The sequence below is a fragment of the Thermithiobacillus plumbiphilus genome, from assembly GCF_038070005.1.
Classification (GTDB): Bacteria; Pseudomonadota; Gammaproteobacteria; order Acidithiobacillales; family Thermithiobacillaceae; genus JBBPCO01.
The window spans coordinates 1-56,116 of the sequence record NZ_JBBPCO010000014.1 but is presented as its reverse complement, the minus strand read 5'-3'; the positions used below and the strand labels follow the sequence as shown (position 1 = coordinate 56,116).

The following is a 56,116-nucleotide window of genomic DNA, read 5'->3' as shown; positions in this document are numbered from 1 at the left end:
CTGCAGGGCGATGCGGTAATCGAAGTGGATGTCCGCCACCAGCGGCACCTCGACCTGCCGGCGAATGGCGGCAAATGCCTCGGCGGCTTCCATGCTCGGTACCGATACCCGGACGATGTCCGCGCCCACCTTCTCCAGGCGGCGGATCTGCTCCACGGTCGCCGCAACGTCACGGGTCTCGGTGTTGGTCATGCTCTGTACACTGATCGGTGCGTCACCACCGATGGCCACCTTACCGACTTGAATCTGGCGGGTCTTGCGACGCTGGATCGGGCTCTGGTTATGCATGGGAAGACATCTCTCTGAAATGGGCTTGTCTGAATCGACTCAGGGTCTCATCGGTGTTTCTTGGCCTGGGCCTCGGCGTCAGCCTTCTGTTGCGCCAGGGAGGCATCATCCACGCTAAAGCGTACTACCTGCCCCTGGCGACCGCCAGGCACAGCAAAGGCATTTCCGTTATACCAGACCTGGGCCGCGGCAGCATTGCCCAGGACGACCCGGAAGGGTGGTTGCCCCTCAACCTTCGCCTGCTCACCAGCCTTGGCCAGCTTCTTGAACAGGGTCTTGTTGCTTGCATCCTTGACATCAACCCAGACCTCGTCTGTCAGCTCTAGCTGGAGCGTGGCGGAGGCTGCCGGGGTTTCATCGAACGAGAAAGTCGGCGCCACGGCAAGTGGCATCGCGGGACTGCCCGTCCGGGCGGTGGGTACCGAACTGTTGGCCGGCAACTGCACCGGGCCGGCGGGTGACGAGGCAGCAGGACTGTTCGCCCTGATCTCGTCATTGCCGCCAATATCGAGCGCCAGCGTATCCAGGCCTGTCTCAGTCTGCTTGTAGACGAGGATGACGATGCCGATCAGAACGCATACCGCCATCAGGGTCCATAGCACGGTGCGCCAGTTGTGCTCCATCAGCGGACCTTCGGCATTGGGGATGACGCGTTTTGAAGGACCTGCTTCCGCGGCACTGCCATGCCAGCCAAGCCGGGCAACGAGTTCCTCGCCATCCAGATCCAGCAGACGCGCGTATTTACGGATGAAACCGCGGACGAAGACGGCCCCGGGCAGGCGTTCATACTGGTCCTGCTCCAGGGCCTGGACCTGGTCAGAAGTCAGGTGCAGGCGTTTGGCCACATCATTCAAGCTCAGGCCGCGCTCCATGCGCCGGTCACGCAAGGAGGTACCAGGGGTGGCGGATCCTGGTCTTTTTTCCGGCTGATCATCAAAATCTGGCATGCCGCTTTGATCCCGTCTCATGGTAACTGGAGAAGTAGGCTCTGCGCTCTGCGACCCTGAGGCGAGAATGGTGCCTGGTCGATGACTTGCTGAAAATGACGTCTGGCTTCCCCGTAACGCTTGCGATCCCTGGCCACCTGGCCCGCAAGCAATCGCGCGTCCAGATCCTTCGGCATCTGCGCCAGGGCCAGTTCCACTTCACTTTCAGCAGCGGGCAGATTGCCTTCAGCATAGTCCAGAATTGCCAGTTGCAGCAAAGCGGGGGCAAAATTGGGCTGGATTTCCAGGGCGCGGTTCAGCTCGGCGCGCGCCTGCTGCTGGTCACCGCGCGCCGCATGGACCTTGGCAAGATTCAGATAGGCAAACTGCGGCGTGGGATAGAGCGGGTCGGCCAAGGCCTGCCTGAGTGCCTTTTCGGCCTCGCCGTACTTGCCCTGAGATAACAGGAAAGCGCCATAATTGTTGAGGATGCCGGGGGCATGCGGACTGATGTCGAGTGCCTCGCGGAAGGCCTTGGCCGCAAGCTCCGGCTGGTTCAACTGTTGATAGGCAAGCCCCAGCGCGCTATGGGCATCGGCCGAGCGGGAATCGATCTCGATGGCCTTGTTGAATTCCTGAACCGCCGCTCGCGTCTGGCCCTGCTGCAGATAGGCCACGCCAAGCGCTGTGTAGATCTGCGCGCGCTTCTCTGGCGAACTGGCATTTTCATTGCCGGATGTGGCGCAACCAGCCAGAAGCAGCAATGCGGCAAGCCAGAAGGCAGCTTTCATCAACCCGCCTGGATGGGAATGGTCTTGCGGCCCGTGCGGTCCTGCACCCGCCCGGCCAGTTGCCCGCAGGCGGCATCGATATCCTCGCCGCGCGGGCGCCTTGTGATGGTGACGATGCCGCGGGCATTGAGCTCGTCCCGGAAGGCATCGATACGCGCCTGCGGTGAGCGCTGGTAACGTGCCCCGGCATAGGGATTGAATGGGATCAGGTTGACCTTACAGGGGATGTCCCGGACCATGCGCGCCAGTTCCCGGGCATAGACCGGATCATCATTGACCCCGTCGAGCATGATGTACTCGAAGGTGATGCGTCGCCGCGAACCCAGCGGATAGCGGCGGCAGGCGGCCATCAGCTCGGCCAGGGGATACTTGCGGTTAAGCGGTACCAGCCGGTCGCGGATATCATCGCGGGTGGCATGCAGGCTGATCGCGAGACTCACGGCACTTTGCTGCCCGAATTTATCCATGGCCGGCACGACGCCGGAGGTACTCAGGGTCACCCGGCGCGGAGCGAAGGCATAGGCCAGGTCATCGGTCATGAGATTGCAGGCGGGAACCACGCTTTTGAGATTCAGCAGCGGTTCGCCCATGCCCATGAGCACGACATTGGTGATGGCGTCGGGCCCGAGCGCGCGTCGCGCCACCCGGACCTGACTGATGATCTCGGCAACCGTCAGATTGCGGCTGAAGCCCTGCTCGGCGGTGGCACAGAAATCGCAGTCGATCGGGCAGCCGACCTGGGACGAAATGCACAGCGTGCCCCGCTCGGCTTCCGGAATATAGACGGTTTCGATGCAGTTGCCATCATCAAGCTGCAAGAGCCACTTTTGCGTGCCGTCCAGGGAGTCCTGGCACAGCAGTTCGCGCGGCTCCTCGATGCAGGTTTCCGCCGCCAAGCGGGCCCTGAGCGTCTTGGCCAGATTGCTCATCTGCGCGAAATCCCGCACATCGCGCTGATGCACCCACTGCAGCAACTGGGTGGCGCGAAAGCGTGGCTCGCCCCAACTAATGAAAAGCGCTTCCAGACCTGCCCGATCGAGTTCGAGCAGGTTGATGGGATATTGCGAATCCGGCTTCAGGGAGGACATGGACCCGTCGACTTTGGTACTGCCGGGCTTATTCGCGACCGGCAATTTCCAGTTGGCTGAAGAAGTAGGAGATTTCCCAGGCCGCCGTTTCGGCGGCATCCGAGCCATGCACCGCATTGGCATCGATGCTCTCGGCGAAGTCGGCGCGGATGGTGCCGGCTTCGGCCTTCCTGGGATCGGTGGCGCCCATCAGCTCCCGGTTCCTGGCGATGGCATTGTCGCCTTCAAGGACACTGATCAGCACCGGGCCACTGCTCATGAACGCACACAGTTCGCCATAAAAGGGACGCTCCTTGTGCACGGCATAGAAACCACCCGCCTGAGCCGGGCTCAGGTGCATCATTTTCGCCGCCACGATGCGCAGGCCGGCATTTTCAAAGCGCTGCAGGATGGCACCGATGGCATTCTTGGCAACGGCGTCGGGCTTGATGATGGAAAGAGTGCGTTCAGTAGCCATGGTTATCCTTTTTGGACCAATATGATAAGGGATGATTCCAGAAAAATTTGGCCTAAGGCTATCATTTGCGCCTGCTTAGGGCAATGACGCCAGTCGCGCACTCAGACGATCCAGCCGCCACCCAGTAGCTCATCATCGCGGTAGAATGCCGCGCCCTGGCCGGGCGTGATCGCCCGTTGCGGGGATTCGAAGACCAGCCGACCCGTACCCTGATCCTCTGGAAGAAAGCGGGCCCTGGCGGGCTGGCTGCGATAGCGCAGCTTGACCTGAAACTCCCCCTCGGCCGGCTCAGCCCCGGCAAACCAGTTCATGTTGTCCAGGCGGGCCTCCTGCTGATAAATGGCGGTCTCGCCACCCACCACCACCCGATTCTCGGCCGGCAGGATAGCCTTGACGTAGAGTGGGCGCTCGGAGGTAACACCAAGCCCCTTGCGCTGGCCCACGGTATAGAAGGGCACGCCCCGGTGTTGGCCGAGCACCTCTCCGGCCTCGTTGACGATCTCGCCCGGACGGGCGAAGCCCTCGCCCAGTTCCTGGCGCAGGAACTTGCCGTAGTCACCACTGGGCACGAAACAGATATCCTGGCTCTCGGGCTTGTTGGCCACTCGCAGGCCAATATCCGCCGCCAGGGCGCGCACTTGGGGCTTGTCCATGCCCCCCACCGGGAAAAGCAGCATGTCGAGTTGCTCGGGAGGGGTGGCGAAAAGAAAGTATGACTGGTCCTTGGCGGAGTCGCGTCCGCGAAACAGATGTGCCCGGCCGTCTTCATCGCGCTGCAGTCGGGCATAGTGGCCGGTGGCGAGATAGCTCGCGCCAAGTGCCTTTGCATGCTGGATCAGGCGCTCGAACTTCATGAACTGGTTGCAGCGGGCACAGGGATTGGGCGTGCGTCCGGCCTGATAATCATCGAGGAAATTCTGGATGACCGTCTGGCGAAAGCTTTCTTCGTAGTTCAGGACGTAAAACGGAATGCCGAGCCGATCCGCCACCCGCCGGGCGTCGGAAACATCATCCAGACCACAGCAGCTACTTTCTTCGCCACCCTGGCCCCGCCAGAGGCGCATGGTCGCGCCAATGACTTCATAGCCCTGCTGCTGCAGGATGGCGGCCGCCACCGAGGAATCCACCCCGCCGGACATGGCCACCAGAACCCGTTCACCCGCCATGTTTCCTTCCAGAGCCCCTGATTGGGCTTCACTCACGCTCGTCAAGCCAGGTCATCTGAATGGCTTCGAGAATACCCTCCGTGGAGCGGGCGGGATCATCATCGAAGCCTTCCAGTTCGGTGATCCAGCGATGCAGATCGGTAAAACGCACGTACTGCGGGTCTGCGTCGGGATGGGCCTCGTCGAGGGCAATCGCGATCTCGCGAGTATCGGTCCATTTCATGCCAGTTTCTCCAGGTTCTAATGCCGTTCCTTTTCGAGATTGATGGTGTACTTGGGAATCTCCACCACCAGATCCTGATCCTCGACCACGGCCTGACAGCTCAAACGTGAAGTCGGCTCCAGACCCCAGGCCTTGTCGAGCAGGTCTTCCTCGGTCTCCTCCGCCGGCTCCAGGGAATCGAACCCCTGGCGCAGGACGACATGGCAGGTGGTACAGGCGCAGCTCATCTCGCAGGCGTGCTCGATCACGATGCCATTGCGCATGGCCGCCTCGATGATGGTTTCGCCCGGCTCGGCCTCGACCTCGGCGCCTTCGGGGCAGATTTCGGCATGGGGCAGAAAGGTGATTTTAGTCATTGGTATCCCGTCATTCAAAATGCTCGATCTTCTTGCCAGTCATGGCCTCGCGAATACCCGCGTCCATGCGCCGCTGGGCAAAGGTCTGGGTCTGCTCCTCCAGGGCCTTCATGCGCTGGCGCAGGACCTCGAGCTCATTCCCGGCGGCGGCCGCTTGCAACTCACGGACGGCCAGCTCGATCTCGGCCAGTTCTCCGCTACTCAGAAGATGCCGGTCCTCGGCAATGGCCGCAGCCAGGGCCTCCAGCGAACGCTGGGCCTCGACCTGGGCCTCGCGCAGGGTGCGCGCCGCGACGTCTTCCTGGGAGTGCTCCAGGGAGTCGCGCAGCATCTGCTCGATTTCGGTGTCACCCAGGCCATAGGAGGGTTTGACCGTGATCTGGCTCTCCACGCCGGTGCTCAGCTCGCGCGCGGTGACGGACAGCAGGCCATCGGCATCCACCTGGAAGGTGACCCGGATGCGCGCGGCGCCCGCCACCATGGGCGGGATGCCATGCAGTTCGAATCGCGCCAGGGAACGGCAATCCTGCACCAGTTCGCGCTCGCCCTGCACCACGTGAATGCTCATGGCGCTCTGGCCATCCTTGTAGGTGGTGAACTCCTGGGCACGCGCCACGGGAATGGGCGTATTGCGCGGGATGATCTTTTCCACCAGCCCACCCATGGTCTCCAGTCCCAGGGAAAGCGGCGTGACATCCAGCAACAGCAATTCGTCATCGCGCTTGTTGCCCGCCAGCACGTCCGCCTGAATGGCGGCACCGATGGCCACCACCTTGTCCGGATCGATATCCACCAGAGGCTCGGTGCCAAAGAATTCGCGGGCAGCCTTGCGCACCCTGGGGACTCGCGTGCTGCCACCGACCATGACAACGCCCTGGATTTCGCTTCGATCGAGTCCGGCATCGCGCAGGGCGCGCCGGCAGGGCGCCAGGGTGCGCTGAATGAGCGGTTCGATGAGATCATCGAATTGCGCGCGCGTGAGCACCCCGGTCCAGGCCTGCCCATTGGGGAGATCCAGCCGGATTTCGGCCTCGGCCTGCTCTGTGAGATTTTCCTTCGCTTCGCGGGCGGCCATCAGCACCCGACGCAGCCACTGCGGGTCCTCGCTGCGGCTGCCGGCCTGCTCCAGTATCCATTCGGCAATGCGATGATCCATATCGTCACCGCCCAGCGCCGAATCCCCCGCCGTCGCGAGCACCTCGAAAACGCCCGCCTTCAGGCGCAGGATGGAGATATCGAAAGTGCCGCCGCCAAGGTCATAGATAGCGAAGACGCCCTGGGAACCCTTGTCCAGCCCATAGGCCACTGCCGCTGCGGTGGGCTCATTGAGCAATCGCAGCACATTCAGACCCGCCAGTTTGGCAGCATCCTTGGTCGCCTGGCGCTGGGAATCATCGAAGTAGGCAGGGACCGTGATCACGGCGCCGGCAAGCTCCCCGCCCAGGCTCTCCTCGGCACGCTGGCGCAGTGCCCGGAGGATTTCGGCCGAGATCTCCACCGGGCTACGGGGGCCGGCGATGGTGCGGATGCGCACCATGCCCCCACCTTCCGGCATGACCAGATCATAGGGCAACTGGTTGGCAAGCGTGCCCACATCGGCAATGCCACGGCCCATCAGGCGCTTGACCGAGGCAATGGTGTTGTGTGGATCGCTGGCGGCAGCGGCCAGGGCATCCTGCCCGACCTCGACCCGGCCATCCGGCAGGTAGCGCACGACAGAGGGCAAGAGATGCCGACCTAGCGCATCGGGCAGGGTCTCGGGCACGCCGGAACGCAGGGTGGCCACCAGAGAGTTGGTGGTACCAAGATCAATGCCAACGGCTAATCGATGCTCGTGTGGCGCGGTGCTCAGTCCCGGTTCACTGATCTGCAGTAAAGCCATGATTTTTCCCGGATGGTGGAGGACGACGGAAAGGAAAGGTCTTCAGTCGAACTGCTCTTCGAGACGATCCGCCTCTTCAAGCAGCTTCCTGAAAAACTTGAGTTCCTGGATCAGGATGGCGGCGGAAGCGGTATTGCTGGGCGTTTCGCCCCCCAGATCGGTACGCAGGCCGTCCATGCGTTCGGTGGTGGCGCTACGGATATCCCGGCGCAAGGCATCCAGGGCAGCCAGAGGATCGTTGCTGTCCCGCGCCTCTTCCAGGCGTTCGCGAAACTCCATCTGCTCGCCCAGGAAGGCGGGATCCATGACGGTGCGGGATTCGTCCTGGCTTGGTACGCCACTGAGGTTCAGGAGATATTCCGCACGTTTCAAAGGATCACGCAGGGTGGCATAGGCTTCGTTCAGACGGGTACTCCATTCTAGCGAGAAGCGTTTCTCCCGCGCTTCTGCCGTGGCAAAGCGGTCCGGATGCACCAGCCGGCTCACGGCGCGGTAGCTGTCCTCCAGGGCATCGAGATCCAGTTCATAGGCCGGGGCCAGTCCAAACAGCTCGAAATGATCGAGCTGGGGTGATGGCTGCAGGGCGTTGCAGGCCGGGCAGAACAGCACTGGCTGCCCTGCAGGTTTCAGATCTGCCTGACAGCGCCAGCATGCTGGAGCACCGGTTTCAGACATTGAAGCTCTCGCCGCAGCCACACTCGTCCTTGACATTGGGATTGTTGAACTTGAACCCCTCGTTCAGGCCCTCCCGGACGAAATCCAGCTCCGTACCCGACAGATAGATCAGGCTTTTGGGGTCGACGAAAATCTTGACGCCATGATTTTCAAATACCTGATCCTCGGGCTTGGGCTCGTCCACGAATTCCATGACGTAGGCCATGCCGGAACATCCGCTGGTGCGCACACCCAGACGCAGCCCCTCGCCCTTGCCCCGCTTCTGCAGTGATCGCTGGACGTGTCGGGCAGCCCTTTCGGTCAGATCGACGCCTGCTACTGACATATCATTTCTCCTCGATCAGGACGGCCCAGGCTGGCGGCATGACCTGTACCAGCCACCCAGGCCCCAGAATACCGTCAGGAAGCGGCCTTCGCCTCCGGCACCCCATGTTTTTCCTTGTAATCGGCAATGGCGGCCTTGATCGCGTCTTCCGCCAGGATCGAGCAGTGAATCTTGACCGGCGGCAGGGCCAGTTCCTCGGCGATCTGGGTATTCTTGATCGCCATTGCCTGATCCAGGGTCTTGCCCTTGACCCACTCGGTCACCAGCGAGCTGGAGGCAATGGCCGAACCACAGCCGTAGGTCTTGAAGCGGGCATCCTCGATCAGGCCGTTGTCGCCGATCTTCAGCTGCAGCTTCATGACATCGCCGCAGGCCGGCGCGCCGACCATGCCGGTGCCCACGGAAGGATCGCCCTTGTCGAAGCTACCGACATTGCGGGGATTTTCGTAATGGTCAACAACCTTGTCACTATAAGCCATGATGTACTCCTTTCCTTGTCAGATTTGCCGGATCAGTGCGCAACCCACTGCACGCTTTCCAGATCAATGCCTTCCTGATACATCTCCCAGAGTGGCGACAACTCGCGCAGCTTGTCCACCTTGGAGGCGACGAGTTCGATGGTGTAATCGATTTCAGCTTCGGTCGTGAAACGACCCAGTCCGAAGCGGATGGAGCTGTGCGCCAGTTCGTCACTGCGGCCCAAGGCCCGCAGTACATAGGAGGGTTCGAGACTGGCGGAGGTACAGGCCGAGCCGCTGGACACGGCAAGATCCTTGAGCGCCATGATCAGAGACTCGCCCTCAACGAAGTTGAAACTGATGTTGAGATTCTGCGGTACCCGCTGTTCGAGGTCGCCGTTGACATAGACTTCCTCGATGCGCTCGCGCAGGCCATTGAGCAGCTTGTCGCGCAGACGCCGGATGCGGGCATTTTCGCCTTCCATCTCGCGCACGGCGATCTCGAAGGCCTCGCCCATGCCCACGATCTGGTGCGTCGGCAGGGTGCCGGACCGCATGCCGCGTTCGTGGCCACCGCCGTGCATCTGCGCCTCGATGCGCACCCGCGGCTTGCGGCGCACATACAGGGCACCGATGCCCTTGGGGCCGTAGGCCTTGTGAGCGGATAGCGACATCAGATCGGCGTTGATGGCATTGACGTCCACCGGCACCTTGCCGACTGCCTGCGCGGCATCGACATGAAAGAGAATGCCGCGCTCGCGCAGTATCCGGCCGATTTCGGCCATGGGTTGAATCACGCCGATTTCGTTGTTGACGTACAGCACCGACGCAATGATGGTGTCAGGGCGCAGGGCCGCCTGGAATGCATCAAGATCCACCAGCCCATTTTCCTGTACCGGCAGGTAGGTGACCTCGAAGCCCTCGCGTTCCAGCTGGCGACAGGTATCCAGGGTGGCCTTGTGCTCGGTCTTCAGGGTGATCAGGTGCTTGCCCTTGCCCTTGTAGAAATGCGCAGCACCCTTGAGGGCCAGATTGGTCGCCTCGGTTGCCCCGGAGGTCCAGACGATCTCCTTGGGATCGGCGCCGATGGCCTTGGCAACCTGCTCGCGGGCATGCTCGACGGCCTTCTCGGCGGTCCAGCCCAGGCTGTGGGAACGGCTGGCCGGGTTGCCGAACTGCTGGGTCAGATAGGGCAGCATCTTCTCCACGACACGCGGATCGACCGGCGTGGTGGACTGATAGTCCAGATAGATCGGGGTGTGTTCCGCATTTGTAGCGACTGGCTGCCGGACCGCGGCCTCGCGCTCCTGCACCTGTTTTGCCAGACTTGTTTCAACTGTGCTCATGCTGCCCTCCTTGCCACATCCAAACCTGACAGGCCTCAAGCCTGATTATCCAAATCGCGGTTCAGCCGGCGATTCGGGAGAGATTGCGCAAGCGTTCCACCTGCTGTCGAAGAACCGAAACGAAACGGTCTATATCCGCCACCGAAGTATCGCGTCCCAGACTGACGCGGATGGCGCTGCGCGCCACATCCACCGGCACGCCCATCGCCAGCAGCGCGGGACTCGGATCCAGGCTGCCACTGGAGCAGGCCGAACCGCTTGAAACCATGATATCCATTAGATCCAGGCTCATCAGGAGGGTTTCCCCCTCGATACCCGGAACCCCCAGGGCAACCGTATTGCACAGGCGCGGCGCGTCCTCGGCAAACACCACCATGTCCGGTACGGCGGCCCTGGCGGCCTGGATGAGACGATCACGCAGGGCTGACTGTTGCGCCATGTCTGCATCCAGGCGTTCCTGCGCCAGCACCGCAGCCTTGCCAAATCCCACGATGGCGGCCACGTTTTCAGTGCCGGCCCGACGCCTGCGCTCATGCCCGCCTCCGTGCAGCAGAGGCTCCAGCGCGGTACGCTTGTCGAGCACCAGGGCACCGACACCCTTGGGACCGTATATCTTGTGCGCGGACAGGCTCATCATGTGCACGCCCAGCGCGCCAAAGTCGACCGGCATCTTGCCAAGGGCCTGTACCGCATCCGTATGCACCAGTGCTCCGCGCGCCCTGGCGATCCGGGCAATGGCAGCGACATCCTGTATCGCGCCGGTTTCATTGTTGGCCAGCATGACCGAAACCAGTCCGCAAGCGGCTGGCATGGCCTCAGCCACTGCTTCCGCCTGAACCAGTCCATGGACATCCGGGGCGACCCGCTGCACTGGCCAGCCCTGGCGCGCCAGTGCACTTGCCACCTGAGCCACCGAAGGATGCTCAATGGCGCTGACCAGCAGTGCTGCATCCCGCCCCTTGAGCGCAGCGACGCCTTTCAGGGCCATGTTGTTGGCCTCGGTGCCGCTGGCGGTAAATACCACCTGACTGGCCTGCACCCCGACCAGACTCGCCACCTGCTCCCGCGCCTCATCCACCGCAGCGCGCGCGATCCGGCCGGCTTTGTGCACGCTGGAAGGATTGCCGCAACAACCCTGCAGGTGGGGCAGCATCGCCTCCAGGACCTGCGGATCGACGGGCGTGGTGGCGTTATGATCCAGATACATGCTTGTCCGCGCCGGCAACGGCAACCACCGTCTTCTCACGCGCCATCCGATGGTCGCGCAAGGGGCTGCCGTGCTCCTGTCCGAACTGTTTCTCATGGTGCTGCGCCACAAGCGCGGCGAGTGTCACCCCATTGAGAAACTGCTGAATCTCTGTGCCCAGCGCCTCCCAGAGGTCGTGCGTCAGGCAGGCGACATTTTCACCCTTGCAGCGATTGGCCGCCTCCCCACCGCAAATGGTGGTCGAAATCGGCTCGTTGACAGCGGCGATGATGTCGGAAACCCGAATCGCATATTCAGGCTGCGCCAGATGATAGCCGCCACCAGGACCCCGCACGCTCTCCACCAGGCCCTTGCGCCGCAAGCGACCGAAGAGCTGTTCAAGATAGGCCAGCGAAATCTGCTGGCGCTTGGCGATGTCAGCCAGAGTTACGGCACCCTGGTCCTGAAACAGCGCCAAGTCGAGCATGGCAGTGACTGCATAGCGGCCTTTCGTGGTCAGCTTCAAGTGGTTTCACCATCCTGTGTGCTACGGAAACTATCTTATCCGACTATTTCAGTCAAGTATTAGTTCCCCGACTTTTCTCTCCCGGCCCGGCGCCATTCAGATCACAGCTGACGGGTTCCATCTCTTCCCTGAGCAGACCTCGCCGGCCCTGCTGCTCAGCAATCATCTGCTGCAGCTTTTCGATGTGCTCATCCTGACGATGCATGTGGTCGAGCATGCACTCGATGGCCCGCGCGATCGGGTCGGGCATCTGCTCGGTAGCGGCATAGGCTTCGAAGGCGAACCGGCGCGCACTTCCCTCCTGCTTGACCACCCGCCCCGGGATACCCACCACCGTGGCATTGGCCGGCACCTCCTTGACCACCACCGCGTTGGAGCCAATCCGGCTACAGTCGCCCAGTCTGATGGGCCCCAGAATCTTGGCACCCGCCCCAACAATGACATTGTTTCCCAGGGTGGGGTGGCGCTTGCCTTTCTTCCAGCTGGTACCGCCCAGGGTAACGCCGTGATAAAGCGTGCAATCGTCACCAATCTCGGCCGTTTCCCCAATGACCACCCCCATGCCGTGATCAATGAAGAACCGCTGGCCGATGCTGGCGCCCGGATGGATCTCGATGCCCGTCAGGAAACGCGAAAAAGCCGCAATGACCCGGGCCGGGCTGGCAAAGCCGCGCACCCAGAGCGAATGCGCCAGCCGATGCAGCAGCAGGGCATGGACGCCAGGATAGGTCAGCACCACCTCCATGAAATTCCTGGCGGCGGGATCACGCTCGAACACCACCTGAACATCCTCCCGCAAGCGCCTGAAATATCCCATATTCTCTCCGTTTATCCCGGACATCTAGAAATGAAGAAATTTTCAATTAAACCTTTACCCGACTTGCAACGTCAAGAATTCAGGATTGGTTGCGGCTTTTGTCCTGTGTGGGAGGAGAATGTTCCAGCGCTGTCAGGATGCCACGCAGGATATTGACCTCATGCGATTGCAGTTCGGCCCGGTCGAACATGCGTCGGATCCGGCGCATCAGGGGCTTTGGGGCCTGGGCATTGAGAAAGCCGCTGTCGATGAGCAGTCTTTCCAGATGCCCGTAAAAATATTCCGTCTCGGCCAAAGTGGCGCGGGCCTGAGCAGATTCGGGCCTGCTTACCGGAACCCTGCCAGCCATCCAGAGCTCATAGGCGACCACCTGCACGGCCTGCGCCAGATTGAGCGAACTATAGGCCGTGTCGGTGGGGATCTGCATCAGGGCATGGCAGCGATCCAGCTCATCATTGCTCAGGCCTGTGCGCTCACGACCGAATACCACGGCGCAGGCCCCCCGCTGGCTCTCCTCAACGACCTTGAGCGCCGCTTCCCGCACCTCGAACACCGGCCAGTCGGCACGCCGCTCACGCGCACTGGTGCCGATCACGAACCGGCAGTCAGCGATCGCCTCCACCAGTGAATCCACCACGCGCGCATGCTCCAGCAGGTCATCCGCGCCGGAAGCCAGGGCTGTTGCCTCGGCATGCGGAAAATATCTGGGGCTGACCAGGGTCAAGCGGCGAAGCCCCATGTTCTTCATGGCGCGGGCCACTGATCCGATATTGCCGGGATGGCTGGTTTCGACCAGTACGATGTTTATGTCATCAAACATGGAGCAAGCATCCTGTAGGGAACGCCATACGGCCGGGCATGATTTTGCGAATGGGTCCGAATCAACCGGATCAGCAACCGGAATTCCTCCCGCACCGGTTCAATGGCATGTTTTCAACCAATGATAATACGCGGGGAAACAACAATAATGCACGTAGCACGGGAAGCGGATCGGAAGATGTGCTGCACTGGTGCCCGCGTGCCAGTCACCGGCCCGACAGGTGCAGGCAAGGAGCTTTTCGCGCAAACCGCGCATCAACTGAGCGGAACTGCACCCGGACCACGCGGCGATTGGCATCAGCCGCAAGGCACTGTGGGAAAAGATGCGGAAATCCAGCCTGACAGAACGGGAGAAGGGTGAGCATGGGCGGCCATGGCTCAGACGCGCAAAGGCCGGCGCTGGATACCGGCCTCGGATTCCTGAATGGGGGCGCTTCAGATGCGCGCCCCATCCTCACGATCCGTACCACGGATCAGCTTTGATTTCACGACATGTTCACGCTTGAGGCCCAGCCAGAGCGCTGCCGGGCTGGCGATAAAGATCGAAGAGTAGGTTCCCACCAGAATGCCGACCACCAGGGTTGCCGCAAAAGGCTCCAGCACCGGCCCACCAAAAAAGAGCAGAGCCAGAACGACCAGCAGGGTGGTCATGCTGGTCATGATCGTGCGTGAAAGCGTGGAGTTGATGCTCTCATTCATGATCATTTCCACTGACTTATTCCTTTGCTGGACCAAATATTCGCGAATCCGGTCGAAAACGACCACTGTATCGTTTATGGAGTAGCCCATGACCGCCAGCAAGGCCGCCAGCGTGCTGATGGAGAACTCCATGCCAGTAACACTGAAGAACCCCAGCACGAGAATCGGATCATGGAGAAGCGCCAGGATGGAGCCAATGGCAAATCGCCACTCGAAACGAAAGCTGACGTAAATCAGAATACCCAATATCACCAGGACCAAGGCCAACATACCTTGCTGAGCCAGTTCCTTTCCGACTTGTGGTCCCACAAACTCGACACGACGGACCTGCACATCCTGACCCTGGGCCCCCTGCTTTAGCGCCGCGGCAATCCGGGTACTCAGGGTCGCACTGTCTCGTGCCTGCCCCCCCGGCAACCGGATCAAAACATCCTGGGGACCACCAAAGGTCTGTACCACAGCATCACCAAATCCCTGCTGTGTCAGGGCGGCACGCACATCTGCAACCGGTACAGTGCGCTCGTAGCGCACTTCCACCAGGGTGCCGCCGGTAAAGTCGATGCCGAGATTAAGGCCCCTGGTGGCTAGGGACACAAGGCTGACGATGATCAGGATCAGAGAAAAAACCGCAAAGTGCCTGCGCTTTTCCATGAAACGGATTGCGGTACGGCGCTTGAAAAATTCCATGGCGAATCCTTAGATGTATAACTTCTGCAAACGCCGGCGGCCCATGACCAGGTGAATGATTGCACGGCTGACCATCACAGCGGTAAACATTGAAGTAAGAATGCCGATGCTCAGCACGACCGCAAAACCGCGTACCGGACCCGTTCCGAACTGAAAGAGTACCAGACCGGCAATAAGGGTTGTGATATTGGCGTCAACGATTGTCGCCAGCGCCCGATCAAAGCCGGCGTCCACGGCGGCGCGCGGGCTCATGCCATTGCGGAGTTCCTCACGAATGCGCTCATAAATGAGCACATTTGCATCCACTGCCATGCCCACCGTCAGCACGATACCCGCCATGCCTGGCAGGGTCAGGGTCGCTCCGAATAGTGACAGGGCCGCGATGATCATCACGACATTGAGCGCCAGAGCCAGATTGGCCACCAGACCAAACAGACGGTAGTAGGCCGTCATGAATACCAGCACCACCAGCATGCCGATGACAAGCGAGTTGATTCCCTGGGCGATGGAGTCCTGACCCAGGCTCGGACCCACGGTACGTTCCTCGATCACGCTGACCGGGGCCGGCAGGGCGCCAGCGCGGAGCATGATGGCGACGCTATGAGCTTCCTGGGTATCATCAAAACCGTTGATCTGCGCGCGGCCGCCGGTGATCGGCTCGTTGATCACGGGCGCCGTGATGACCTTCTCGTCGAGCAGAATGGCCATGCGCTTGCCGGTGTTCTCGGTGGTCAGGCGCGAGAAGATGCGGGTACCGCGGGCATCGAAGCTGACGTTGACGATGGCCTGTCCGGTCTGCTGGTCGATGTTCGAGCCGGCATCGTTCAGAAATTCGCCTGTCAGCACAGTATGTGTCTTGAGCAGGTAAGGCTGGCCCTGACGGTCATAATAAATGGCATCCCCGCTCGGCACCTGGCCGGCCAATGCGCCAGCGAGGTCGTGCGCCTCGTCGACCAGCTTGAATTCGAGCTGCGCCGTGGAGCCGATGATCTGCTTGGCGCGGGTGGTGTCCTGCACGCCTGGCAACTGTACCGCAATGCGGCTCTCACCCTGGCGCTGGATGACGGGCTCGCTCACGCCCAGCTGGTCGATGCGGTTACGGATGGTGATGATGCCCTGTTCCACTGCAAACTTGCGCAGCCGCGCCTTTTCATCATCCGTGGGGGTGATCCGCAGGAAGCTGCCGTCGGCATTGCTCAGGGGCTGCAGGGCAAGTTCCGGATATCTCTCGGCGAGCACCGACTTGGCCGATGCCATGGCTTGCGGATCATTCATTTTCACCAACAGGGTATCGGGATTCGGTCGTTCCACCCGCAGATAGCGAACGCCTTTCTCCTGCATGTAGGTACGCAGTTCATCGACATAACGGTCAACGGCACGCTGGACCGCGACCTCGGTCTGCACCTGCAGGAGCAGATAGACCCCGCCACGCAGATCGAGGCCCAGGTTGACAGGCTTACCGCCAAGCTGCTGCAACAGCTCCGGGGCAGCCGGCTGATTGGCGAGCACCACCTCGGTCTGATCGGGAAGCCTGTCGCGCAGCAACTCCTGGGCTCGGGACTGGTCGGCAGGATTATTGAAAAGCACTTTCAAGCCGCTCCCCTGCGCACGTATCGAGTCATAGGGAATTCGCGCCTGACGCAGCATGGCGGAAATGTCGGCACTAGCCGGGGCAATCATGCCCTGCGGCGCCCGGATCTCCACTGACGGCACGGTACCGAACAGGTTGGGCAGGAAGTACAGGAAGGATGGGATCAGCACCGCCAGAATCAGCAGGTACTTCCAGAGCGGATATGGTTTCATTCAGCGCAATCCTTGCAGGAGGGCGTGGACAGGTGGATGGCCGGATCAGCCCTTTTTGAGGCTGCCCTTGGGTAGCACCATGCTCACGGCCTGTTTCTGCACCTTGATGATCACGCCATCCGCCACTTCCAGCCCGACGAAATCGTCATTGACGCTGGTGACCCGGCCGGCCACGCCGCCATTGGTAACGACCTCGTCACCCTTGGCCAGGGACTCGATCAGTTGCTTGAGCTCCTTGGCGCGCTTGACCTGGGGCCTGATCAGCAGGAAATAGAAGATCACGAAGATCACCAGCATGGGCGCCAGCTGCATCAGCAGGTTGGTCTCCGTGGGTGCTGCGGGTGACTGGGCAAAGGCAGTGGAGATCAGGTCAAAACTCATGGGGGTTCCTTTTCATAGAATCAGATGCTCAGCTCTCAGCGCCACAATGCAGCGAACGACCCACTACATGCTGTCCGCGCCGCGCATAGAAATCCTGCACGAAGCTGTCCAACCGGCCCGCGGCAACGGCATCACGCAGATCGTGCATGAGATCCTGATAGTAGTGCAGATTATGGATCGTGTTCAGTCGCGCGCCCAGAATTTCTCGATTACGCTGCAGATGTCGCAGGTAGGCCCGACTGTAATGCCGGCAAGTATAGCAGCCACATTCAGGATCGGGGGGACCGGGGTCGCGCTCGTAACGGGCATTGCGTAGCTTAACCGTCCCTTGCCGGGTAAACAACCAGCCATTGCGGGCGTTGCGGGTCGGCATCACGCAGTCGAACATGTCCACTCCACGCCGCACCGCTTCGACAATATCCTCCGGTGTGCCAACTCCCATCAGATAGCGCGGCTTGTCAGCTGGCATGCCCGGCATGATGGCATCGAGCACTGCGAGCATCTCTTCCTTGGATTCCCCGACGGACAGGCCGCCAAGGGCATAGCCATCAAAGCCGATCTCGAGCAGGCCCCCAAGCGAGCGCTCACGCAAAGCGGGATACATGCCGCCCTGCACGATGCCAAACAGTGCCCCCTCCCCGTCATAGGCATCGCGTGAGCGCGCAGCCCAGCGCAGGCTGAGCTCCATGCTTTTGCGCACGGTCTCGAAATCCGCGGGATAGGGCGTGCACTCGTCAAAGATCATGACGATATCCGAGCCAAGGCGTTTCTGCACGTCCATGGATTCCTCGGGCCCGAGAAAGACGGCCTGGCCATCCACGGGTGAACGGAACTTGACCCCGGCCTCGGTGATCTTGCGCAGGGCACCGAGACTGAAGACCTGGAATCCCCCCGAATCGGTGAGAATCGGGCCGTCCCAGTGCATCATGCGGTGTAAACCGCCAAGCGCCTCCACCACATCCAGCCCCGGGCGCAGCATCAGGTGGAAGGTGTTGCCGAGAATGATGTCGGCGCCGACCTCACGCAACTCCTCGGGAGTCATGGCCTTGACCGTCCCATAGGTCCCCACCGGCATGAAGGCGGGCGTGCGGATCTCGCCACGGCGCATGTGTATGACGCCGGTGCGGGCCGCGCCGTCGCTGCCATGCAGCTCAAATCGCAGGGGCGCCTCAGCCATTGCCGGTCTCCGGACTCTCTGGCGTGACGAACATGGCATCTCCATAACTGAAAAAACGGTAGCCCTGCGCCACGGCATGCGCATAGGCGCCCAGGGTCTTGTCGATACCGGCAAAGGCGCAGACCAGCATCAGCAGTGTCGACTGAGGCAGATGAAAATTGGTGATCAGGGCATCGACCACACGGAAACGGTAGCCGGGATAGATGAATAGCCGCGTTTCCCCGGCAAAGGGCTGCAGCGTACCGCTCTCAGCTGCCGCTTCCAGGGCGCGCAGACTGGTGGTCCCCACCGCCACGACCCGGCCACCGCGCGCGCGGGCGGCGGCAATCGCGGCGACCGTGCTTTCCGGCACTTCAAGATACTCGCTATGCATGTGGTGCTCGCGGATGTCCTCGCAGCGCACCGGCTGGAAGGTACCGGCGCCGACATGGAGGGTCACGCTGGCCTGTTCGATGCCCCGAGCGCTGAGGGTATCGAGCAGCGCCTGATCGAAGTGCAGCCCCGCGGTCGGGGCTGCCACGGCGCCGGGGCGCCTGGCAAACACGGTCTGATAGCGTTCGCTGTCTTGAGTGTCTGCCTGGCGGGCGATGTAGGGTGGCAACGGCATTTCGCCGAACTGTTCCAGCAAGGCGGGCCAGGGCAGATCGGCCGGACTTTCGAGCAGGAAGAGGTCGCCCTCGCGGCCCAGCACCCGCACGGCAACCTGCTCTGCCAGCAGAATCTCCATGTCCGGGCGCAGCGGCTTTGAGGCACGTGCCTGAGCCCAGGCCTGGCGGGGTGAAGCCAGCCTCTCCAGCATCAGCTCGACCGCGCCGCCACTTTGCTTGCGTCCATGCAAACGGGCCGGGATGACCCGGGTATCGTTGAATACCAACAGGTCGCCCGGTTGCAGCAAGACAGCGAGATCGCGGAACGACCTGTCCGCCACCTGCCCGGTCCTGCCATCCAGGGACAGGAGACGGGAGGCACTGCGTTCTGGCAGGGGGGTCTGGGCGATCAGGGCTTCAGGCAGGAAATAGTCAAAGATCTGTTTTTTCACGGTCCGAGGTCGGATATATCTGTACTCGCAGTATACGCGGACCTTGCATCTCGCGCACCACAATATCGAAATCATCAAAGCTCACCCGCTCGCCCGGATTGGGCAGGCGTTCAAGCCGCCACATCACCAGCCCGCCGACGGTATCGACCTCCTCCACCAGGATATCCGTGCCGAGCTCGCGCTCCAGGGTATAGATCGGCAGGCTGGCCGGCCCAAGCAGGCTGCCATCGGGCAGGTGCTGCCAGCGCTTGGTCGGCCCATGCTGGAATTCGTCCTGGATCTGGCCTACCAGCGCCTCCAGGATATGGTCCATGGTGATGAACCCGGTTATCGTGCCCCGCTCGTCAGTGACGATGGCAAAATGCGCCTCTCCCCCGCGAAACCGCTGGAACAGAGCAAAGGCCGGCAGGTCCCGATGCACGGTGACGATGGGCCGGATGAAGCGTTCCAGGTTGTCGAGGCTGTCACCGCTGCGCCGCGCCGCGAAGAGATCCTTGACGTGAACGAGCCCGACCACATTTCCCCGATCACCCTCGCAGGCAGGATAACGGGTATAACGATGCCGGTCCATCATGGCGATGTTCTCCGCGGCGGGCCGATCCAGGTAAAGGCAGCGCATCTCGGCAGCCGGTCGCATCAGCTCGCCTGCGGTCAGTTCGCCGAAATCCAGGGTGCGGGACAGAATTTCACCCTCCTCCCGACTCAGCTCACCCTGGGCATGGCTGGACATGACGATCATCTTGAGTTCTTCGGGGGTATGCGCCTCCTCCCCTTCGTGCGCCACCTGCAGGCCAAAGGCCCTGAGTACCAGGTTGGCACTGAGATTCAAGCCCCAGATGGCAGGATACATCAGCCAGTAGAAGGCATACAGAGGTACGGCAGTCCACAGGGAAACCGGTTCAGGCTGGCGGATGGCCATGGACTTGGGCGCAAGCTCACCCAGCACGATGTGCAGATAGGAAATGATGATGAATGCGGTAACGAAGGAAATGCCATGGACCACGTCCGGTGAATCAACACCGGCACGCGCCAATACTGGTTCAAGCAGCCTGGCGAAGGCCGGTTCGCCAATCCAGCCCAGCCCCAGTGAGGCGAGGGTGATGCCTAGCTGGCAGGCCGAGAGATAGGCATCGAGATTCCGGTTGACCTGTCCGAGAATCCGGCCGCGTAGCCCGGTATCGCGGGCCAGGGCCTGCACCCGCGTGGCGCGGATCTTGACCATGGCAAATTCGGCAGCCACGAAAAAGCCATTCAGAACAACCAGGGCGAAAGCTGCCAGCACAAGCAAAAAATTATCCATGCGGTTTTTTTAACATGATGTCCCGCAAAAACCAAACGAGTATTAACGGTACTTGCGCAAAGCTGGCCGGCATACTAGAATTCCGCCACTTAAGCCGGGGTGGCGGAACTGGTAGACGCGCCGGACTCAAAATCCGGTGGTGGTGACACCGTGTCGGTTCGATTCCGACCCTCGGTACCAATGAAACAAGGACCTAGCGCAAGCTTGGTCCTTTTTTATGTCCGCCAATCGCCGCTCGGGACAATTTGGGACAATCCTTGTCCCTGACTGTAAATCCTCTCCCAGAGTCGGACAAAAGCGCTCCGGCTAGCTATGAATAGTGGCTTACGAAGCTGTTCTACTTTCCGCTGGCCTGGCTGGCGGGAATGGGGCGGCGAAGGTCCAGGGCCTCATAGGCTGCGAGCAGAACGGGCACCTGGTATTTCCATTCCAGCTCATTGACCACTCTGGCCCGGCCTATTTCGCCCATTTTCTGGCGAAGGTCTTGGTTGTCCAGCAATTGCATGATTTTGGCCGCCATGTCGATCTCATCATTTCTGGCCGCATAAAGTGATGCTTCCTGGGCAGAGAATCGGCCTTCGGTGAGATCAAATTGTACGATTGGCTTGCCAAGCGCCATGTACTCCATGATCTTGTTCATGGTGGATTTGTCATTCATGTCATTGGCGACATCAGGATTCACACAAACATCCGCGGTATTGAGCATTTCCAGCAGTTCCTGGTCCGGCACGCGACCAGTGAAGGTGACGTAGTCGGCAATGCCAAGCTCCTCGGCGTAAGCCTTGAGGTTATCCAGCTCGGTGCCACCGCCGACGATGCCAAAATGCACATCCTGGCGGCTCTTGTCCTGGATGATGTAACGGGCGGCGCGCAGCAGGTAGTCGATGCCTTCCTGCTTGCCCATGACACCAACATATCCGACCAGATATTTGCGCCCCTTCTTCAGGGCCGGCACTGGTGGCAGGATGCGCAGGCGGTCGAGCTTGGGGCCACTGCGCACGACAAAGACCTTGTCGGGATCCATGCCGCCACGCTCGATGGCGATGCGTCGGTAGGACTCGTTGGTGGCAATGGAGACATCCGCGGTGCGAAAGGTCAATCGCTCGAAAAACACCATCAATTTGTAGAAAAAGTCACGCCGGCCGAACTTCGCCTCGTAAAGCTCTGGATTGATATCATGATGGTCGAAAACGAATTTCTTGCCAAAGAGCTTGAAAAATCCACCGACCAGAAAAATCAGGTCCGGCGGATTGCAGGCGTGAATGATGTCGAAGCCACGCGTCAGCAGCACCCGCCAGGCCAGGGTGAATTCCCAGAACAGGGCCGCACCATATTCGAAGGCATAGCCCAGGGCGCCATCCGCCTCTACCGGTAACGGGTGCCGGTAGATATGGATGTCATCGATGACCTCGTAGCGCTTTTCATAGCCCTTGCCGGTAGGGCAGATGATGGACACCTGATATCCGGCGTCTCGCAGGGTGTTGGCCTCCTGCCATACCCGACGATCAAAGGGAGATGGCAGGTTCTCGACGATGATCAGGACACGCCTGCGCTTACCAGCAAATCCCCTCATAACGGCCTCCCTGCGAGCGGGCATCCGAGATACGCACCAGATCGACCATCACCTGGCCATCGCGCATGCGATCCGGCACTTCCCGGAACTCCTTGGCGCCATTGCCTACCACCACGGTATCGCCGTGATCGAGCACCTGTTCCATGTGATCGACCATCAGGCTGGAGATGTGGGGAATGTGGTTGAGGATGTAGTCGCGGTTGGCGCCGGTCAGCGTGGCTAGCTGCACGTTGCGGTCATAGATGCGCAGATCATAGCCCTTGCCGAGCAGGCGCTCGGTCACTTCGACGATGGGGCTTTCGCGCAGATCGTCGGTGCCGGCCTTGAAGCTGAGCCCGAGGATGCCGACCCGCTTGTGGCCCGTGGCCATGATCATCTTCAGACCGCGATCGATGTGATGATCGTTGCAGGGCAGGATGGAATTCAGGATCGGCAGTTCCAGATCCAGGGTACGGCCCTTGTAGGTCAGCGCGCGCACGTCCTTGGGCAGGCAGGAACCGCCGAAGGCGAAGCCCGGTTTGAGGTAATAGGGCGAGAGATTGAGCTTGGTGTCCTGGCAGAAGATGTCCATGGTCTTGTGGCCATCGATGCCGAGGGACTTGCAGATGGTGCCGATTTCGTTGGCAAAGCCGACCTTCAGGGCGTGCCAGACATTATCGGTGTATTTCACCATTTCGGCGGTGGCGACGTCGGTGCGGATCAGGGGCGCATCGAGCTTTTCGTAGATCCGCGCCAGCATGTCGCCGCTCTGGGCATCGATTTCGCCGATGACGGTCTTGGGCGGATTGTAGAAGTCATAGACCGCCGTGCCTTCGCGCAGGAACTCGGGGTTGTTGCAGACGCCGAAATCGAGGCCGGCGGTCTTGCCGGAGTATTCTTCCAGGGTGGGGATCACCACGTTCAGCATGGTACCCGGCAGAATGGTGCTGCGGATGACCACGAGATGGAATTCGGTCTTGTCGCGCAGGACGGTACCGATCTGCTCGCAGACGCGGCGCACATAGCTGAGATCCAGGCTGCCGTTGGCCTGACTGGGCGTACCCACGCAGATCAGAGACATCTCGGTGGCCCGCACCGCCTCCTCCACGCTGGTGGTGGCGCGCAGACCGCCATTGTTTACGGACTTTTCAATGATTTCCCCGATATCCTTTTCAATGATTGGAGTCTGGCCATTGTTGATGAGGTTGACCTTGGTCTGATTGGGATCCACGCCAATCACTTCGTGTCCGTCATTGGTCAGACAACCCGCGGAGACCGCGCCGACATAACCCAATCCAAAGATGCTGATTTTCATGATGCCCCTCTTTCGTTTGACTGCCACGCGATGATTATCGCTATTCAAGAAAGTTCCGCCATTGCACGAAAGTCCGGCCGATCAATGGCCTATGGCGAAATTCATTCATTGTTCGATTTATCCCGGCTACGGAAGAAATTGCAGTCGATTTCCGTGACAATCTGGGTCTCACCGGAAACCGGCACGCTGTACACCACGGTGGTGGATGGCTGCTTGACATCGAATCGCCGGGAGACCCAGCCCAGTGGCGGCTCCTCGCAGCCGGATTCCAGCCGCGCCTCGATCTGGCTGGCCTGGCTGCGCAATTGCACCCCTGCTGGCCCGTTGCGCACCGTGACAAGGCCCTGATCCAGGGACACCACGCAGTCTTCGGAGAAGTGCCAGAAGAGCTCGGCCAGATGCCCTTCCTTGCAGCGCAAGGTATCGGTGATGACCAGTTTGTGTTTGGCTTTATAGAAACGGATATGTCGCTCATGGATCACGGGATCGGGAAGACGGGCATAGCCGTCATGCTGGCCGAGGAAGTAATCGACATCCTCGCCGGGTCGCCAGGTCTTGCACTGGGTCTGTGCCTTGCGCAGCCACATGAAGTTGCCGCCAATGACCGACTGATCCTCCCAGTCGATACGCACCGTGTTGTGCGCGGAAGTGCCGCGAAAGTAGTTGCGCCATTCCTTTTGCGTGTGGTAGGCATAAGTGCCGGGGTCGATGAGGATTTCCCGGCCGGCGAGCGATAGCGTGAAACTCAAGGCATCGGCATGACCATGCGCGGCAATCGCCTGATACCCAAGGGGGCCTGCGTCGATTACGGCGCGAACCTCCTGATCGCTTTCAAAGTCGCAGCCTAGGACATAGTAACCACCGTCGGGGAAGCTCTGGCGCACCGGCAGGCTGATGCCCTCCGTCGAGACCCTGGCAAAATCTGTTTCGGCTTGCGGCCCGAGCAGCCAGCGGGTCTTGTCGTCCAGTTTTTTCGCCTTGAACTTGAAGTCTCCACGTTTGAAAAGCACGGCACCGGTGGCCAGCAGGGATCGGTAAGGGCAAAACTTCTCATCCTGGGAAAGGCGTACCGCATACCCATCATCCGCATCGCCGATCATGGGCACGTGCCCACCGCTATCCATGATCGATGCAAGATACTCGAGCATGGCCTCCATGCGCTGCCAGTACGCAGCCGAAAACTCCACGCCGCGCTGGCGCCCGGCCAGGGCACTGATCAGCAGGAAATCCAGCACGAACTGCTGGTAGGAAATCGCCTGCTCGCGATTTACCCCATCCGGTGCATTCTGGGTGAGCGCCTCCTGCTGCAGGATGTCCTGGGCAACCTGTTGCCAGCGTGCAAAACTGTCCCAGTAGGGCCAGGCAGCCGTGGCGACGAATAGTCCGGCGGCCTCGCCGATCAAATGATTGTTCGCCGAGGAAAACCGCGAAAAATGCCCGCGAATGAAGTGTGCGTGCTGATAGATGGCGGTCAGCCAGCGACGCAGGAAGGCGCGCCCTTCCCTGCCTGAGAAGGCGGGCGACCTGAGTCCTCCAATCAGGCTCCAGACGAAGCTCCAGTTGATCAGGCGAATGCCAAGCTCCAGCGAACTGGTCCAGTTCGGGCCCATCAGGTAAGGACACTGCTCAAACCAGGCATCAAGCTGAGTGACAAGGGCAGCGAGGTATCGAGTGTCCTGGCTCAAGTGGTAAGCCTGGGCCAGTGTGACCAGATGCAGATGCCGGTTCGGCTCCCAGAGATACTTGATGTCCCCGACCAGGGCGGGGTCACGGTAATTCAGGGTCTTGCCAAAGCTCAGCGGCGCCTCCTTGCCGCTCAGGGGATCACGGTTCCAGCGCGGCGGATGGCCGAGTTCGGCGGCTTTCAGCGCAAAGACATCCAGGCGCCCTTCCATGATTGCTTCCGCTGCCTTGTAGCAGGCCTGGGCATCCACCCCACTTGCCGGGGCTGCCCAGAGATCCTCGGTCTGGGACAGATTGGGTCTTGGGACGGAGCGTGCGGTCATCAGGCCGGCCTGCTCGACTGTGGCCACCATCAGGTTGCGGGCCCGGTAGCCCACCTCCGCCGGGGACATGCAGCTGAGTCGGTTCCAGCGCCAGTAGATCTTCTCCACCAGCTTTGCGTTGTTGCTCATCAATATCTCCTCCCTATACGGCTCGGGTATGGAATGCCCGGAACACGTCCCCTCTCATTTCATGCACCGGCCAGCAGTGGCTGCACGCCAAACTTGCGATACAAAGCCTCGATCTGGGGAATCACCTTGTCGGCCTCGAATTCCGCAGCGACCTTGCGCAGCCCTGCCTCTCCCATTTCCCGGGCCAACTCAGGACTGGACAGCAGGCGCCGGAGCGCGGCCTCTAGTGCGTCCACATCACCCGGCTCGACCAGAACACCCTCCTTGCCGGACGTCACGGCATCCGGGATGCCGCCAACCCGCGTGGAAACCACGGGCAGGCCCGCAGCCATGGCTTCGAGCACGCTCATGGGCAGGCCCTCATGATAAGAGGGCAGCACGAAAACACCGGCGCTGGCCAGCAGGGCTTGTTTTTCCTGCCCTCTCACCCAGCCAAGCAGGCGAATCCGCTCCTGAATGCCCAGCACTTTGGCGCGGCGCATCACGGCTTCCGCATCGCCATCGCCGCCACACAGGAGTTCGAGATCAGGAAAATCGGCCTTGAGTCTCGATACGACTTCCAGCAGATCGAAAATGCCTTTGCGCTGGCCAAGGCGCCCAAGAAAAAGCAAAGACCAAGGCTTGCGGCTGATCTGGCTTTCAGCCAGAGTGCTGGTTTGGGTGACCGGATTGAAAATACGAACGATGTTCGGGTTTGTGGTCACGCTCGACATCCATCGCAGCCATTGTGTCGAAAGCACGGCAATACATGCCGAATTGTCCAGCATGTAAACGACGATCCTTCTTGATAGGTCATTGCACCTTTCAGAAAAAAACTTGTCGAATTCTGCTCCATGCAGATGAAATATCACTGGCCGGCCTGCCAGAAATGCCAGGGACATGAAAATCGATTTGCGCCAGAAGCTGGCATAGGACGCTGAGTGCACGTGAACCATCTGCACCTGCCCGGATAACAGCAGCCCGGTGTAACGCAGCAGACTCTTGACCGCCATGGTGAATTTCTTTACGGGACTGCCATCACAATGTGTCGGCAGATAAAGCACTGGCCAGCGCTCGAAGAGACCATGTTCACGATAAACATTCACAACTGCGGAAACCCCGCCCATGGTTTCAAAAGCGGTCCCCAGCATGACCACATATTTTTCTCGCATGTTTCACTCTTGTGAGTTACTCGCTGTCTGGCGAGGGTCGGGACGAATTTACATGTAGGCACGAATGTCCAGGTGCTGCACCAGCATCTGCAATTTGCCACGCGGGGTCCGGTCCAGATGATCGACCACCCGGACCTCCACGTCGCACATGCCCTTGAGCTTCTTGTCCATCGCCTGCAGCAGTCCATCCACCGCACCATCCGGCAGGGGCCTGGAGGTAAGCAGATTGAGGACCAGATGCCCTGGGCGGAACTGTTCGAACTGGGCGGCATCGACCATGGAGAAGTAGGCGGAATGCGCCGCCCCCATGGATGTTACGGAAACCAGCCGCTTGTCCTTGCACACCATGAACTCCTGCATGCGACCCTCAAGCCGCTCGCAAGCCGGATACAGGGGCAGGTCGGGATGAGGCTTGTCACTGAGGACGGCAAAGTCGCCGGTGCGGTAGCGCAGGAAGGCCATGGCGTGATTGTCGTAGCTCGTACCGACCACCTCGCCAAGGACTCCCGGCTCGGTGATCGGCTTGCCAACCTTGTCCACCAGTTCGAACTTGCCGTACTGCGGCCAGAAGAAATAGCGATCATCGTCGGGCATGGAGGCCGCCATGAGAACCCGCTCGGAATGCCCATAATGGCGTAACACAGGGCAGCCAAAGACTTCACGCAGGAAATCGAGCTGGACATCCAGCGCACTCTCGGAATAGAGCAGGATGCCGCGGATGCGACTGGTCACGTCTGGCGCAGGATGTTCCCGCAACCAGTTTGCCAACGGCTGAATCAGGGATGGATAGGCCTGAATGATGGTCGGCTTCCAGCGCCGCATGGCCTCGATGTAGCCAGGCATGCGAGCCTCGTCCATATGATCAGGACTGAACATGAGATGTCGCTTGATCGGCTCATACGCCCAAAAAGGTCCCTGGGCCCGCACCGCGGTCGGCACGCTCCGCCCACGCAGGGCCAGGATGATATCCTGCGGATCGAGCCCGACCCGCGCATGGAAGTCATCCATGAAGGCGTATTCGCGGGGACGGGTCACGTTCTTTTCCAGATAGAATTTCATCGGTGTGGAAGTAGAGCCACCGGTGAAGGTGACCAGTCGATGAGCGGGCTGACACTGCCTGGAGGCAAACGATTCGAGGTCCGCCTTGATCTCTTCCTTGCTCAGCAGGGGAAGTTCACGAAGCATGTCTTCCGGGGACATGTCCTTGCCCAACAACTTTCGATACTGCTGGTAGGCAGGCACGGTATTGATGGCCCAGCGTAGACTGCCTTCTAGCTTCCGCCGGGTCAGCAACTGAATGTGACCGGCATCCCTGCGCGCAAGCTCCGAGCTGAAGCGATGATATTGCGCGCCGTAGCGCACGCCTTTCGGAACCCATGAGTAGAGCCGGCCAACAGAAGATTTGAACCATTGGGGCGAAGCCTGATAGGCCCCCAGGAAAGGATACAGAACGTCTTCGATCGGCATGTGCAACTCCGGTTGATTTGCCAGAAGCTTATTCCCGCCTCTGGCGGGATTTCTTTTATTTCCAGGACATGGACGCGACAGACGCCAGCAGGGAACCGGCGTCAGGACGCTCCTACTGCACAATTCAAGTGATCTGCCGAGACATTGCGAAACATGGCGGCCCAGTCCCATACCCAGCCAGACACATCCAGACAGCGGGTTCCCTTGGTGTCCGCCAACCTGTATCACCGCTCAGGCAACACAGATCAGATCATCTTCCCGATGCGGGAACTTTTCGTGCAACCAAGGTAATCCAGTGGGAAAACGGAAAAATCGGGTGAAGGCCCGACAGTCTAAAGTCCTAGGTCTGAGGTCACTCGCCAAAACCGAGAAATTGCCAGCAAAATCCCCCTAAAAGCAAAACCGTTCCGCAATATAAAAGCTGACTCTGGCTTGCCCTTGGAAACTGTCCAGCTTCTGGCCAGATTCCAGATCCTGAAGCCGGACGGCCTGTTCAGCATTTTTAACTCTTTTTTTCGTGCCGACCATCCGAGGATGTATGGACAAGACCAGTACAGTGGCGGCTGTTGGAAGGGGGAAGATTTCATTGTGGCAGCACTTCAGGGAGGACATTGCATGTGTATTCGAACGCGATCCTGCTGCCCGCAATAGCTGGGAAGTGATCACCACCTATCCAGGCGTCCACGCCTTGTTGCTCTATCGGCTGGCACACCGGCTCTGGCAGCGAAACTGGCGCTATCCCGCCCGCCTGCTGAGCTATGCGGCACGCCTGTTCACGCAAATAGAAATTCATCCGGGCGCCCAGATCGGCAGACGCTTTTTCATAGATCATGGCGCAGGTGTCGTGATTGGAGAAACTGCTGAAATCGGCAATGATGTCACTCTCTATCACGGCGTGACCCTGGGGGGGACGACCTGGAATCCGGGCAAGCGCCACCCAACCCTGGAAGATGGCGTGATCATCGGGGCCGGAGCAAAGATTCTTGGCGCAATCAGGATAGGTCGCAATGTCCGGGTAGGCGCAAACTCCGTCGTTTTTGCCGATGTGCCTGCCGGAATGACTGTGGTCGGCATTCCGGGCAAGGTGGTGTTACCTATGGATCAGCGCAGGATCACTCCTCAGGGCATTGATCTTGATCACCATCTCATGCCGGATCCGGTCGGCAAGGCCATTTCCTGCCTGATCGACCGGATAAACCAGCTTGAAACCGATCTGGCCGAGCTTAGAACCACGGCGTGCAATCGAAGTCTGGCAGACACTTCTGTCAAGTTCGACCTTGCCGAAACCCATCTTGTCAGTTTCGAAGAATATGAGCTTGCCCGGCCAACCGCCCACAACGCGCAATAAAAAACCCGGGTCGATAGACCCGGGTCCGAATGTTTTAACCTGCGTGGATCAGCGCTTGACGAGAATGATGCCGTCCTTGGCAGGAATCGTGATATTGCCATTGACTGCCTGACCGTTGTTGACGCTACGATCCTGCCTGCCGGCTATGCGCTTGTAGCTGTAGCCAACGTTCACGGTTACATTGCTGCCGGTCGGATTCACCAGCACCATGCCCTTCTGGAACAGCCTGCGGTACACCCCCTTGGACCAGGGTGATGTTTGCACCCCCTGGGTAGGCTGCCCGAGACTGACATCATACTCGTCAAACCAGGGCAAAGAACCATAGCCCTTGTTCTGGTCAGTGTAGGAGTAGTAGCCGTTGTTCATCAGCGTGGAAGTCAGACCAAAACGGAATAATTTGAAATTATATGGGCTTCCCCAGACATTAAAACCAACCAGCTTGGGACCCGTGGTATTCGCCATGGCGCCATTGTAGCGCGCCATCATCTTGTCCCAGCCAGCCCAGTTGATGATTGACCAGGATTTTCCCATCTGGCCTTCGAGGAAGTTGCCTTGCATCTTTCCCTTATATTCAGGCATGGAAAGATCGCTATCGGCGTTACTCACAAGCATGGCGTTTGGACGCAGTTGCTTTGCGCGATTCCATTCGGCGACGTGGCCATTACGGATAGCCGAGATGGCAAGTGAGCTTCTGGCAGAATCATTACGTCTATCGAGATTCCAGTCCGCAGTGACGCGTGGACGATCAAAGACATTATCGAAATACCAGACATCCATTTCGGGTACTGCTTTGAAGAACTTGTTGTAATCACGTTCAGCCAGCCATTGCGGCCAGCGCTTGCCTTGTGCATCAGTCCTGGTATGGGAAGACATGTTGGTTTCATAGGCATTATAGGCACTGGTCCAGGCGGTCATTCCCCCGCTGGCATTACGGAGCCACCAGTTCTCCTGGTTTAGTTTCCGCGCCTTGTCACCATCCGCGCCACTGGTGTTGTTTTGCATTTCATTGAGAATCGTGTACTGCCCTACCAGGAGGTTGGGATTTTTTGCCTTGAGCGCTTTTACGGCGGCACGCATGCCCGTGTAGCCCCCGTAAGAGTATCCAGACTTCCAGCCTGGATAGAAACCCAAAATCGCAACATCCGCACGGCTGATCTGTTGCTGCAGAGCAGCATTATCATAGGCTTTGTTTCCAATGACCATCCCCATGACCCGGGGATAATCATGGGTATAGGCTGAGGCATCCATGGACATGCCACCGGCTAACAAGGCACCTGCTACCATAAGTGAAATCTTATTCATGTTGCTCCCTTACTCAGACTTCAGGCTGAAGATTTAGGTCTTCCGACCACGGTACCACCGAGGGAAAAGACAGGAGCCTTCCAGGGAAGTTCATCATCTTTGCCCTTAATCAGACTAAAGTCGTAGTCAATCCTGGCCGGAAGTCGTCCGATTCGAGCGCTTTGAAAACCGCCACCCAAAGGCACGGCCATAGCATTCATGCGGGTTCCAGAGGAATGCACCCGACCACAGCCCGGCAACTTGAAACGGGAAACTGGCCAGATAAAAAACTTCCCCTTAAGTCGGATAATGAATTTCGGATCCAGCGGCACCTTTGCCAGAGCAGTCAATCGACAAGCTGGGGGCAAAGTCTTGCTGAAACGTGGCGAGAGAATCTCATCCCATAAGATATCATTATATGAAATTCATATTCAGGTGATTTAAAGGCCCTGATATACTTTTTATGGCACAAAAAAACCGCCTCGGCGATAGCCGGAGGCGGTTGCTATGAGATGGCGTCCCCATGGGGATTCGAACCCCAGTTACCTGCGTGAAAGGCGGGTGTCCTAGGCCTCTAGACGATGGGGACGCAGAAAACGTTGCCTAGTGTATTCAAAACATGGCCAACTGGCAATATCGGATCAGGGTTCCTGCATCCATGCGACTGCCGCAACCAGCAGCACCAGAAATCCAATCGGCACGAGTATCCAGCCATTGGTTTGCCAGGCATAGGCGAAGCCGATGACGAGTCCTGCCAAAATCATCAGGACGCCGATTCCGGTCAGAATCTTTGCAATCATGCCAGGGTCCTGAAACAAACGAGGCTAGACATGGTCTAGCCTCTCTGTTTAACTTGGTGGAGCCAGGCGGGATCGAACCGCCGACCTCTTGAATGCCATTCAAGCGCTCTCCCAGCTGAGCTATGGCCCCCTAGTGCGGCGTAATTTACAGGGGCTCCCCGGGACTGTCAAGCAGAATTTTGCAGATTTTGCTCCTGCGCCGGATCATACTGCCCAAGTCGCGCCAGGCTGTTGAGCCGTGCCCTCGCCAGCAGAATCTGCTGGGCCTCTTCCCGGTTCTCGGGCCTGCCTGCCCAATGCGTCAGGACTGGCGACTGCAGCGCCCGGCTGAATGACGAACTCAGCACCCAGGGTGCATGCCTGGCGAGTTCATTGATGGCATTGAGCCGCTCGGTAGCTTCCTCGGCGCCCTGCCCCCCAGACAGAAAGAAGATGCCCGGCACGGCGCTTGGCACGCTGTGACGCAGTACCCGGAGCGTGGCCTCGGCAACCTGGACGGCGGATGCCTGCTCTCGGCTCTCCAGCCCGGGCACGACCATGTTGGGCTTGAGCAGCATGCATTCGAGGCTAACTCTCTGCTGGTGCAGTGCATGAAAGACGCCCAGCAGGGTGCGCTCGGTTGCCTGCGTACAGGCTTGAAGATCATGCGCCCCTTCCATGAGCACTTCGGGTTCGACGATCGGTACGATGCCCTGTTCCTGACAGAGCGCAGCATAGAGGGCCAGGGAGCGGGCATTTTCCACAATGGCCGTGTCACTGGGCTGGCCTGGGCCGATGCGCAGGACGCCCCGCCATTTGGCAAAGCGGGCGCCGGCCTCGTGATAGCTGATCAGTCGCTCACGCAGGCCATCGAGCCCCTGCGTGAAGGTTTCTCCAGGGAATCCGGGCAGGTCCGATGTGCCCTTGTCCACCTTGATGCCCGGCAACATGCCCTGCTCTTCGAGCAACTGCGGCATGGACTTGCCAGAGGAGGCATTCTGCAGCAGTGTCTCCTCGAACAGGATAACGCCGCTGATGTACTCTCCCAGCCCTGGCGTGCTGAAGAGCATTTCCCGGTACTCCCGGCGCGTCTCCTCTGTAGACGCCAGCTGCACGGCGCGAAACCGCTTTTCGATGGTGCGCTGGCTTTCATCGGCGGCAAGAATGCCCCTGGAGCCAGACAGCAGCCGTTCAAGTGTTTGTTCCAGTGTCCTGGTCTGCATGATCACCCCCGGTCAAGAGATTCACGGGTTTAGACAGTCCAGGCCGGCGCTGTTTCAAAAAATTGTCAGGCGGGATGGGAAAACATGGTGAGCTCCCGCGAGATGCGGTCGCAGCAACTGCGAAACTGCTCGAAGGCCTGGCCATCGAGGCCGCAGTCTGGCGATCCCCTATCGGCATAGCAGATACCCAACGGTTTGTCTGACACAAAAAGAGACGCCACGAAGAACTCCCGCATCTCCAGGTATGACTGGAGTTCATAAGATGCCTGGGCCCGTGCGGAGCGCTGCTCGCCGGCCCTGATCCAGCGGGCTTGCGGGCCGGAGAGCAATTCGAAGAAAAATTCGTCCTTCTCCCGCTCGAGTTGGAACTGGTGCAGGCCTGAGCCGGCCTCCACGCCATGAAAATAGCGGCCCTGCAGGCTGGCGTGATCTGGCGTCAGCAGCGCAAAGACGATGCGCGACAGGCCAGCCTGCTCCGACAGCTCGCTGAGCCGGGCCTGGATGAGCTGTCCCGGGCTGGACCATGAATGCGGAGCTGCATCCTCGCCAATTTCCTGGCGGGGCAAGGGGCAGGCGGTAGCGACAGGTACGGATTCCTGCAGCACCGGAAAGAATGGAACGAAACTGCTGATGTCCATTGCCAGCCAGTCCTTGATTTCGCGGATGGCGGCCACGGCCTGACGGAAGATATCAGTTTGAAGTTCGACCACTGGCAGCTTGAGCATTTCGGCAACGCGATGCAGGCGAGTCTGCTGAAGCGGATTGTCAAAGCCCTGAGCTGCGTCCCTGAGGATCAGGCAGGCCAGGTTGACCAGCATGGCGCGCCGGGGAATGAGGGCATCGGCGTCCAGGGCCTCCTGCAGGAGCTGGGGCAGGTTCCAGGCCCGCGCCAGTGCTGCATTCAGATTCGCAGTGGGTATATCGAATCGGGGTGCTTGCTGTGGAGAGCACACTTCGAGCATCAGTGCGGCGAGATCATGCAGGGAAGCCGCCACGAAACTTTCAGCGTAATGCAGATCTTCGTCATGAAAGGCCCAGTGCCTGGCAAGGCGCCCGCAGAGATAGGCGTAATGGCATTGGGCGACGAAACGGGCGCGGCGGGCGGGCGTCAGCAGGTCATCCACGTCGGGACTGTTCTCCACCAGATCCAGCAGAGCGCTTTCCCCCAGCAACAGAACGGCCTGTTCGAGCGTGCCGATCAAGCGATCCGGAGACCTGCTGACCTTGCGCAATAGGCACGCGCTCAGCAAGGAATCATGGGAGAGGATGTCTGCCAGTGCGGGCGCGCTGGCAGAGCCGCTTTTGATCAGGGCCTGAATCTCCAGACGGCTGCGCCGCAGGATGGGGATTTTCGTACTGGAGAAGGTATCAATCAGTGCCTTGACTTGCTCATCCACGGGCGCCTCCTCCGGCTCCATCCTTGATGCGCCAGATGTCAATCTGATTCAGAAGCATGCCGGACACCCAGGGCCTGCGGCTGGAGCGGCTGGCCGGTCCCGACTTCCAGACTGGCGCCGCTGTTCTTGCGCAGGGCATCCTCGGCCTTGCGATTCATCACGATGATGGAAATGCGCCGATTGATGGGATTGAAGGCATCCTTGTCGTCATAGAGCACCGAGGACGACAGCCCCTGCACGCGCATGAGCTTGTCGCCGTTCAGCCCGCCCATGACCAGCTCGCGGCGGGCGGCATTGGCGCGGTCGGCGGACAGCTCCCAATTGCTGTAACCCGAGCCGGTGCCGGCATAGGCGCGGGCATCCGTATGCCCAAGGATGCTGATGCGATTCGGCAGTTCGTTGATGATGGGCGCGATCTCGCGCAGGATGTCACGGGCATAGGGTTCGAGCCGGGCGCTGGCCAGTTCGAACATCGGGCGTTTGGCCTCATCCACGATCTGGATGCGCAGGCCCTCACTGGTGATGTCGATCTTGAGCTGATTGCGAAATTGTCTGAGCACCGGGCTTTTGGCGATGGCCGCTTCGAGTTTCTTCTTCAGGGCTTCGAGCCGGCTCGTGTCATTCTCGACCGCCTTGGTAGTGATGGTCTTGCGACCCTCGTTGGTCATTTTCACCTGGCCGGTTGAGCGGGTCAGGTCCTCGCCGCCCATTTGAATGATGCTCTCGGCGTCACCGGCGCCGGAGCCCCCGGACATGGACACCTTCATGGGATTCTTGAAGTATTCCGCGATGCCCTGCAGATCTGCCCTGGTGGTGGAACCGAGCAGCCACATCAGCAGAAAAAAAGCCATCATGGCGGTGACGAAATCGGCATAGGCCAGCTTCCAGGCGCCGCCGTGGGCGCCATGGGCCGCCTTCTTGATCTTCTTGATGATGATCGGACGCTTTTCGGGAGTCATGCCCTATCCTCGCAGTCGATCATTCGCGCATTCCGATCAGACATCCCTGCCTATTTCCCCTTCAGATGCGCTTCAAGCTCCATGAAGCCCGGGCGCTCGGTGGAGAACAGCACCTTGCGGCCGAATTCGACTGCCGTCTGCGGGTTGTATCCATTCATATAGGCGATCAGACAGACCTTGATGCTCTGGAAATACTTGGTGGATTCCTGGGCGCGCTCGGAGAGCGCGCTGGCCAGTGGCCCGACAAAGGCATAGGCCATCAGGATGCCGAGGAAGGTGCCCACGAGTGCGGCGGCAATGAGCTTGCCCAGTTCCGCCGGCGGCAGGCCTACCGACTCCATGGTATGCACCACGCCGAGCACGGCCGCCACGATACCAAAGGCCGGCAGGCCATCGGCAAAGCGCTGCAGGGCATGGACCGGCACCTCGGTCTCGTGGTGGTGGGTCTCGATGTCGATGTCCATGAGATTGTCCATCTCATGCACTTCCAGGTTGCCGCTGACCATCATGCGCAGGTAATCGGTGATGAACTCCACGGCATGGTGATCCGCCAGCACCATGGGTGCGGCCTGGAAGAGATCGCTCTCCTCGGGGGCCTCGATGGTGCCCTCGATGGCGAGCAGGCCTTCCTTGCGCACGCGGGCAAAGATGTTGTAGAGCAGGCTCAGGGTTTCGAGGTAGAGCGCCTTGTCATAGCGGGAGCCCTTGAGGATGGTCGGCAGGGCCTGAATGGTTGCCTTGAGCGCCTTGGGGCTGTTGCTTACCAGGAAGGCGCCACCGGCAGACCCGAAGATGATCAGCAACTCGACCGGCTGCATCAATACGGCGATGTGGCCCCCGGCCAGCAAAAACCCACCCAGGATGGCCGCGATCACCAGTACATATCCAACGACTACCAACATCCACTGCCCCCGATTCTTGTTCTGCGGCTCGAAGCCGATCTTGTCGTTCCAGGCCAGTAATATAGACCGAAAGTCTGATATTGAACATGTGGCAGGCCAGTAGACATACAAAAAGCGGGCCCGAAGACCCGCCTTGAATTGCTGGCTTCAACCGCTGATCAGCGCGAGGCCTGCAGCGCCCCGGCTTCGCCGTAGTGACAGTTTTCGTTGTGGAAGTGCTGCCTGGTTTCCGCCACATTTCCTTTGAAGCGCGGATCCTGCGGCCGTGGCTGGCTGTCCATGTAACTTGCCACGTCCCAGGCGTTCTGGTCGGTCAGGCTGCCGCCCTTGCCCAGCGGCATGTTGGCCTTGATGAAGCCGGCGGCGGTATCAATCCGATGCATGCCGGCGCCCCAGTTGAAGGAATCGGCTCCCCAGAGCGGCGGGAACACATACTTGCCACTCACTTTCTGGCCTTCACCATGCGTTCCATGACAGACCGCGCAATTGGCGGCATAGACCCTGGCACCACGCTCAGCACTTGCCTGAAGCGGCGGCTTCTCCAGCTTCAGATAACCGCGCCCGGCCATCTTGCTGTCGCCGGTGGGAGCACCCTTGGCCATCCAGTAGGCATAGGTGGTCAGCGCATTCATGACTTCGCTGTCCGCAGCCGGTGGCTTACCGTTCATGCTGAACTTGAAACAGCCCTGCAGGCGCTCCTGAAAGGTGTTGACGTGCTTGTTCTTGCTGCGATAGGCCGGGTAGGCCACATAGGCGGCCCACATGGGCGCGGAGTTCGCGCGCCGGCCGCGATCCAGATGGCAGTTGGCGCAGCTCAGGCCATTGCCGGCGTAGCCTTTGGCATAGGTCGGCGTATCCAGGAAGATCTGTTCCCCCTGGCGGACCAGCTTGCCGAACTCGTCATGCGGAATTTCCTGGGGCGGGATGAAGTAGGCCGCGCCTTTGACGACCGGCTTGTGCGCAACTGCCAGATGTCTGGTTTGCATTTTCGCTTCGGCCGAGGCGTTCTGCTGCACACCTGTCAGCAGGTAAAATCCCGCGAGCGCGAGCAGGCCCGCGCGGATCATGCTTGTTTGTTTCATTGTTGCTCCTGGAAAGCGATTACTGTGAATCTGAAGCGGATAGGGCTGATACCGCGGATGCTGCTGGCAGGACCGCAAGGTAGGCGGCAACGGCGCGGATGTCCGCGGCGTCGAGCTTGTCGGCGACCGCCTTCATCAATCCACCGGGATCATTGCGGCGATCACCCTGTTTCCAGGCATTGAGCTGGGCCTGGATATAGCTGGCATGTTGTCCTGCCAGCGCGGGAAAGCTGCTGCCCACACCAGCAGCATTGGGGCCGTGGCACTGAAGGCAGGCCGGCAGGTCGCGCTGGCGCCAGTCGCCGACACGCGCCAGGGCCTTGCCACGCGCGTTCTCCGCAACACCTGCTGACAGCGGTTTGTACGGCGCCTGCTGCGCGGCATAGTAGGCGGCGACCGAGAGCCGCTCTGGCCCGGACAACGCTTTTGCGATGGGCGTCATGATCGGGTTCTTGCGGGTGCCGGTCTGGAACGCCTCCAACTGCGCTGCAAGATAATCAGGGTTCAGGCCGGCAAGGCGCGGGAAACCAGCCGATTCCAGGCCTGCGCCATCGGCCTGGTGACAACTCATGCAGGCCGTGGCGCCCTTGCCATTGCCCTGAGTGGCGATCCGCTGACCACCCTCTTCGGCGCTGGCGGGACCTGCAAGGCCCAATGTGCTGGCCAGGGCCAGACTCGATAGGAATAAGAATTTACGCATGTCTCCCTCTTACTTATAAACATATTGTTATCTGCTGATGCAGGTCCGGAAACTTAGCAGACGAAGAATATCGCTGGCAAGCGAGGCCTCAACCGTAGAAAACTCCCTATATGGGCATTGGCAAAGCGCTTCTGGTAATTAAGGCGGAAAACCATCATCGGATGCCAGCCGATCAGGGCCTTGCTAGAGTAAGTTGAATTAAAAGAGGGGCTGCAATGGGCAGTAAGAGGGGGAAAGGGCGTGACCCAGAAATATTTACTTTTGGTGGAAGACAATCCGGATGACGAAACACTGGCACGTCGCAGTTGCGAGAAGGCTCTCAAGGATGTGTTGCTGAGGGTGGCGCATGACGGCGCAGAGGCCCTGAGCATGCTTTTCCCGCCAGAACCGCTTTCCCACCTGAAGACACCGGACCTGATCCTGCTGGACCTGAAATTGCCGAAGGTCTCCGGTTTCGAGGTCCTTCGGGCAATCCGGGAGAATCAAAGCACCTGCTTCACTCCCGTAGTGGTCATGTCGACCTCCTCGGAAAACAGCGACATCGAAAGGGCTTACCAGATCGGGGCCAACGCTTTCATGCGCAAGCCGGTCAGCTACGAGGCCTTCCGGGATGCCATGCACATGGCCTGCCATTTCTGGCTCAGGCACAACGAAGTGATCGCCAGATACGCCGAGGCGGCGAGTTAGCGAAAACGACCCAGCCCTCAGCCGCGTCGCCAGCTGGTTCCCTGAGCGGAGTCCTCCAGCACGATTCCCTCTTCCAGCAGCTGCGCGCGAATCCGGTCGGCCTCGGCATAATCCCTGTTTTTCTTGGCGGCCGCGCGTTGGGCGATCATATCCTCGATGCGATCAGCATCCAGCACCGCACCCGCCCCTCCCTGCAGAAAGGCAAGCGGATCTTCCTGCAAGAACCCCAGCATGTCCCCGGCATATTTCAAAAGACCGGCGAACCGGGCGGCCCGCGCCGGATCACTGGCGCGGGCACGATGCACCTCATGGGCAAGATCAAAGAGCACCGCCAGGGCCTCGGGGGTATTGAGGTCGTCGTCCATGGCGGCGATGAAGCGCTCACGCCAGGCGGACAGTCCCGCCGGTATCTCTTCGAGCGACACATAGATCGCGGGCTCGACATCCCTGAGCGCGGTGTAGAGCCGGGTCAGGCCATTTTTGGCAATTTCGAGATTTTCCTCGGAATAATGCAAGGGGCTGCGATAGTGGCTTGAAAGCACAAAAAAGCGGATGACTTCGCCGCCATAGCGCGGCAGGAGCTCGCGGATGCTGAAGAAATTGCCCAGGGACTTGGACATTTTCTCTTCGTTGATCCTGACAAAGCCGTTGTGCATCCAGATGTTGGCGAAGTGGCAGCCGGTCGCGCCCTCGCTCTGGGCAATCTCGTTTTCGTGATGAGGAAACTGCAGGTCCATGCCGCCGCCGTGGATGTCGAAATGCGCTCCCAGGGCGTCGATGCTCATGGCCGAACATTCGATATGCCAGCCGGGCCGCCCCGCGCCCCAGGGCGAATCCCAGGCCGGCTCGCCGGGCTTGGCCGCCTTCCAGAGCACGAAGTCGAGCGGGTCGCGCTTGGCCTCATCAAGTTCGACACGCGCACCGGCCTCCAGGTCGTCCAGGCTCTTGCCGGAGAGCTTGCCGTAATCGGCAAAGCTGCGCACGGCATAATAGATATCACCATTGGCGGCGGCGTAGGCGTGGCCCTTGTCGATCAGGGTCGCGATCATCTCGATCATGTTCGGCACATGCAGGGTGGCGCGCGGCTCCAGATTGGGCGCCTGCACATTGAGGGCACGCTCGTCCTCGTGCATGGCATCGATGAAGCGCTGCGTCAGGGCCTCGATGGACTCCTGGTTCTCGGCGGCGCGGCGGATGATCTTGTCGTCGATATCGGTGATGTTGCGGACATAGGTGACCTTCAGGCCGCGGGCACGCAGGTAGCGCGCCACCAGATCGAAGGTGATCATCACCCGCGCATGACCGAAGTGGCAGAAATCGTAGACCGTCATGCCGCAGACGTACATGCGCACGTGATTGGGCTCGATGGGTGTGAGCGGGTCCTTGCGACGGGTAAGTGTATTATAGATCTGCATGGGCCATCTCCAGCGCGGTGTGCAGGCGGGCGGCGGCGCGTTCGCCGCCAATGAGGGGCAAGAGGGCCGCGAGTTCAGGTCCGTGGGTCTGCCCGGTCAGGGCAACGCGCAGCGGCAGAAAAAGTGCCTTGCCCTTCTGACCGCTCAAGGCGGAAACTGATTTTGCCAATGCCTTGAAATCGGTGCCGCTGTCAGCCAAGCCGGACAGCGCGAACTGCCAGAAGCCTTTTGAAGTGGATTGCAGGATGCCCTCGGCGTCCGGTGCGATGGCCGGCTCGCCAAAGCAGACCGCCGCCCAGAGCGCGGCATCTTCGGGAATCGAGAGGTTCGGGCGCACCGCTGCCACGAAGGCCTCGCGCGCGGATTCGGGCACGAGACCATCTACTTCAGGCGCCATCCAGTCCCAGACGCGCTGCCAGGGCAGATTCAACAGGGCCTGGTGTTGCCAGAAGGCAAGCTGCTGGGCATCGAAACGCGCCGGTGAGCGGCTCAGGCGCTCCACCTTGAACTGCGCCGCCAGCGCCTCCAGACCCAGCAGGGCCTCGCTTTCCAGTGGGTGCCCGAGACGCGTAAGATAATTATTGAGGGCCTCCGGAAAAAATCCGCTGGCGCGCAGTTCCTCGACCGTGCGCGAGCCGTTGCGCTTGGACAGGGGCTGACCGTCCTCCCCCACGATCAGCGCCATATGCCCATACTGCGGTACTGGCAGATTCAGGGCCTGGAGGATCAGGATCTGGCGCGGGGTGTTGCTCAGGTGGTCCTCACCGCGCAGCACCAGGGTGATGCCCATGAGGGCATCGTCCACGGCATTGCAGAAGAAAAAAGCCGGACTGCCATCGGCGCGGCGGATGATGAAGTCGCCAATATCTGCGCTGGCAAAGCGCTGCGGTCCGCGCACGGCATCATCGAAGCCGATTTCCTCATCATCGGGCACGCGAAAGCGCAGGGTGGGCTGGCGGCCGACGGCCTCATGCGCGGCACGCCCGTTGGCGTCGAGATGCCGGCAGGTACCGGCATAGCGTGGCGCCCGGCCCTGGCTCAGTTGCAGCTTGCGCGACAGGGCCAGTTCCTCGGGCGTGCAGTAGCAGGGATAGGCGTTGCCCTGGGCTTCCAGGACGGCATAGAAACCCTGGTAGATGGCATCGCGCCGGGACTGGAAATAGGGCGCCTGCGGCCCCTCCACTTCCGGTCCTTCCTGCCAGTCCAGCCCGAGCCAGTGCAGATCCGCCATGAGTGCTGTCACATACTCGAGCCGCGAGCGCTCGGCATCGGTATCCTCGATGCGCAGCACGAACTTGCCGCCTAGCTTGTGCGCCGCCAGCCAGGAAAAAAGCGCGGTACGCAGGTTACCCAGATGAATGAGCCCGGTGGGGCTGGGTGCGAAACGGGTTTTAGTGGTCATGGGCGCTAATCTTAGAGCCGGGAACCGCGGTCGGCAATATATCCCGTGTTTATCGGATGAAACATCCGCCGGGGCGAAGTGTCAGCTTATCCATGATGCAGACTTGCGGCTAGGGGGCTGTACCGCCATGCAGATTTTCCACGCATCACAGAGGAGGCGTTCATGAATGCAATTTTGATCACCGGCAGCGACAAGGGACTGGGGCTGGAATTCACCCGACAATATCTGGATGCCGGCTGGCGGGTGCACGCCAGCTGCCGCCGTCCCGACCAGGCCGAGCTCTTGCAGAGCCTGGATCAGACGAATGACCGACTTCAGCTTCATAAGCTGGATGTGACAGATCCCGCCAGCATCAAGGACCTTGCCAATGCTCTGCGCGACGAAACCCTGGATGTCCTGCTCAACAACGCCGGAACGTATGGTGATCAGGAATTTCGCGGCTTTGGCGCCCTGGATTACGAGCGCTGGGAGCACGCCTTCCGGGTAAACACCATGGGGCCGATCCGCGTCTCCGAAGCCCTGCTGCCCCAGGTCAGCCGCAGCAAAAAGCGCCTGATCGTGATGATCTCCACCAAGATGGCGAGCCTCAGCGAGAATACCAGCGGCGGCGCCTATCTCTACCGTTCCAGCAAGGCGGGCCTGAATGCCGCCGCCAAAAGCCTTGCTCTGGATCTGCATGATCAAGGCATCGGCGTGCTGCTGCTGCATCCGGGCTGGGTGCAGACCGACATGGGCGGAGAATCCGCGCCGCTGCCGCCGCAAGCCAGCATTCGCGGCATGCGTGAGATCATCGACCGGTTCACCCTGGCGCAGACGGGACACTTTTTTGCCTATGATGGTCAGGAAATCCCCTGGTGATTCAATTCACAGGGGGCGCTGTCCATCGGACTTCAGGCCTAAAATCGTCTACAGTGATATCAGGGTCTCAAGACTCTGGAGGGGCTATGGAAGCACTGAAATCTTTTGCGCCATTGCTGGGGCGATTCCTGATCGTGGCTGTATTTCTCGTTTCAGGAATGTACAAGCTCGGCAACTTCGAGCAGACAGCAGCCGTGATGGCCAACCAGAACCTGCCCATGGCAGATACTTTGCTTGTTCTGAGCATTTTCATTGAACTCGGCGGCGCGCTGATGATCCTGTTCGGCTGGCATGCGCGCCTCGGGGCATTTGGGCTGTTGCTCTGGTTGATCCCGGTGACGCTGACCTTTCATGCCTTCTGGCAGGTACCGCCTGAGCAGATGCAGATGCAGATGAACGCGTTCATGAAGAATGTTGCCATCATGGGGGCACTCATACTGATCATGCTGCACGGTGCGGGCCGCTTCAGCGTGGATTGCATGGCCCGGCGCATGCGGGCCCAGGCCTGATCCGGATCAGGCCTGGTTGGGCTCGGCAGACACCCGCTGCATCAGCTTTTCGTAGTAGCCCGCCTCTATCTGGAGGCTGACTTCCTGGCGTCTGGTGAGACTCAGGCGGGCGCTGAGGTATTCCAGACGGCGAATCGCCTGCATGCGTTCCTCGCCGGGTCCGAGTTCCCCCAGCATGTCCGCCACGCTGCGGATCTCCTTGTGCAGCTCCAGTTCCGGCGGCAGGCAACCACCATTCTTGAGCACCTTGTAGGCCATGCGCAGTTCGGCGGGCACCATCGACAGATCCTCGATCTGCAGGGGCTTGCCCGCACCCGGCAAATTGTCGAACTCCCCCCGTTGCATGGCTTCCTGAATGCGTTCCTCGGCGATTTTCTGTAAGATGCTCATCCGGATTTTCCTGTGCGACAATCCAGCCACTGCTGCAAATATTCCAACAATACAAGTGGATAAAACGGATTTCGACCCACCACCCGGCCGGAAGTTCCGGCCCCAGAACGGACGACAACATGGCCCTGCCCGCCCTGCGGCTCAAGAAAAATGAAGACAAGCGCCTGCGTCAGGGGCACCTCTGGATCTTCAGCAATGAAGTGGATATCCGACTCACGCCACTGAAGTCCCTGGAGCCCGGCGGCCTTGTCCGGGTACAGGATGCCGCTGGTCACGATATCGGCCTGGCCCTGATCAGTCCGCAGTCTTTGATCTGCGCGCGCCTGATCAGCCGTGACAGCGAGGCAAACATTGATAGCTGGTTCTTCCAGAAGCGCCTGGCGCAGGCCCTGGCCTTGCGTGAGGCCCACTTCCCCACGCCGCATTATCGTCTGGTGCATGGCGAGGGCGACTTCCTGCCGGGCCTGGTGATCGACCGCTATGGGGATCAGCTTGTCATGCAGACCAGTACCTGGGGCATGGAGAAGTCGATCCCCCTGATCGTGGAGGCCCTGGAGCGCCTGCTGCCCGGCAGCGGCATTCTATTGAAGAATACGAGCAGCACCCGGGCCCTGGAAGGCCTGCCGGAGCAGGTGGAAGTCCTGAGCGGCGCGGTTCCCGAGCAACTGGAAGTGGTCGAGAACGGCCTGCGCTTTCGCGTGCCGGCCCGCAGCGGCCAGAAAACCGGCTGGTTTTACGATCACCGCGCCAACCGCGTGCGCCTTCGCGACTGGAGCAAGGACAAGCGCGTGCTGGACATCTTCAGCTATGTCGGCGGCTGGGGCCTGCAGGCGGCGGGCTTTGGCGCCAAGGAACTGGTCAGCATCGACAGTAGCCAGGCGGCACTGGCGCAGCTCAGGGAAAACGCCGGCCTCAACGGTCTGGCGGACCGGGTCGATACGCGCTGCGGTGATGCCTTCACGGTTGTGAAGGACATGCAGGGGCAGGAGCAGTTTGATCTGGTGATCCTCGATCCGCCGGCCTTCATCAAATCCCGCAAGCATCTCAGTGAAGGCGTTCAGGCCTACCGGCGCATCAACCAGATGGCGCTGGCATTGCTCAAGCCTGGCGGGCTGCTGGTGAGCGCATCCTGCTCCCACCACCTGAGCCGCGACATGTTGCTCGAACAGATCAATCGCGGTGCCAGCCAGTCCGACATCCCCCTGCAACTGCTGGCCGAGGGCCATCAGGATCTCGATCATCCGGTGCATCCGGCCATTCCCGAGAGCGCCTACATCAAGGCCCTGTATCTATATCGGGCAATGCGACCCACATGAGCCGCAAGCTGGTCTCCTTGAACGAGCTGATCCGTTCCCAGATGCTGGTCGTGCTCATCGCAGCCCTGCTGGCGGTGGGGCTGAACAGTTTTTTTCTGATGAGAAGCTACAAGGCCGAAGAGTTGCGCAGTCTTGAACTGCAAGGACAGCAACTCGGGTTGGCGATTGCCGCCAGCCTCGATTCCTTTCTGATCGTCACTCGCAGTCTGGCCCAGGATGACCAGATCCGGGCCCTGTTGCGCAGCGACAATGAGCAACGGATCGTCCGGAATCTGGAGACCAGGCTCAGCCACATACCCCGCGCCTGGAATCTGGCGCTGGTCGATGCCGATGGGAAAATCCATGCGCCAGCCGGCCATCCTTTGAGCGAGCAATGCCGGCAGAGCATCCAGCAGCTTCGCCTGACAGGTTCCCCGGCTCGCCTGCCCCTGCATCAATTTCCGGATCCTGTGCGCGGCCATGTGGATACCCTTGAGCCAGTCATGGCCGCCGATGGCAGGTTACTCGGATATGTCTTTGTGAGTTATCGGCTCGCCGCCCTGCAGCAGACCCTGGAGCGCTTTCACACCCAGGATATCGGCATGAGAATCCGCGACAGCCAGGGCAGGCTGGTCCATATGCACGGGGATTCCGGGAATGATGCTGGCTGGCTGGCCAGTAGCTGGCAGAGCATCCCGGGCACGCTGTGGCAGGTGCAGATACAGATCAGACATGTGGATTTCCACCGCTTTCTCATCATCCTGTTCGCCGTCAATGTCCTGCTCGCTGCTGCGGTGCTCGGCTTCTTCCGGCTTATCCAGATCCGGCTGTTGCAGGCGGTACAGGCAGAGATGAACGAGCTGCATGGCACCCTGGCGGCCATCCACCGCGGTCAGACCACCCTGCCGCCCATGCCTGGGCACCTGCTGGAGACCGAGCGTATCTGGAAGAATATTGCCACGCTGGCGAATGATATCGGCGAGCAACGCGCCAGGCTCGAACATCTGACCCTGACCGATCCCCTGACGGGTCTTGCCAACCGCCGTCATCTCGACATGGAACTGAACCGCGCGCTGGCCCTGGCGAGCCGGGGGGTGCAGGCCTGTCTGGCTTTGATCGATCTCGATCACTTCAAGGATCTGAACGATTCCGCCGGACACCTGGCCGGGGATGAGGCGCTGCGGCTCTTTGCCGAGGCCCTGCGTGAACAGGCGCGCACTTCTGATTTCAGCGCCCGGCTGGGAGGCGATGAATTCGTGCTGCTTTGTACGCATAGCGAGATGCGAGCCAATGAGCTCTGGTTGCGGCGCTTTGCCGAAAGCTTCAAGGCCCGCCTGCAACGTCACAATGTGCTGCGCAATTATCCTGTTACACTGAGTATCGGCATCATCACACTGGATCCCCTGCGCGACCGCTCGCCCGCAGACTGCCTGCGGCGTGCGGATGAAGCGCTGTATCAGGCCAAGCAGCAGGGACGCAATAGGGTTGTTTATGGCAACTAGGCTGGGTTATAAAACGCTTTTTCTCGCATTACTCTTGCTGGGCGCGGCCACGGCCGCTCTGGCGCTATCCCACACGCACAAGGAGTCTGCCATGCCCAATCCCCAGGTTGCACTGCATACCAACAAAGGCGATATCGTGCTGGAGCTCGATGAAGCCAAGGCGCCCAAGACAGTGGCGAACTTTCTGGAGTACGTTCGCAGTGGACACTATAACGGCACCATCTTTCACCGGGTGATCAATGGCTTCATGATCCAGGGTGGCGGCTTTGACGAAAACATGCAGCAGAAGGATACCCGGGCCCCGATCGAGAACGAGGCGGACAATGGCCTGAAAAACGACATCGGCACCATTGCGATGGCCCGCACCAATGATCCGCACTCCGCTTCGGCGCAGTTTTTCATCAATGTCGGCAACAATGATTTCCTGAACCACAGTGGCAAGACCCCCCAGGGCTGGGGCTACGCCGTGTTTGGCAAGGTGATCGAGGGCATGGACGTGGTCAATGCCATCAAGGACGTGCCGACCGGCAACAAGGGCTTCCATCAGGACGTGCCCAAGGAAAACGTCGTCATCGAAAGCGCCGAAATCGTCAACCAGTAAGGCCTGCCGGGGCGGCCCGCCGCCCCATCCCTCATGCCCGCCACGAATGCTCCCACGCTGTTCATTTCCGACCTGCATCTGAGTGTCGCCCGTCCGGGCATGATGCAGCTCTTTCTGTATTTTCTGCAGGAAGAGGCACTGCACGCGCGGCATCTCTACATTCTCGGCGACTTTTTCGAGTTCTGGGTGGGGCGTGGCGCGGAACAGGAAGCTGCAAACCGGGACATTCTCAGCGCCCTCAGGCACCTGACCGCTCAGGGCGTGCCGGTGTCCATCATGGGCGGCAATCGCGATTTCATGCTGGATACTTCACTCAGGCAGCTCTGCGGGGCGGACTTTCTCAAGGATCCCACGGTGATCGATTTGCAGGGCAGCCCCTGTCTGCTGACCCATGGGGATCTGCTCTGCACCGATGACCTTGCCTACCAGCGCTTTCGACGCATCATCCAGCACCCCCTGACCCGCCTCACCCTAGGCAATCTGCCCTATGCTTGGCGCACCCGCCTGGCTGGTGGCCTGCGCCAGGCCAGCCAGGATGCCATGCAGCAGAAGACAGCCATGATCATGGACGTCAATCCGGATGCCGTGCTGGCGGCCCTGCGCGGTCAGAGGCCCTACCCGCCCACGCCTGATGGCAGGCCCTATCCGCTGCTGATCCACGGCCATACCCACCGGCCCGGCATTCACGAGATCGTGCTGGACGGCCAGCATTGCCGGCGCATCGTGCTGGGCGACTGGTATGAAACGGGCAGCGTATTGCGAAGCGATGCCAGGGGGATCAGGCTGGAGAATTTCGGCTCAGGAACCGCTGACAACTGCTGACTTCGGGCCCTGACCCTGCACTGATCCAAAATCTGCGCATTCCAGCTGGGTAGCTACCTGTTTGATGCCGGCATTCGCTTCGCGGCTCAGAAATAGTGCAGCGTTTCCGGCTCACGGTGCAGGATGACCCGGCCATGACGCACCGAATATCGCGCCTTCGCCTGGCGGCGCACCACTTCGTAGTCATCCGGCGCGTCCAGCACAATGAGGTTTGCCGGGCGCCCCTCGCCAATGCCGTAGTTGTTACCGAGATTGAGCGCCCGTGCGCTGTTATCGGTGACGAAATCGAGACTGCGTTTGAGATCTTCATAGCCCATCATGTGGCAGATATGCAGCCCGGCATCCAGCACGCGAAGGATGTTGCCGTTGCCGAGCGGATACCACGGATCTATAATGGAATCCTGGCCGAAGCAGACGTTCATTCCGGCGCGATCCAGCTCCGCCACGCGCGTGACACCGCGCCGCTTCGGCCAGGAGTCGAAACGTCCCTGCAGGTGAATACTCTCGGTCGGACAGGAGACAAAGTTAAGACCCGAGCGTTTGAGCAGGCGAAACAGCTTTGAACAGTAGGCGTTATCGTAAGAGCCCATTGCCACGGTGTGGCTCGCCGTGACGCGTGCGCCCATGCCGCGCACCCGTGTCTCTTCCGCCAACACTTCAAGAAAGCGCGACTGGTCGTCGTCGGTTTCATCGCAGTGCACATCCACCAGGCAGCCGGTGCGCTCGGCCAGATCCATCAGGAATTTCACCGAACTGACACCCTGCTCCCGGGTATTTTCAAAATGCGGAATGCCGCCCACCACGTCCGCGCCCATCGCCACCGCCTGTTCCATCAGCGCCCGTCCCTGCGGGTATGACTCGATCCCCTCCTGGGGAAACGCGACGATTTGCAGATCGATCAGATGGCGCGCCTCCTCTTTGACTTCCAGCATCGCCTTAAGCGCCGCAAGTGTCGGGTCCGTCACGTCCACATGGGTGCGCACATGCTGAATGCCGTGGTCACGCAGCATGCCGATCGTGGCGTGGGCTCGGCGCTTGGTGTCTTCATGGGTGATGCTGACCTTGCGCTGGCCCCAGCGCTCGATGCCTTCAAACAGGGTGCCGCTCATGTTCCACTCCGGCTCGCCCGCCGTTAGGCTGGCATCCAGGTGAATGTGCGGCTCCACCAGCGGTGGGATAACCAGGCCGCCCTGCGCGTCCAGGTCTTCACCCGCGGGCGCCTGCATCGAAGCCTGCGGCGCGATGACTTTGATGACACCGTCCTCCAGCACCAGGGTGAACCAGCCTTCGCGGTGGCGTAAACGGGCATTGACGACATTCATAACGGCTCCTTTGTTCGCACCAAACACCTTAACAAAACCTTGGGACAGGGCACCAGGCCATGAGGGCGAAACCGATGCCGTGGGCTCAGGCTGGAAAGATTCAGCCAGATGCTTCCGGTCCGGGCGGCGGCCTGCCTGAAGCGTCATCCTCAACGCCCGCCTTCTGGCTGAGCCGTTGCAGGTCCTCCCGCAAGGCCGCCATTTCCTTGTGCAGATGCAGAATGTCCCGGTGCATCTGATGACGAAGCTGCTGCTCGTCCTCGCCGATGATGAGTGCTACCAGTCCGGCGGAAAACAGCGACAGCAAGGCATAGCCAAGCAACACCATGATGACCGCGAAAAAACGTGAAGCCGGCGTGGTCGGCACGATGTCACCATAGCCAACGGTGGCACCACTGGTGAAGGCCAGCCAGACACCCTGGCCATAGGAATGCACGGTGGGCTCAAGCCAGTAAAAACCGAGTCCCGCAATCCCCAACAGAGAGGCGCTCAGCAGCAGCAGGGTGAGCATGCCGCTAGGTGAGGCGATGCGGCGTATCGAACCGAAAACACGGCTGATCAGCAGCCCGAAAACCAGCAGACGCAAGAGCGGATAAAGTTCCGGTTCCAGCAGGTAGCCTGGCCGAATCAGGGCGACCGTGCCCGTCAGCAGGATGACCAGCAACAGCCAGTTATGCTGTAGATATCGCAGCTTCTGGCGCACCAGTGCCAGCATCACCCCAAGCTCCAGGGCAAAGGCCAGCACGATGAAGATGGAGAATGCGCTTCCCCAGGCCTGATACATGGGACTGCCCGCGGCATCAAAATAGAAGGCCGGCAGAGCCAGCAGGGCTATCAGGGCCATCGGCCAGCGCAGGCGCGCTTCCCAGTGATAGGCACGGGCCCGGTCCTTTGGCGGCACGCCACCCAGTCCGGCCCAACCATGGATCATGCGGTCGGCCTTTCCCTCCTTCACCGAGCTTCCTCGATCTCAGCGCGATAAAGCACAGTTTCACCGCGCGCGATATTCACGCCTGCCAGCAGCAGGAGCCCGATCACAAAGTAGCCCCCGGTAAAAAGCATGGCCTGACGATGATCACCGCCGCTGATCCAGCTCAGAAGCCCGTAGGTCATGGGCCCGAGAATGGAGGACAGGCGCACCGCCAGCCCCCAGAGCCCGAAGAACTCCGCGCGCCGGGCAACAGGGCTCAGGAGCCCCACCAGGGCCCGGCCGATGGACTGGCTGGCGCCAAGACAAAGCCCCGCGACATTGGCCGCCAGCCAGAAGCGGGGCGCATCGGTGGCGGTATAGGCCAAGCCGATCATCAGCAGCCAGCCGAGCAACACCAGCACCAGGGTGGGTTTGTGGCCCAGCCGGTCCTGCACATAGCCCAGCCCAAAGGCACCGATGGCGGCGGTGACATTGACCACCAGGATCAACTGGATGGTCTGGGCGGTATCAAAGTGCATGGCCTGCTGGGCGTAGATGGCAGCCAGCGCGATGACGGCCTGGATGCCTGCCGAGTAGAACACCACGCTCAGGAGAAAGCGGAACAGATCCTGATACTGGCGCGCATGATAGAGTGTCTGTCGCAGGCGCCCAAACGCCGTCTGCCAGATGCCCGCCGGATGCGGCTGGGGCAATGCCCGCTCGCGCAAAAATAGAAAGGTCGGCAGGCTGGCCAGAGCGAAGGTGAAGGCCGTGATCAGCATGGTCACGGGCACGAAATCCTGGGCCGGCGCGCCCTGCCCCTGGGCATACTGCACATAGGCCAGACACAACCCGAGCGTGAGCAGGCCACCCAGATAGCCGAGGCTCCAGCCCCAACCCGACACCCTGCCGAGCGACTCACTGCGCGCCAGTTCCGGCAGGAAGGCCGCCACCAGGCTCTCGCCAAAGTTGAAAGCGACACTTGAGAGCAGGAGCAGCAGCCCACCCCAGAGCACATCTCCCGGCCCCACCGTGTAAAGCAGCGCGGTAAAGAGCACGCAGCCAATGGTGCTCCAGGCCAGCAGCCGCCTCTTGGCGGCATGGGCATCGGCATAGGCGCCGAGCAGGGGCGACAGCAGCATGCTCGATGCATTGCCAAGCGCCAGGGCCGTAGTCCAGGCCAGCGTCCCCCAGTCCGCCCCGCGCGCCACGACGCCCACGAAATAGGCATTGAAGATGGCGGTGATGACCACCGTGGTATAACCGGAGTTGGCAAAATCATACATGGCCCAGCCGAATACCTCACGGCGGGCGACATCCTCAGCCAGACGTTTACGCATGTTTTTCCTTGGTTCCGAGGCGGCGGTATTAGTTTGGGATCCGGGCCTTTCGCGCTAAAATGATAGATCACCTTCCGCCCGGACGCATCCGCTCCAATCCGCCATGCTCAGCATTCAGAATCTATCCTATCACGCAGGTCCCCGCGAAATTCTTTCCAAGGCCTCTTTGCAGGTCTTTCATGGGCAGCGGGTGGGCCTCGTCGGGCGCAACGGCGGCGGCAAGTCCACCCTGCTGGCCCTGATTCGGGGCGAGCTCCAGCCCGATGGCGGCGACATCCACCTGCAGGCTGGGGTGAGCATCGCCAGCGTCGCCCAGGAAATCGACAACGCCGACCGGCCGGCGATCGAATTCGTGCTCGATGGCGATACGGAACTGCGCGAGCTGGAGGCCGTCCTTGCCAGTAACCAGCACGATGAGCGCTACTTTGCCGCCCAGAGCCGCTTCGAGGCCATTGATGGCTTCGGCGCAAAGGCGCGGGCCGCGCAGTTGCTCGCCGGGCTCGGCTTCGCCGCCGACAGCATCGACCGGCTGGTCAACAGCTTCAGCGGCGGCTGGCGGATGCGGCTCAATCTCGCGCGCGCGCTGATGCGCCGGGCTGACCTGCTGCTGCTCGACGAGCCCACCAATCACTTGGATCTCGAAGCCATCCTCTGGCTGGAACAGTATCTGGCGCGCTATCCCGGCGCCATCATCCTGGTGTCGCACGACCGCGATTTCCTCAATGCCGTGGTCGATCGCATTGCCTATCTCGAAGATGGCGCGATCACGCTCTACACCGGCAGCTATGATGATTTCGAGGCGCAACGCGCCGCTAGGATCGAGCAGCAGAACGCCCAGCATGCCCAGCAGGAGCGGCGCATTGCTCATCTCGAAGAATTTGTGAATCGCTTTCGCGCCAAGGCCACCAAGGCCCGCCAGGCCCAGAGCCGCCTCAAGCAGCTCGAACGCATCGAGCGCATCGCCAGGGTGCAGGTCAGCGCCGGCTACAGCCTGGAAATCCCAAGCCCCGAGCAGCCGCCGCAAACTCTTCTGAATCTGGAGCAGGCGAGCTTTGGCTACGGCACTGGACCGCTGCTCTTCCAGCGCCTGAGCCTGACCCTGCGCCCCGGCGATCGAGTGGGTTTGCTCGGCCCCAATGGCGCCGGCAAGTCCACCCTGATCAAGCTGCTGACCGGGGCGCTGCGGCCCACGACCGGCCAGTGCCAGATCACGCCTGGCGTGCGCATCGGCTATTTCGCCCAGCATCAACTGGAAGAACTCGATCCCGATGCCACGCCGATGGAACACCTGCAAAGACTCGACCCGCGCGCCGAGACCCAGACCCTGCGCAATTACCTGGGGCGCTATGGGTTTGGCAGCCAGGAAATGGACCGGCCGGTGCGCGGCTTCTCGGGTGGCGAGAAAAGCCGGCTGGCGCTGGCTGGAATTGCCTGGCGCAAACCGCATCTGCTGTTGCTCGACGAGCCCACCAATCACCTCGATCTCGATATGCGCGATGCGCTGCTGATTGCTCTGCAGGAATATGCCGGTGCCGTGCTGCTGGTCTCGCACGACCGCTATCTTTTGAATACCTGCGTGGACCAGTTCTTTCTGGTGGCCGATGGCGAGGCGCGCGTCTTCGACGGCGATCTCGACGATTACCGCCAATGGCTCAATACCCGGCAGGCGCGGACGAATGCTGCCGTCAAGGCGGAAAAGCCAAAGCCCGCGCCGAATCCCGGCAAGCGCCAGAAGGCCTTGCGCCAGAAGCAGGAAAGGATCGAAACCCAGATGAATACGCTGGAAGCGCAGCTCGCCAGGCTCGATAGCGAGCTGGCGGACCCGGCGCTGTATCAGGCAGATGCGCTGGATCGCGTGCAGGCGCTCAATGCCGAGCGCGAAGCGCTACAGGCACGCTTTCAGGTATTGGAAGAAGAATGGCTGGGGCTTGAGATGGAACTGGAGGAGTGCGCTGGCTGATCAGGACGCCGGGTCTGGTTCGAGATTACGCGCCATGCTCCTTAACCTGCCTTCCCCCGCCAGGTTCAGGGCAACAACTGAGCCAGGCCGCGCGCTTTTGACGCCCTGGTCATATACACATACATGGCCTATCATGTACACACCACTCTTGGGAGGCACCATGCGTACCAACATCGTAATCGATGACAACCTGATGAACGAGGCCCTCAAACTCACCGGGGCCAAGACGAAGAAAGAGGCAGTGGAACTTGGTTTGCGCACTCTCGTGCAGTTCAGGCGACAAGAGCAGATCAAGCGCTACAAGGGCAAGCTCAAGTGGGAAGGTGATCTGGATCAGATGAGAACCTCATAGTGGTCCTGGTGGATAGCAGCGTCTGGATCGACTACTTCAACGGCCGCGACACGCCTACCACCAGCAAGCTTGATGCGCTTCTCTCCTCGACCATAGTGGCAGTGGGCGATCTCATTCTCGCCGAAGTGCTGCAAGGTTTCCGTAGCGACACCGATTACAACACCGCCCGGAGCCTGCTCCTTGAACTCGAATTTCATGCGCTCGGTGGCTTGGATATGGGGCTGAAGGCTGCCGGCCATTTCCGCACTCTCCGGAAGCAGGGCATTACCGTACGCAAGACAGTGGACTGCTTTATTGCCAGTTACTGCATCGAACATGAACTTCCATTACTCTACAGCGACCGCGATTTCGACCCCTTCACAAAATATCTCGGATTGCAGGCCGCTTTGCCTTTATAGGACGAAACACTCCAAGCGGATGCAGCGGAGAACGCAATAGGCAATTTCCGCTTGAACGTCGGCTGGCCGGTGCTCGTCATGAACGAAAGTAAGAATTTACAGAAAGCCTGCGAGGAAGCAAGGAATTGGCCTCATCGCTGACTGACTCAGGACGCCTTAAGGCCCGCCAGGATCTCGAAGGCACGCAGGCGATGGGCCTGCTCATAAAGGTCGCAGGTGAAGATCAGCTCGTCGGCCTGGGTGTTGGCCAGCAGGCGTTCCAGGCCGGTGCGGATGGTTTCCGGGCCGCCGATCATGGCCAACTCCAGGAAGCTTTTCACCGCCTCCTTCTCCGGGGCCCGCCACAAGGCCTCCATATCCCGCACCGGCGGGCGCAGCACCAGGCTCTCGCCACGCAGCAGGGCCAGCACGCGCTGATAGACCGTGGTCGCCAGAAATTCGGCTTCCTCATCCGTAGGGGCGGCCATCAGCGGCACGCCGAGCATCACATAGGGTTTTTCCAGTTCGGCAGATGGGCGAAACTGCTCGCGGTAGATGGCAATCGCTTCATGCATGAAGCGCGGCGCGAAATGCGAGGCGAAGGCATAGGGCAGCCCCTTGGCCGCTGCGAGTTGCGCGCTGAAGAGGCTCGATCCGAGCAGCCAGATCGGGACATTCGTCCCGGCGCCCGGCGTGGCGACCACCCCCTGCCCCTTTCTGCGCGGCCCGAGCAGGACCTCCAGTTCCTCAATGTCAGCGGGGAATTCATGGGCGCTGCCCAAGCGATCGCGGCGCAGGGCGCGGGCAGTGAATTGGTCAGCACCCGGCGCCCGGCCAAGCCCAAGTTCGATGCGCCCGGGATAGAGCGAGGCCAGGGTGCCGAACTGCTCGGCAATGACCAAAGGCGCGTGATTGGGCAGCATGACGCCACCCGAGCCAAGCCGGATCGAATGAGTGCCCGCGGCCAGATAGCCAATCAGCACGGCCGTGGCGGAACTGGCGATGCCGTCCATGTTGTGGTGCTCGGCCACCCAGAAGCGTTGAAAACCCAGCCCTTCGGCAAGCTGGGCCAGTTCCAGGGAGCTGCGCAGGGCCTCGGCGGCGCCCCCGGTGTCGCGTACCGGCGCCAGATCCAGTATGGAAAAGGGCGTATCTTTCAGAGTAGGCATCAATGCTTATCTTTTCAATGCAGGGAATTGCGGCGCTCGCCCCAGAGTTCGGCGCGATAGCGTTCGAAGCAGCGTGCGCCGCAACTCAGCCGCAGCAGGGCGCCTTCGGCGATGGGCCTGGCCGTGCACGGATTCTGCTCGACCAGGGGGCGGATGACCTCGCGGTTCCAGGCCTTGGAGTGCTCGATGTCGAGCCCGGCGTGCAGTTGAAAGTACTGGCGGGCCAGCGCGGGCACGCCGAGGCGCTTGAGCCCTTCATTGACTTGGGATACCCGACCGGGCGCGGTCATCTCGATGGCCCCCAGTGCTCCGATGGCCTGATAGGCATAGCGCCGGTTACTGGCCAGGGCCGCCATCATGTTCGCAAGCGCCAGGGATTCCCAGACGGTCTCATCGATGCGTGCCCGCACCCCAAGATGCTGACCGATGCGCTCGAGCATGGGGCCATGCATGCCAGGTTCCTTGCCCCGGCCCATCTCGTCCCAGTAATTGCGCGCCATTTCCAGCTTGGGCTGGGCGGGCAGCCTGACCTGAGCCAGCGCCACCAAGTCATCGAACCCCGCCTCGCCGCCAATCTCCTGGCTGACGAACCAGCGCATCGCCTCCATGCTGGCACGCGTGGCGAGCCAGGGAAACAGCGCATCATTCTGCCCCGGCCCGGTATCGCGCAGACCCTCGAACCAGTCCATGAAGGCATCGGCGTCCTCGGGTACCGCGGCAATCTGCTCGGCCAGATCTGCGCGGGCGGCTTCGACCATCTCACCTTCCAGCTCGCGCATTTCGAGTTCTTCCGCCAGATCAGTACGCCAATCCTCATCGATGAAGCCCGGGCGGAAGCGCTTTTCATTGAAGTGCGCCAGGCGCTGTTGCAGTTCCGCCGATGAAAGCGAGGCGAACCGCGGCCGGCGGGAGGGATATAGCGATTGTGAGGTAGTGCTCATCAGCAAACTCCTTGTTCGATCAGCCATGTCGCGATCCCGGTTTCTGGACGACGAGAGACACCACTGCTATACGTTCGACCTGCGCGTATGCGGGATGTTCAAGCTCCTCGCCAAAGACATCGGGATCCATCTCGCCGTATTCGTAACATATTCCAGGCTGCTGCAGCATCGGGAGAATGTCCCGTAGGAAGATGTCCTCGCCGGCGACGATCACCGTGCCGGTATAAAGGATCAGCATGCCACCGGGCGCGAGGCGCTCCAGCGATTCCCTGACGATGCGCACCGACAGGTCACAGCCATGGCTGCCGCCGCCATCGCGATACAGCCTGGCCTGCGGGTCCACGAGATAAGGCGGATTGGCGAGAACGAGATCGACCGGGTCCGGCACCGAGCGCAGGACATCACTGTTTTCACAAACGACGCCGGCCTGCCCGGCGAGCGCGGCATTGACCTGGGCATAGAGCAGGGCCTGCGGATTGATGTCGGCGAGCGTCAATTGCGGAGTAATTGCACCGGCGAGCAGGTTCAGGGCGACCAGCCCGCCAGCCCCGCTGCCGC

The 56,116-nt window shown here is 60.6% G+C and carries 56 protein-coding genes, 3 tRNA genes and 1 pseudogene (1 of these 60 cut by a window edge); 13 read left to right on the top strand and 47 right to left on the bottom strand.

The features are described 5' to 3' along the window. From ispG to WOB96_RS13005, 17 genes are all read right to left on the bottom strand, one after another. A protein-coding gene (gene ispG, locus WOB96_RS13085) for a flavodoxin-dependent (E)-4-hydroxy-3-methylbut-2-enyl-diphosphate synthase (RefSeq protein ID WP_341371741.1) crosses the window boundary here: on the bottom strand, positions 1–288 show its start. 804 nt of this gene lie to the left of the window's left edge; the window shows 288 of its 1,092 coding nt (coding positions 1–288); its start codon is at positions 286–288; its stop codon lies beyond the left edge, outside the window. Between the two features lie 47 nt (positions 289–335). Continuing rightward, positions 336–1,235: a helix-turn-helix domain-containing protein gene (locus WOB96_RS13080; protein WP_341371740.1), complete on the bottom strand. Its 900-nt coding sequence runs from the start codon at positions 1,233–1,235 to the stop codon at positions 336–338. A 17-nt stretch (positions 1,236–1,252) separates the two neighbouring features. Beyond that, positions 1,253–2,005: a type IV pilus biogenesis/stability protein PilW gene (pilW, locus tag WOB96_RS13075; protein ID WP_341371739.1), complete on the bottom strand. Its 753-nt coding sequence runs from the start codon at positions 2,003–2,005 to the stop codon at positions 1,253–1,255. Then, a complete protein-coding gene (rlmN, locus tag WOB96_RS13070; protein WP_341371738.1) occupies positions 2,005–3,093 on the bottom strand; it encodes a dual-specificity RNA methyltransferase RlmN in 1,089 nt (362 codons plus the stop codon). Before rlmN ends, pilW begins: the two co-directional genes overlap by 1 nt. Before the next feature lie 28 nt (positions 3,094–3,121). Then, entirely contained in the window at positions 3,122–3,550 is a 429-nt protein-coding gene (gene ndk, locus WOB96_RS13065) for a nucleoside-diphosphate kinase (protein ID WP_341371737.1), read from the bottom strand. A gap of 101 nt (positions 3,551–3,651) precedes the next feature. Beyond that, the gene (gene mnmA, locus WOB96_RS13060; protein ID WP_341371736.1) at positions 3,652–4,716 is read right to left on the bottom strand and encodes a tRNA 2-thiouridine(34) synthase MnmA; all 1,065 of its coding nucleotides are present in this window, start codon (positions 4,714–4,716) and stop codon (positions 3,652–3,654) included. 28 nt (positions 4,717–4,744) lie between these two features. Beyond that, the gene (gene iscX, locus WOB96_RS13055; protein WP_341371735.1) at positions 4,745–4,939 is read right to left on the bottom strand and encodes a Fe-S cluster assembly protein IscX; all 195 of its coding nucleotides are present in this window, start codon (positions 4,937–4,939) and stop codon (positions 4,745–4,747) included. Between the two features lie 17 nt (positions 4,940–4,956). Beyond that, positions 4,957–5,295: an ISC system 2Fe-2S type ferredoxin gene (gene fdx / locus WOB96_RS13050; RefSeq protein WP_341371734.1), complete on the bottom strand. Its 339-nt coding sequence runs from the start codon at positions 5,293–5,295 to the stop codon at positions 4,957–4,959. 10 nt (positions 5,296–5,305) lie between these two features. After that, the gene (gene hscA / locus WOB96_RS13045; RefSeq protein ID WP_341371733.1) at positions 5,306–7,177 is read right to left on the bottom strand and encodes a Fe-S protein assembly chaperone HscA; all 1,872 of its coding nucleotides are present in this window, start codon (positions 7,175–7,177) and stop codon (positions 5,306–5,308) included. 42 nt (positions 7,178–7,219) lie between these two features. Further along, entirely contained in the window at positions 7,220–7,852 is a 633-nt protein-coding gene (gene hscB / locus WOB96_RS13040; RefSeq protein WP_341371732.1) for a Fe-S protein assembly co-chaperone HscB, read from the bottom strand. Continuing rightward, positions 7,845–8,177, bottom strand: a complete 333-nt coding sequence (gene iscA / locus WOB96_RS13035) for an iron-sulfur cluster assembly protein IscA (protein WP_341371731.1) — start codon at positions 8,175–8,177, stop codon at positions 7,845–7,847. The genes hscB and iscA overlap by 8 nt, the downstream gene beginning before the upstream one ends. Positions 8,178–8,251: 74 nt before the next feature. After that, positions 8,252–8,656, bottom strand: coding sequence for a Fe-S cluster assembly scaffold IscU (gene iscU, locus WOB96_RS13030; RefSeq protein ID WP_341371730.1), 405 nt, complete (start codon positions 8,654–8,656; stop codon positions 8,252–8,254). Positions 8,657–8,688: 32 nt separating this feature from the next. Next, entirely contained in the window at positions 8,689–9,981 is a 1,293-nt protein-coding gene (locus WOB96_RS13025) for an IscS subfamily cysteine desulfurase (protein ID WP_341371729.1), read from the bottom strand. 61 nt (positions 9,982–10,042) lie between these two features. After that, positions 10,043–11,188: a cysteine desulfurase family protein gene (locus tag WOB96_RS13020; RefSeq protein ID WP_341371728.1), complete on the bottom strand. Its 1,146-nt coding sequence runs from the start codon at positions 11,186–11,188 to the stop codon at positions 10,043–10,045. Continuing rightward, positions 11,172–11,693 (bottom strand): Rrf2 family transcriptional regulator, encoded by a 522-nt coding sequence (locus WOB96_RS13015; protein ID WP_341371727.1) that lies wholly within the window; start codon positions 11,691–11,693, stop codon positions 11,172–11,174. The genes WOB96_RS13020 and WOB96_RS13015 overlap by 17 nt, the downstream gene beginning before the upstream one ends. Before the next feature lie 52 nt (positions 11,694–11,745). Continuing rightward, positions 11,746–12,510, bottom strand: a complete 765-nt coding sequence (gene cysE, locus WOB96_RS13010; protein ID WP_341371726.1) for a serine O-acetyltransferase — start codon at positions 12,508–12,510, stop codon at positions 11,746–11,748. A gap of 79 nt (positions 12,511–12,589) precedes the next feature. Further along, a complete protein-coding gene (locus tag WOB96_RS13005) occupies positions 12,590–13,330 on the bottom strand; it encodes an RNA methyltransferase (RefSeq protein WP_341371725.1) in 741 nt (246 codons plus the stop codon). A gap of 102 nt (positions 13,331–13,432) precedes the next feature. Here WOB96_RS13005 and WOB96_RS14515 point away from each other — a divergent pair, with 102 nt between their 5' ends. After that, positions 13,433–13,690 carry a sigma 54-interacting transcriptional regulator gene (locus tag WOB96_RS14515; RefSeq protein ID WP_423229750.1) on the top strand — a complete coding sequence of 86 codons (258 nt, stop codon included), beginning with the start codon at positions 13,433–13,435 and terminating at the stop codon, positions 13,688–13,690. A gap of 74 nt (positions 13,691–13,764) precedes the next feature. On the opposite strand, the gene secF is transcribed toward WOB96_RS14515, so the two are convergent. From secF to WOB96_RS12975, 6 genes are read right to left on the bottom strand one after another with little or no spacing between them, the layout of a single operon-like run. Continuing rightward, positions 13,765–14,715, bottom strand: a complete 951-nt coding sequence (gene secF, locus WOB96_RS13000; protein ID WP_341371724.1) for a protein translocase subunit SecF — start codon at positions 14,713–14,715, stop codon at positions 13,765–13,767. Between the two features lie 9 nt (positions 14,716–14,724). Then, positions 14,725–16,518, bottom strand: a complete 1,794-nt coding sequence (gene secD / locus WOB96_RS12995; RefSeq protein WP_341371723.1) for a protein translocase subunit SecD — start codon at positions 16,516–16,518, stop codon at positions 14,725–14,727. Between the two features lie 45 nt (positions 16,519–16,563). After that, entirely contained in the window at positions 16,564–16,899 is a 336-nt protein-coding gene (yajC, locus tag WOB96_RS12990; RefSeq protein WP_341371722.1) for a preprotein translocase subunit YajC, read from the bottom strand. Between the two features lie 28 nt (positions 16,900–16,927). Then, a complete protein-coding gene (tgt, locus tag WOB96_RS12985; protein WP_341371721.1) occupies positions 16,928–18,076 on the bottom strand; it encodes a tRNA guanosine(34) transglycosylase Tgt in 1,149 nt (382 codons plus the stop codon). Further along, positions 18,069–19,115 (bottom strand): tRNA preQ1(34) S-adenosylmethionine ribosyltransferase-isomerase QueA, encoded by a 1,047-nt coding sequence (queA, locus tag WOB96_RS12980; RefSeq protein ID WP_341371720.1) that lies wholly within the window; start codon positions 19,113–19,115, stop codon positions 18,069–18,071. The genes tgt and queA overlap by 8 nt, the downstream gene beginning before the upstream one ends. Further along, positions 19,096–20,415 (bottom strand): hemolysin family protein, encoded by a 1,320-nt coding sequence (locus tag WOB96_RS12975; protein ID WP_341371719.1) that lies wholly within the window; start codon positions 20,413–20,415, stop codon positions 19,096–19,098. Before WOB96_RS12975 ends, queA begins: the two co-directional genes overlap by 20 nt. A 93-nt stretch (positions 20,416–20,508) precedes the next feature. Here WOB96_RS12975 and WOB96_RS12970 point away from each other — a divergent pair. After that, positions 20,509–20,595, top strand: a tRNA-Leu gene (locus WOB96_RS12970). A gap of 157 nt (positions 20,596–20,752) precedes the next feature. Here the strand turns inward: WOB96_RS12970 and WOB96_RS12965 are convergent. The 5 genes from WOB96_RS12965 to WOB96_RS12945 all read right to left on the bottom strand — a co-directional run bounded on the left by WOB96_RS12965 (position 20,753) and on the right by WOB96_RS12945 (position 28,035). Then, entirely contained in the window at positions 20,753–21,988 is a 1,236-nt protein-coding gene (locus WOB96_RS12965) for a glycosyltransferase family 4 protein (protein ID WP_341371718.1), read from the bottom strand. Next, entirely contained in the window at positions 21,969–23,282 is a 1,314-nt protein-coding gene (locus WOB96_RS12960; protein WP_341371717.1) for a nucleotide sugar dehydrogenase, read from the bottom strand. Before WOB96_RS12960 ends, WOB96_RS12965 begins: the two co-directional genes overlap by 20 nt. Positions 23,283–23,383: 101 nt before the next feature. Beyond that, positions 23,384–25,417, bottom strand: a complete 2,034-nt coding sequence (locus WOB96_RS12955) for a heparinase II/III family protein (RefSeq protein WP_341371716.1) — start codon at positions 25,415–25,417, stop codon at positions 23,384–23,386. A 59-nt stretch (positions 25,418–25,476) separates the two neighbouring features. Then, positions 25,477–26,568: a glycosyltransferase family 4 protein gene (locus WOB96_RS12950; protein WP_341371715.1), complete on the bottom strand. Its 1,092-nt coding sequence runs from the start codon at positions 26,566–26,568 to the stop codon at positions 25,477–25,479. Positions 26,569–26,616: 48 nt separating this feature from the next. Continuing rightward, positions 26,617–28,035: an AMP-binding protein gene (locus WOB96_RS12945; protein WP_341371714.1), complete on the bottom strand. Its 1,419-nt coding sequence runs from the start codon at positions 28,033–28,035 to the stop codon at positions 26,617–26,619. 538 nt (positions 28,036–28,573) lie between these two features. Between WOB96_RS12945 and cysE (WOB96_RS12940) the strand changes: the two genes are divergently transcribed. Next, positions 28,574–29,383 carry a serine O-acetyltransferase gene (gene cysE / locus WOB96_RS12940; RefSeq protein WP_341371713.1) on the top strand — a complete coding sequence of 270 codons (810 nt, stop codon included), beginning with the start codon at positions 28,574–28,576 and terminating at the stop codon, positions 29,381–29,383. 48 nt (positions 29,384–29,431) lie between these two features. Here the strand turns inward: cysE (WOB96_RS12940) and WOB96_RS12935 are convergent, their stop codons facing one another. The 10 genes from WOB96_RS12935 to WOB96_RS12890 form a co-directional block, all read right to left on the bottom strand. After that, positions 29,432–30,685 (bottom strand): putative glycoside hydrolase, encoded by a 1,254-nt coding sequence (locus WOB96_RS12935; RefSeq protein ID WP_341371712.1) that lies wholly within the window; start codon positions 30,683–30,685, stop codon positions 29,432–29,434. A 492-nt stretch (positions 30,686–31,177) separates the two neighbouring features. Further along, positions 31,178–31,253: transfer RNA gene (locus WOB96_RS12930), tRNA-Glu, on the bottom strand. A 52-nt stretch (positions 31,254–31,305) separates the two neighbouring features. After that, positions 31,306–31,464 (bottom strand): hypothetical protein, encoded by a 159-nt coding sequence (locus WOB96_RS12925; protein ID WP_341371711.1) that lies wholly within the window; start codon positions 31,462–31,464, stop codon positions 31,306–31,308. A 54-nt stretch (positions 31,465–31,518) separates the two neighbouring features. Continuing rightward, a tRNA-Ala gene (locus WOB96_RS12920) sits at positions 31,519–31,594 on the bottom strand. A gap of 37 nt (positions 31,595–31,631) precedes the next feature. Then, positions 31,632–32,666 (bottom strand): class I fructose-bisphosphate aldolase, encoded by a 1,035-nt coding sequence (locus tag WOB96_RS12915; protein ID WP_341371710.1) that lies wholly within the window; start codon positions 32,664–32,666, stop codon positions 31,632–31,634. A gap of 65 nt (positions 32,667–32,731) precedes the next feature. After that, positions 32,732–34,063 carry an HDOD domain-containing protein gene (locus WOB96_RS12910; protein ID WP_341371709.1) on the bottom strand — a complete coding sequence of 444 codons (1,332 nt, stop codon included), beginning with the start codon at positions 34,061–34,063 and terminating at the stop codon, positions 32,732–32,734. A gap of 38 nt (positions 34,064–34,101) precedes the next feature. Beyond that, a complete protein-coding gene (gene motB / locus WOB96_RS12905) occupies positions 34,102–35,022 on the bottom strand; it encodes a flagellar motor protein MotB (RefSeq protein WP_341371708.1) in 921 nt (306 codons plus the stop codon). Between the two features lie 50 nt (positions 35,023–35,072). Then, the gene (gene motA / locus WOB96_RS12900) at positions 35,073–35,924 is read right to left on the bottom strand and encodes a flagellar motor stator protein MotA (RefSeq protein WP_341371707.1); all 852 of its coding nucleotides are present in this window, start codon (positions 35,922–35,924) and stop codon (positions 35,073–35,075) included. Positions 35,925–36,082: 158 nt separating this feature from the next. Next, entirely contained in the window at positions 36,083–37,006 is a 924-nt protein-coding gene (locus WOB96_RS12895; RefSeq protein ID WP_341371706.1) for a c-type cytochrome, read from the bottom strand. Between the two features lie 19 nt (positions 37,007–37,025). After that, positions 37,026–37,706, bottom strand: coding sequence for a c-type cytochrome (locus WOB96_RS12890; protein WP_341371705.1), 681 nt, complete (start codon positions 37,704–37,706; stop codon positions 37,026–37,028). A 240-nt stretch (positions 37,707–37,946) separates the two neighbouring features. On the opposite strand from WOB96_RS12890, the gene WOB96_RS12885 reads away from it, so the two are divergent. After that, positions 37,947–38,393, top strand: a complete 447-nt coding sequence (locus WOB96_RS12885; RefSeq protein ID WP_341371704.1) for a response regulator — start codon at positions 37,947–37,949, stop codon at positions 38,391–38,393. A gap of 17 nt (positions 38,394–38,410) precedes the next feature. Here the strand turns inward: WOB96_RS12885 and cysS are convergent, their stop codons facing one another. Further along, positions 38,411–39,808 (bottom strand): cysteine--tRNA ligase, encoded by a 1,398-nt coding sequence (cysS, locus tag WOB96_RS12880; protein ID WP_341371703.1) that lies wholly within the window; start codon positions 39,806–39,808, stop codon positions 38,411–38,413. Then, the gene (gene gltX / locus WOB96_RS12875; RefSeq protein ID WP_341371702.1) at positions 39,795–41,210 is read right to left on the bottom strand and encodes a glutamate--tRNA ligase; all 1,416 of its coding nucleotides are present in this window, start codon (positions 41,208–41,210) and stop codon (positions 39,795–39,797) included. The genes cysS and gltX overlap by 14 nt, the downstream gene beginning before the upstream one ends. Before the next feature lie 162 nt (positions 41,211–41,372). Here gltX and WOB96_RS12870 point away from each other — a divergent pair, with 162 nt between their 5' ends. Continuing rightward, positions 41,373–42,068, top strand: coding sequence for an SDR family oxidoreductase (locus WOB96_RS12870; RefSeq protein WP_341371701.1), 696 nt, complete (start codon positions 41,373–41,375; stop codon positions 42,066–42,068). Positions 42,069–42,154: 86 nt separating this feature from the next. Continuing rightward, entirely contained in the window at positions 42,155–42,577 is a 423-nt protein-coding gene (locus WOB96_RS12865; protein ID WP_341371700.1) for a DoxX family protein, read from the top strand. A gap of 6 nt (positions 42,578–42,583) precedes the next feature. Here WOB96_RS12865 and WOB96_RS12860 read toward each other — a convergent pair whose 3' ends face one another. Continuing rightward, a complete protein-coding gene (locus tag WOB96_RS12860) occupies positions 42,584–42,967 on the bottom strand; it encodes a DnaJ family domain-containing protein (RefSeq protein ID WP_341371699.1) in 384 nt (127 codons plus the stop codon). 119 nt (positions 42,968–43,086) lie between these two features. On the opposite strand from WOB96_RS12860, the gene WOB96_RS12855 reads away from it, so the two are divergent. From WOB96_RS12855 to WOB96_RS12840, 4 genes are read left to right on the top strand one after another with little or no spacing between them, the layout of a single operon-like run. Further along, a complete protein-coding gene (locus tag WOB96_RS12855; RefSeq protein WP_341371698.1) occupies positions 43,087–44,283 on the top strand; it encodes a class I SAM-dependent rRNA methyltransferase in 1,197 nt (398 codons plus the stop codon). Continuing rightward, positions 44,280–45,764: a GGDEF domain-containing protein gene (locus WOB96_RS12850; RefSeq protein ID WP_341371697.1), complete on the top strand. Its 1,485-nt coding sequence runs from the start codon at positions 44,280–44,282 to the stop codon at positions 45,762–45,764. The genes WOB96_RS12855 and WOB96_RS12850 overlap by 4 nt, the downstream gene beginning before the upstream one ends. Then, on the top strand, positions 45,754–46,365 hold the full coding sequence (locus WOB96_RS12845; RefSeq protein WP_479725483.1) for a peptidylprolyl isomerase: 612 nt from the start codon (positions 45,754–45,756) through the stop codon (positions 46,363–46,365). The genes WOB96_RS12850 and WOB96_RS12845 overlap by 11 nt, the downstream gene beginning before the upstream one ends. A 33-nt stretch (positions 46,366–46,398) precedes the next feature. Further along, positions 46,399–47,187: a UDP-2,3-diacylglucosamine diphosphatase gene (locus WOB96_RS12840; protein ID WP_341371696.1), complete on the top strand. Its 789-nt coding sequence runs from the start codon at positions 46,399–46,401 to the stop codon at positions 47,185–47,187. Positions 47,188–47,273: 86 nt separating this feature from the next. On the opposite strand, the gene codA is transcribed toward WOB96_RS12840, so the two are convergent. From codA to WOB96_RS12825, 3 genes and pseudogenes are all read right to left on the bottom strand, one after another. Next, positions 47,274–48,509, bottom strand: a complete 1,236-nt coding sequence (gene codA / locus WOB96_RS12835) for a cytosine deaminase (RefSeq protein ID WP_341371695.1) — start codon at positions 48,507–48,509, stop codon at positions 47,274–47,276. 100 nt (positions 48,510–48,609) lie between these two features. Further along, entirely contained in the window at positions 48,610–49,464 is an 855-nt protein-coding gene (locus WOB96_RS12830) for a potassium channel family protein (RefSeq protein WP_341371694.1), read from the bottom strand. Next, positions 49,461–50,792, bottom strand: a pseudogene (locus WOB96_RS12825) (MFS transporter); the annotation flags it as partial. The pseudogene WOB96_RS12825 and the gene WOB96_RS12830, both read right to left, overlap by 4 nt. Before the next feature lie 70 nt (positions 50,793–50,862). On the opposite strand from WOB96_RS12825, the gene WOB96_RS12820 reads away from it, so the two are divergent. The 3 genes from WOB96_RS12820 (at position 50,863) to vapC (ending at position 53,469) form a co-directional block, all read left to right on the top strand. Beyond that, complete coding sequence (locus WOB96_RS12820; RefSeq protein ID WP_341371693.1) at positions 50,863–52,719, top strand: ABC-F family ATP-binding cassette domain-containing protein; 1,857 nt, start codon at positions 50,863–50,865, stop codon at positions 52,717–52,719. A gap of 160 nt (positions 52,720–52,879) precedes the next feature. After that, a complete protein-coding gene (locus WOB96_RS12815; protein ID WP_341371692.1) occupies positions 52,880–53,071 on the top strand; it encodes a type II toxin-antitoxin system VapB family antitoxin in 192 nt (63 codons plus the stop codon). Between the two features lie 8 nt (positions 53,072–53,079). After that, on the top strand, positions 53,080–53,469 hold the full coding sequence (gene vapC / locus WOB96_RS12810) for a type II toxin-antitoxin system VapC family toxin (protein ID WP_341371691.1): 390 nt from the start codon (positions 53,080–53,082) through the stop codon (positions 53,467–53,469). Positions 53,470–53,615: 146 nt separating this feature from the next. Here the strand turns inward: vapC and WOB96_RS12805 are convergent, their stop codons facing one another. The 3 genes from WOB96_RS12805 to WOB96_RS12795 all read right to left on the bottom strand — a co-directional run. Then, positions 53,616–54,617 carry an LLM class flavin-dependent oxidoreductase gene (locus WOB96_RS12805; protein ID WP_341371690.1) on the bottom strand — a complete coding sequence of 334 codons (1,002 nt, stop codon included), beginning with the start codon at positions 54,615–54,617 and terminating at the stop codon, positions 53,616–53,618. Positions 54,618–54,631: 14 nt separating this feature from the next. After that, positions 54,632–55,558, bottom strand: a complete 927-nt coding sequence (locus WOB96_RS12800) for an iron-containing redox enzyme family protein (protein WP_341371689.1) — start codon at positions 55,556–55,558, stop codon at positions 54,632–54,634. A gap of 19 nt (positions 55,559–55,577) precedes the next feature. After that, positions 55,578–56,116 (bottom strand): methyltransferase (locus WOB96_RS12795; RefSeq protein WP_341371688.1); only part of this gene is annotated, 539 nt, incomplete at its 5' end.

Excerpts from the sequence above, each read along its gene's own strand:
- motA (WP_341371707.1), bottom strand. The coding sequence starts at position 35,924 with ATGTTGGTAGTCGTTGGATATGTACTGGTGATCGCGGCCATCCTGGGT.
- WOB96_RS12800 (WP_341371689.1), bottom strand. The coding sequence starts at position 55,558 with ATGAGCACTACCTCACAATCGCTATATCCCTCCCGCCGGCCGCGGTTC.
- WOB96_RS12890 (WP_341371705.1), bottom strand. The coding sequence starts at position 37,706 with ATGCGTAAATTCTTATTCCTATCGAGTCTGGCCCTGGCCAGCACATTG.
- secD (WP_341371723.1), bottom strand. The coding sequence starts at position 16,518 with ATGAAACCATATCCGCTCTGGAAGTACCTGCTGATTCTGGCGGTGCTG.
- hscA (WP_341371733.1), bottom strand. The coding sequence starts at position 7,177 with ATGGCTTTACTGCAGATCAGTGAACCGGGACTGAGCACCGCGCCACAC.
- codA (WP_341371695.1), bottom strand. The coding sequence starts at position 48,509 with ATGAATGTCGTCAATGCCCGTTTACGCCACCGCGAAGGCTGGTTCACC.
- WOB96_RS14515 (WP_423229750.1), top strand. The coding sequence starts at position 13,433 with ATGGCATGTTTTCAACCAATGATAATACGCGGGGAAACAACAATAATG.
- iscX (WP_341371735.1), bottom strand. The coding sequence starts at position 4,939 with ATGAAATGGACCGATACTCGCGAGATCGCGATTGCCCTCGACGAGGCC.
- WOB96_RS12840 (WP_341371696.1), top strand. The coding sequence starts at position 46,399 with ATGCCCGCCACGAATGCTCCCACGCTGTTCATTTCCGACCTGCATCTG.
- pilW (WP_341371739.1), bottom strand. The coding sequence starts at position 2,005 with ATGAAAGCTGCCTTCTGGCTTGCCGCATTGCTGCTTCTGGCTGGTTGC.
- rlmN (WP_341371738.1), bottom strand. The coding sequence starts at position 3,093 with ATGTCCTCCCTGAAGCCGGATTCGCAATATCCCATCAACCTGCTCGAA.
- hscB (WP_341371732.1), bottom strand. The coding sequence starts at position 7,852 with ATGTCTGAAACCGGTGCTCCAGCATGCTGGCGCTGTCAGGCAGATCTG.
- WOB96_RS13025 (WP_341371729.1), bottom strand. The coding sequence starts at position 9,981 with ATGAGCACAGTTGAAACAAGTCTGGCAAAACAGGTGCAGGAGCGCGAG.
- WOB96_RS12805 (WP_341371690.1), bottom strand. The coding sequence starts at position 54,617 with ATGCCTACTCTGAAAGATACGCCCTTTTCCATACTGGATCTGGCGCCG.
- WOB96_RS12860 (WP_341371699.1), bottom strand. The coding sequence starts at position 42,967 with ATGAGCATCTTACAGAAAATCGCCGAGGAACGCATTCAGGAAGCCATG.
- WOB96_RS12855 (WP_341371698.1), top strand. The coding sequence starts at position 43,087 with ATGGCCCTGCCCGCCCTGCGGCTCAAGAAAAATGAAGACAAGCGCCTG.
- WOB96_RS13080 (WP_341371740.1), bottom strand. The coding sequence starts at position 1,235 with ATGCCAGATTTTGATGATCAGCCGGAAAAAAGACCAGGATCCGCCACC.
- WOB96_RS13020 (WP_341371728.1), bottom strand. The coding sequence starts at position 11,188 with ATGTATCTGGATCATAACGCCACCACGCCCGTCGATCCGCAGGTCCTG.
- WOB96_RS12935 (WP_341371712.1), bottom strand. The coding sequence starts at position 30,685 with ATGAATAAGATTTCACTTATGGTAGCAGGTGCCTTGTTAGCCGGTGGC.
- cysE (WP_341371726.1), bottom strand. The coding sequence starts at position 12,510 with ATGGGATATTTCAGGCGCTTGCGGGAGGATGTTCAGGTGGTGTTCGAG.
- WOB96_RS13005 (WP_341371725.1), bottom strand. The coding sequence starts at position 13,330 with ATGTTTGATGACATAAACATCGTACTGGTCGAAACCAGCCATCCCGGC.
- WOB96_RS12915 (WP_341371710.1), bottom strand. The coding sequence starts at position 32,666 with ATGCAGACCAGGACACTGGAACAAACACTTGAACGGCTGCTGTCTGGC.
- ndk (WP_341371737.1), bottom strand. The coding sequence starts at position 3,550 with ATGGCTACTGAACGCACTCTTTCCATCATCAAGCCCGACGCCGTTGCC.
- cysS (WP_341371703.1), bottom strand. The coding sequence starts at position 39,808 with ATGCAGATCTATAATACACTTACCCGTCGCAAGGACCCGCTCACACCC.
- WOB96_RS12950 (WP_341371715.1), bottom strand. The coding sequence starts at position 26,568 with ATGCGAGAAAAATATGTGGTCATGCTGGGGACCGCTTTTGAAACCATG.
- WOB96_RS12895 (WP_341371706.1), bottom strand. The coding sequence starts at position 37,006 with ATGAAACAAACAAGCATGATCCGCGCGGGCCTGCTCGCGCTCGCGGGA.
- WOB96_RS12965 (WP_341371718.1), bottom strand. The coding sequence starts at position 21,988 with ATGAGGGGATTTGCTGGTAAGCGCAGGCGTGTCCTGATCATCGTCGAG.
- WOB96_RS12815 (WP_341371692.1), top strand. The coding sequence starts at position 52,880 with ATGCGTACCAACATCGTAATCGATGACAACCTGATGAACGAGGCCCTC.
- yajC (WP_341371722.1), bottom strand. The coding sequence starts at position 16,899 with ATGAGTTTTGACCTGATCTCCACTGCCTTTGCCCAGTCACCCGCAGCA.
- gltX (WP_341371702.1), bottom strand. The coding sequence starts at position 41,210 with ATGACCACTAAAACCCGTTTCGCACCCAGCCCCACCGGGCTCATTCAT.
- WOB96_RS12865 (WP_341371700.1), top strand. The coding sequence starts at position 42,155 with ATGGAAGCACTGAAATCTTTTGCGCCATTGCTGGGGCGATTCCTGATC.
- mnmA (WP_341371736.1), bottom strand. The coding sequence starts at position 4,716 with ATGGCGGGTGAACGGGTTCTGGTGGCCATGTCCGGCGGGGTGGATTCC.
- fdx (WP_341371734.1), bottom strand. The coding sequence starts at position 5,295 with ATGACTAAAATCACCTTTCTGCCCCATGCCGAAATCTGCCCCGAAGGC.
- WOB96_RS12975 (WP_341371719.1), bottom strand. The coding sequence starts at position 20,415 with ATGGATAATTTTTTGCTTGTGCTGGCAGCTTTCGCCCTGGTTGTTCTG.
- iscU (WP_341371730.1), bottom strand. The coding sequence starts at position 8,656 with ATGGCTTATAGTGACAAGGTTGTTGACCATTACGAAAATCCCCGCAAT.
- WOB96_RS12955 (WP_341371716.1), bottom strand. The coding sequence starts at position 25,417 with ATGAGCAACAACGCAAAGCTGGTGGAGAAGATCTACTGGCGCTGGAAC.
- WOB96_RS12820 (WP_341371693.1), top strand. The coding sequence starts at position 50,863 with ATGCTCAGCATTCAGAATCTATCCTATCACGCAGGTCCCCGCGAAATT.
- cysE (WP_341371713.1), top strand. The coding sequence starts at position 28,574 with ATGGACAAGACCAGTACAGTGGCGGCTGTTGGAAGGGGGAAGATTTCA.
- secF (WP_341371724.1), bottom strand. The coding sequence starts at position 14,715 with ATGGAATTTTTCAAGCGCCGTACCGCAATCCGTTTCATGGAAAAGCGC.
- tgt (WP_341371721.1), bottom strand. The coding sequence starts at position 18,076 with ATGGCTGAGGCGCCCCTGCGATTTGAGCTGCATGGCAGCGACGGCGCG.
- WOB96_RS12845 (WP_479725483.1), top strand. The coding sequence starts at position 45,754 with ATGGCAACTAGGCTGGGTTATAAAACGCTTTTTCTCGCATTACTCTTG.
- WOB96_RS12925 (WP_341371711.1), bottom strand. The coding sequence starts at position 31,464 with ATGATTGCAAAGATTCTGACCGGAATCGGCGTCCTGATGATTTTGGCA.
- WOB96_RS12870 (WP_341371701.1), top strand. The coding sequence starts at position 41,373 with ATGAATGCAATTTTGATCACCGGCAGCGACAAGGGACTGGGGCTGGAA.
- motB (WP_341371708.1), bottom strand. The coding sequence starts at position 35,022 with ATGACTCCCGAAAAGCGTCCGATCATCATCAAGAAGATCAAGAAGGCG.
- WOB96_RS12960 (WP_341371717.1), bottom strand. The coding sequence starts at position 23,282 with ATGAAAATCAGCATCTTTGGATTGGGTTATGTCGGCGCGGTCTCCGCG.
- iscA (WP_341371731.1), bottom strand. The coding sequence starts at position 8,177 with ATGTCAGTAGCAGGCGTCGATCTGACCGAAAGGGCTGCCCGACACGTC.
- WOB96_RS12945 (WP_341371714.1), bottom strand. The coding sequence starts at position 28,035 with ATGCCGATCGAAGACGTTCTGTATCCTTTCCTGGGGGCCTATCAGGCT.
- WOB96_RS12850 (WP_341371697.1), top strand. The coding sequence starts at position 44,280 with ATGAGCCGCAAGCTGGTCTCCTTGAACGAGCTGATCCGTTCCCAGATG.